Genomic DNA, 55,390 nt, shown 5'->3' on the forward strand with positions numbered 1-55,390 from the left:
TTCATCAGCGGCACAATCTCCGATGAGGGCAATTTCGTCCAGCGCCGCGCGGTGAAGATCGGCATGAACCAGCCATCGATGAAGAAGAACCAGGCCAGGAAGGTGAAGGGATCGGCGGTGGCCCGGATCCCGTAGGCGTCGTAGGTGGTGTAGAGCGCGACGAAAGCCCCGGTCATCACCGCGAGGATCAGCGCCGGCACCATCGTGTCGCGATCCACCGTGATCGTACGCAGATTGTAGATCGCCAGCCCGTAGATCCCCGCGAGCAGCACCAGAACGCCCATCCACTGGCCGAGCGTGAAATGCTCGCCGAAGACGAACCCCGCACCGATCACCGCGAAAAGCGGCCCGGTCCCGCGCACCACCGGGTACACGACCGTATAGGCGCCGCGGGAATAGCTCGCGGCCTGCAACAGCTTGTAGCCGACATGAATGAAGAACACCCCCGCGAAGATCGGCCACATGAAGGGTTCGGGCCAGGGCACGACGAACAGCGCGAAGGGCGCGGCGACGATCCCGTAGCTCGCATCGATCGCGGCCCGGCTCAGCCAGGGATCGTGCCGCCCCTTCTGCAAGGCCCCGAACAGCGCATGCAGGATCGCCGCCAGAAGCGCCAGCGCGAGGGCGAGGTATTTCCCGGTCTCGGTTCCCGATGCGGAGATGATCCAGTCGCTCAAGGCGCGGTCCTTCTTTCTGGTGGAAGACAGGGGGCGCCGCCCCCTCTGGCCTGCGGCCATTCACCCCCGGGATATTTGGAGCATTTGGAAGGAGAAGACGCGCCGGAGGATTCCAAATGCGTCAAATATCCCGGGGGGAGCGGCGCAGCCGCGGGGGGCAGCGCCCCCTGCCCCGCTCAGGTCTCGAGCCCGACCAGGGCCTGGGCGAATTCCTCGGGATCGAAGGGGGCGAGATCGTCGATCTGTTCGCCCACCCCGATCGCATGGATCGGCAGCCCGAACTTGTCGGCGAGCGCGACCAGAACGCCGCCCTTCGCGGTGCCGTCGAGCTTGGTCATCACCAGCCCCGACACATCCGAGATCTTGCGGAACACCTCGACCTGGCTCAGCGCGTTCTGCCCCGTCGTCGCGTCGAGCACGAGCAGGGTGTTATGCGGCGCGCTCGCGTCGATCTTGCGGATGACGCGCACGATCTTGGCGAGCTCCTCCATCAGGTCGGCGCGGTTCTGCAGCCGCCCCGCCGTGTCGATCATCAGCAGATCGGCCCCCTCGGCCTCGGCCTTCTTGAGCGCATCGAAGGCGAGCGAGGCGGGATCGGAGCCCTCGGGCGCGGTCAGCACCGGCACGCCTGCGCGCTCGCCCCAGACCTGGAGCTGCTCGACGGCGGCGGCACGGAAGGTGTCCCCGGCCGCGATCACCACCTTCTTGCCCGCGGCGCGGAATTGCGAGGCCAGTTTGCCGATCGTCGTCGTCTTGCCCGAGCCGTTCACGCCCACGACGAGCACGACCTGCGGCTTTTTCGGGAAAAGCGGCAGCGGCCTGGCGACCGGCTCCATGATCCGCGCAATCTCGGCGGCCAGAAGCGTCTTGATCTCGCTCACCGAGAGCTTGCGCCCCATCCGCCCCTCGGCGAGGTTGGCCGAGACCCGCAAAGCCGTATCCACCCCCATATCGGAGGCGATGAGCAGTTCCTCGAGGCTCTCGAGCATCTCGTCATCGAGCACGCGGCGCGGTTCGGCCGCTTTCGTCTCGGCCCCGAAGATCCGCCCGAGCAGACCGGGTTTCCTCGGCCCCGGATCGGGTTGTTCGGGCGCGGGCTCCACATCGAGCGGCGCCTTGGCGATCTGGGCGTTCTCCTCCTCGACCGGCTCGGTGACCGGCGCGGGCACATAGCCCGGCGCGGGCGGGGTCGGATCGGGGAGGTTCACCACCTCGTGCCGGCGCTCCTCGGTCTCGGGCGCCTCCATGGGGGCTTCCGCCTCCTCGCGCGCGGCATTCTCGGCCACGATCTCCTCGAGCCCCTGTTCGAGCTTCGAGGAGGACCGCGTCAGGCGGGATTTGAGCTTCTTGAAAAACGACATTGGGCAAGCCTTTCCTTGAGCTTCACCTAGTTCATCATGCGCCCGGATGGAAGGCTCAACCCGTGCCCGCACCCCAGGCGATCAATGCCTGGCCGCCCCAATAGAGCACCCAGAGCGCGAGTGCCGCGGCAAGCTTCGCCCTCGGGTCGCGCAGGACGAAGAGTTCGAGCGCGAGGATCAGGTCGGAGGCCAGGAAGGCGAGCGCGCCGAGCCTGGCCGCGCCGAAGCCCGCCGGCAGCCCGAGGGCGACCGCCGCCATCGCGACGATGATCCAGATATAGCCGCGCACCGGCCAGCACAGCCCGCCCGTGCGCGGAAGGAGCCAGAACTCCGCCGACAGTCCCAACCCGATCAGCACGATCGTCCAGCCGCTCGGCATCGCGCCGAGATCGAGAAAGCCCGCCAGATAGGCCAGATGCCCTGCCGCGAAGGCCGCCATGCCGATCAGGAAGGCCCGCTGGCCGGGGCGCGACAAGGCGAAATCGCCCGCAGCCCCGAGCGCGAGCCCGGCGAGGATCGCCCCCGGCGCGCCGGAGAGCGCGGCCACCGGCAGAAGCGCTGCCACGGCGGCGGTTTTCGTCGCGCTCTTGGCCCGGCTCTCCGGCCGCCCGGCATGGGCGACGAGGTAGAGAGCGGCGAAAAGCGCGGCGAGGAGGAGGCAAAGCGCAAGCGAAAGCGTCATTCGCCCAAGGGCGCATGTTTTGCGCGCGCGCGCAAGTCTTGCCGAATGGCCGGCCCGCGCCTAGTCTGCCGGTCGCGCAGCCACGAGACGGAAATGACGGTCGAGCTCGAACCCCAGGCGAAAGAACGGCCCGCCGCCCTTCGGCCAGCCCGGCCGCGCGGGCGGAAATTCCGGCTATCGTGGCCGGAGAACAGGCCGCCCGCGGTCGCGGCCTTCGCCGGTGTCACCTTCCTGCCGGTGCCCGTTCTGGTGCTGGCCGCCATCTTCGGCGGGCTCGCGGGCTGGGTCGCGCTCATCTGGATCGCACTGTGCCTGATCCTGCTCGACGAGGCGATCGCGCGCGCCGCGCCCGATGCGCCCGAGGGCATGGAGTTTCCCGCCGCGGACGGGCTCTCGATCGCGCTCGCCCTCGCCCATTTCGGCCTTCTTGTTCTCGCGGTGGCGGCGCTTTCGGGCCATACCCTGCTGGAAGGTCCGAGCGGCATCGCGGTCTGGATCGCTTTCGGGATGTTCTTCGGGCAGGTCTCGAACGCCAATGCGCATGAGTTGATCCATCGCACCGACAAACGGCTCTTCCAGCTTGGCAAATGGGTCTATGTCTCGCTGCTCTACGGGCATCACACCTCCGCCCATCGCCTCGTGCATCACCGTTTCGTCGCGACCCCCGACGACCCGAATTCGGCGCATCTGGGCGAGAGCTTCTGGGCCTTCGCGCCCCGGGCATGGAAGGGCGCCTTCGTCGCCGGTTACGAGATGGAGCGCCAGCGCGCCGCGCGCCTGCGCCCGCCCGGTCCCGGCGCCCCGCTCCGGCAGCGCCTGCGGGCGCGGCTGACGCGGCTCGGCCCCTATCCGAGCTATCTTCTCGGCGGGCTGTGGTTCGTGCTGGCCTTCGCGCTCCTCTTCGGCTGGGAGGGCGCGCTCGCCTATCTCTCGCTCTGCCTCTACGCGCAGATCCAGATCCTGCTGGCCGATTACGTGCAGCATTACGGGCTCGAACGCAAACGCCGCGGCGATGGCGGTTACGAGCCGGTCGGGCCGCGCCACAGCTGGGACGCGCCGCATCCGCTGACCTCGCTCTGGATGCTCAACGCGCCTCGCCATTCCGACCACCATGCCCATCCCGCACGGGTCTACCCGGCCCTGCGCCTCGGCGATACGGACCAGGATCCGCGGCCGATCCTGCCCCGCTCGCTGCCCGCGATGGCCGCGCTCGCGCTCGTGCCGCCGCTCTGGCGCCGGGTGATGGACCGCCGGGTCAAGGCGCTCGGCCGGGCCCCGAGGGTCACCCCTAGGAAAGTCGGGCGCAATCTGGCAGGCTGAGCGCGATCTTTGTTAGGAGCCTCGCCGCCCATGCGCCAGATCCTCTCCCCCCTGATCCTCTGCCTCGCCCTGCCCGGCGCCGCGCTGGCGCAGACCGATCTGGGCCCGCCGCTCACCGCCGAGCAGTTCGATGCCCGCACGCAGGGCCGCACGATCACCTATTCCGCCTTCGGCCAGCCCTACGGGACCGAGCAATACAAGCCCGGGCGCAAGGTCGTCTGGGCCTTCACGGAAAGCGAATGCAAGGAGGGCGACTGGTATCAGAGCGGCCCCTATATCTGCTTCGATTACGGCGCCCCGGTCCCGCTGCAATGCTGGACCTTCTACGACACGGCGGAGGGGCTCGTGGCGAAATTCAAGGACGACCCGGGGAGCGAGCCGCTGGTCTCGCTGGCCGAGAGCCCCGAGCCGTTGAGGTGTCAGGGCCCGGATGTCGGCGTCTGAGCGGCCGGAGAACGTCGCAAGGGAGCGCCGCCCCCTCTTTCCTGTCGGAAATTCACCCCCGGGGTATTTTCCCCAGGTGAAGCGCCCTCCATTCACCTAGATCGCAATACCCCGGGGGAGCGGCGAAGCCGCGGGGGCAGCGCCCCCCCCTGTGATCGTCAATTCCCGCACCCGGCGACGGAGGAAGCCGCGCGCCGTTCCCGCTCGGACACTGTTCGGTCAGAACAGGCTCCCCTGATCGGGGCCGGGATCGGTTTTCTTCTTCTGCGGTTTCGGCTTGGCCGGGGCCGTGGACGCACCACCGCCGCCCGGAATGACCGAAAGCCGCCCATCGGCGAATTCGATCTCGAGCCCGGGCTGCCTGGCCGCGACCGCCTCGCTGGTGACCACGCCCTCGGGACCGCGCACCACCGCGTAGCCGCGTCTGAGCGTTTCGGTATAGCCCAGGGTCTGGCGCATCCGGTCGAGCCGGGAGAGCCGCTCTTCCAGCGCCTCGAGGCGCAGCCGGGGCGCCCGATCGAGCCGCTCGGCAAGGCCCGCCAGCCGCTCCGCGCCTTCGCGATTGCGCCGCTGCGCATCCGTCAACATCCGCGCCCGCGACGCCTCGAGCCGCCGCGTGAGCTGCGTCAGATCCTGCCCCGCCCGGCGCAGCCTGGCGCCCGGCGCGGGCCGCAGCCGGGCGGCGAAACCGTCCACCTCGCGCGAGCGGTCGCGGATGAAGCGCCGCAACAGGTTGGGCGAGATCTGGGCGGCGAGCGGTGCGAAGCGCGTGCCCTTGCGCAGCACCAGGGTGCGCAGCGCCGGGCTCAGCCGCTCGCCCCACATGTCGAAGCGTTGCCGCGCGGGCTGCACCAGCGTCTCGGGCCGGCCGAGACCCCGCGCCAGATCGCGCAGCCTCTGGTCGCGCTGCTCGAGCCGTCCGCGCGCCGCCCGTGCCATGCGCGCCTGCGCCTCCGAGAGCCAGGCGGCGAGTTCGGCGCGCACCGGCACCGCCATCTCGGCCGCTGCCGTGGGCGTAGGCGCGCGCCGATCCGAGGCATAGTCGATCAAGGTGGTGTCGGTCTCGTGTCCCACCGCCGAGATCAGCGGGATCGCACTCTCCGCCGCCGCGCGCACGACCTCTTCCTCGTTGAACCCCCACAGGTCCTCGATCGATCCGCCGCCGCGCGCGACGATGATCAGGTCGGGCCGAGGGATCGGACCGCCGGGCGGCAGCGCGTTGAAGCCGCGGATCGCGCGGGCGACCTCGGGGGCGCAGGCCTGTCCCTGGACCGCGACGGGCCAGATCAGGACGTGGCGCGGGAAGCGGTCGCGCAACCGGTGCAGGATGTCGCGGATCACCGCGCCCGAGGGCGAGGTCACCACCCCGATCACCTGAGGCAGCCACGGGATCGGTTTCTTGCGGCCGGCATCGAACAGCCCCTCGGCCGCGAGCGCCTTGCGCCGCGCCTCGAGCATCGCCATCAGTGCGCCGGCCCCCGCAGGCTCCACATCGTCCACGATGAGCTGGTATTTCGACTGGCCCGCGAAGGTCGTCATCCGCCCCGTGGCGATCACCTCCATCCCCTCTTCGGGGCGCACCCGCATCCGGGCGACCTGCCCTTTCCAGCTGACGGCGGCGATCACCGAGCGATCGTCCTTGAGGTCGAAATACATGTGACCCGAGCGCGGCAGCGAGACGCGGCCGACCTCGCCGCGCACCCGGACCCGGCCGAATTCGCCCTCGATCACCCGTTTCACCGCCCCCGAGAGTTCGGACACGGTATAGTCATGGGCGTTCGTTCCGCCGTCGTCTTCGAGAAGGTCCATCAGCCCGCCTTGCCTCAATCTTCCGTGCAGCTTAGAAGGCCGCAACGGCAAGGCCAAGGGGGCAGCAGATGAACATTCTGGTTCTGGGCGGCGGCGGGCGCGAACATGCGCTGGCCTGGGCGATCAAGCAAAACCCGAAATGCGACCGGCTGATCGTGGCGCCGGGCAATGCGGGTATCGCCGAGATCGCCGAATGCGCCGCGATCGACCCTTGCGATGCGGGTGCGGTGCTCGAACTGTGCGAAGCGAATGCGGTCGATTTCGTGGTGATCGGCCCCGAGGCGCCCCTTGCGGCGGGCGTGGCCGATGCGCTGCGCGCGCAGGACATCCTGACCTTCGGCCCCTCCGCGGAGGCCGCGAAGCTCGAGGCCTCGAAGGCCTTCACCAAGGAGATCTGCGACGCCTGCAACGCGCCGACCGCGGCCTATGCCCGCTTTGCGGAAGCCGAGGCAGCCAGGGACTATGTGCGCACCCAAGGGGCCCCGATCGTCGTCAAGGCCGACGGGCTCGCCGCGGGCAAGGGCGTGATCGTCGCGATGACGCTCGACGAGGCGCTGAGCGGCATCGACGAGATTTTCGGCGGTGCCTTCGGCGCGGCCGGGGCCGAAGTGGTGATCGAGGAATTCATGGAGGGCGAGGAAGCCTCGCTCTTCGTGCTCTGTGACGGAACCGACATCCTCGCCGTGGGCGGCGCGCAGGACCACAAGCGCGTCGGCGAAGGCGATACCGGCCCCAATACCGGCGGCATGGGCGCCTATTCCCCCGCCCCCGTTCTGAGCGCCGAGATCGAAGCCGAAGCGCTCGAGGACATCGTGCGCCCGACCGTCGCCGAGATGGCGCGCCGCGGCACGCCGTTCCAGGGCGTGCTCTATGCCGGGCTGATGATCAAGGACGGCCAGCCGCGGCTCGTCGAATACAATGTCCGCTTCGGCGATCCGGAATGCCAGGTGCTGATGCTGCGGCTGGGCGCACAGGTGCTCGACCTGCTGGTCGCCTGCGCCGAGGGCCGCCTGGGCGAGGTACGCGCGCAATGGGCGCCCGATCACGCGATGACGGTGGTGATGGCGGCAAAGGGCTATCCGGGTGCCTACGAGAAAGGCTCGGCAATCCGCGGGCTCGACAGCTTGCCCGATGACAGCCATCACATGGTCTTCCACGCCGGCACCTCGGAAAAGGACGGCCAGCTCGTCGCCACCGGGGGGCGGGTGCTCAACGTGACCGCGCGCGGCGCGAGCCTGCGCGAAGCGCGCGATCGCGCCTATGCGATGGTCGACGCGATCGACTGGCCCGACGGGTTCTGCCGCCGCGATATCGGCTGGCGCGCGCTCTGATCCGATCCTGCGGAGGGGGCGCTGCCCCCGCTCGCGTCCCGCGAGCCCCCCGGGATATTTGAAGCATTTGGAAGCGAAAACGCCCGGCTCGTTCCTCGGCGGCAAGCGCAAGCCGGGCCATCCCAAGGCTCGGTCTTCGGCGTCCCCGCCTGCGTCGCGAGACGCTCGGAAAAGACCTTCGTGCTTCCAAATGCCCCAAAATATCCCGGGGGTGAGGCGCGATGGCGCCGAGGGGGCAGCGCCCCCTTCCGCTCAGAACAGCTCGGAGCCGGGCCGCGCGGAGACCTCGAGCAGCCCCATCACATAGCCCGCGACCGAGCGGAAGGAGATCAGCGTGATCTCTTCGGGGCCCGAACGCCAGAAGGAGCCGGCCACCTGTGCGATGCGGGTGCGGCGGATCTCGCCCATCGGAAGGCTCGCGATATCGGCGGGCGAGAGCTTCATCACCACCTGATCGGCCTTCCCGCCGCGGATCGTGAACAGCGCGCGGGCATCCGAGACATTCGCGACAAGCGCATGCTCGCCCGCCAGCGCCTGCGCGAGTGTCGCGGTCAGATCCGGTGCCGCGTCATGGGCGCAGATCAGCAGAAGCTCGTCCGGGTTCATCCACGCGATGGAGCGGCCCGCCACCTGCTCGATCCTGCGAGCTTCCGGCACGGGCAGGCCCTGCGCCTTGAGCGCCCTGGCCAAGGGCTTGCCCGCGAGATCGCCGCGGATCGTGATCATGCCGGTCGGCCCGGCCTCGGCGACAGTGACGAAACCCTGATGCGACTTGCCCTGAAGGGCGCTGACGGGTTCAGACATCCTGCTTCTCCCCCTCCTTGTCGTAGAAGCACGTCTCGACGATCCGCGCCTTGATCTGGGTCTCGCCCTCGCCGGTGAACTCGATCACCTCGCCCATTCGGTCGGGGCCGTTCAGCACCAGCCCCAATGCGATCCCCTTGCCGATCGTGGGCGAGTAATAGGTCGAGGTCACGCGGCCCTGGGTGTTGCGCTGGCCGTTTGCATTGTAGCCCTCGGCGGGCGCATGGGAGCCATCGGGGATCACCGAGCCATCAAGCGTTTCGAGCCCCACCAGCTTCCAGCGGTTCGGGTCGGTCATGTGGGACCGCTCCTGCGCGCGTTTGCCCAGGAAGTCGGCCTTCTTCTTCGAGATCGCCCAGCTCAGGCCCAGATCCTGCGGGATCACCGTGCCGTCGGTCTCGTCGCCGATCATGATGAACCCCTTCTCGGCGCGCATCACATGGAGCGCCTCGGTGCCGTAGGGCATCACGCCAAGCGCCTCGCCTTCGGCCATCAACGTCTCCCAGAGCGCGAGGCCCTGCGACGCCGGCACGGCGATCTCGTAGCTCAGCTCGCCAGAGAAGGAGATCCGGAAGATGCGGGCGTCGAAATCGCCAAGCTTGCCTTCGGCCCAGTGCATGAAGGGCAGCGCCTCTTTCGACACGTCCATGCCGCCCAAGCGTTCGAGCAACGCGCGCGCTTTCGGGCCGACCACGGCGATCTGGGCAAATTGCTCGGTGAGGTTGGCCACATAGACCTTCCAGTCCCACCATTCGCATTGCAGCCAGTCTTCCATCCAGCCGTGGATGCGATCCGCCCCTCCGCTGGTGGTGTGGCACAGCCACATATCCTCGGAAAGACGCGCCACGACCCCGTCATCCATCAGGAAGCCGTTCTCGTTGCACATCAGCCCGTAGCGGCATTTGCCCACCGGCAGGGTCGACATCATGTTGGTATAGAGCATGTCGAGGAAGCGCCCGGCATCGGGCCCCTTCACGACGATCTTTCCCAGCGTCGAGGCATCGAGCATCCCGACATTCTTGCGCGTATTGGTGATCTCGCGACCCACCGCATCGCTGTGGCTTTCGCCCTTGCGCGGGTAGCAATAGGGCCTGCGCCAATGGCCGACCGGCTCCCAATGCGCGCCCTGCGCCTCGTGCCAGGACTGGATCGGGGTGCGGCGCAGCGGCTGGAACAGATCGCCCCTGGCCTCGCCGGTGATCGCACCGAGGCTGATCGGGGTATAGGGCGGGCGGAAGGTCGTGGTGCCGGTCGCCGGGATCGGCTGACCCAACGCGTCCGAGAGCACCGCGAGACCGTTGATATTGCTCAGTTTCCCCTGATCCGTCGCCATCCCGAGCGTGGTGTAGCGCTTGGTATGTTCGACCGATGTGTAGCCCTCGCGCGCGGCAAGCTGCACATCCGAGACCTTCACGTCATTCTGAAAATCGAGGAAGGCCTTATAGCGCAGCGCGTCCGTTGCCCCTGCGGGCATCATCCAGACCGGGGCGAGCGCGGCCTCGTCATGCGAGCAGGCGCCGATACCGAAGCCGGCCATCGTCTCGGCCAGGGTCAGATCGCCATTCGCGGCGCCCGCCACAGTCGCCATCGCCGCCCCGTCCGCGCCGGTCGGCGGGCGGGAGGGATCGGGCCGGAACATCGCGCGCGGCTCGTCCCAGATCAGCTTACCGCCGCAATGGGACCACAGATGCACGACCGGCGACCAGCCGCCCGACATCGCGACGCAATCGCACGCGATCGTCTCGACCGCGCCGCCCTCGCCCGCCTGCGCGCAGATCTCGACGCCGGTGACGCGGGAGCGGCCGAGCACTCGCGCGATGCCGCGCCCTTCGAGCACGCGCACGCCGCGCGCCTTGACCTCTTGCGGCAGCGCTCCGTGGGTTTCTTCGCGCGCATCGACGATCGTGGGCACGGTCAGCCCCGCGTCGAGAAGCGCCAGCGCGGTGCGATAGGCGTCGTCGTTATTGGTCACGATCACCGTCCGGTCGCCGGGCGAGACCGCCCAGTTCACGATGTAATCGCGCACCGCCGAGGCCAGCATCACGCCGGGCACATCATTGCCCGCGAAGGCCAGCGGGCGCTCGATCGCGCCGGTCGCGGTGATCGTGAGGCCCGCGCGGATGCGCCACAGCCGGTGACGCGGACGGCCATCTCCGGGGGTGGCATCGGCGACGCTTTCATAGCCGATGACATAGCCGTGGTCGTAAAGACCGGCCGCCATGAACCGGGTCCGCATCGTCACATTCGCGAGGCTTTCGAGCTCCTCGAGCGCCGCGGCGATCCAGTCCTCGGCCTCCACCCCGTCGATCTGGCCGTCATCGACCGGGGTGCGCCCGCCCCAATGCGCGCTCTGCTCGACCAGCCAGACCCGCTTGCCCGCGCGCCCTTCGCGCAAGGCCGCCGCCAGTCCCGCGACGCCGCCACCTGCAACGAGAACGTCGCAATGGGCATAGGCCTGTTCGTAGCGGTCGGGATCGGCCTCTTTCGGTACCCCGCCGAGGCCTGCGGATTTGCGGATGATCGGTTCGAAGAGATGCTTCCACGCCGCGCGCGGGGCCATGAAGGTCTTGTAGTAAAACCCCGCGGGGAAGAACTTGTAGAGCCTGTCATTGATCTCGCCGATGTCGAAATCGAGGCTCGGCCAGTGGTTCTGGCTGCGCGTCTCGGCGCCTTCGAACAGCTCGGTCGTGGTGGTGCGCTGATCGGGCTCGAAGCGGGCATTGCGGCCCAGGCCGACGAGGGCGTTGGGTTCCTCGGCCCCGCTCGCCACGATCCCGCGCGGGCGGTGATATTTGAAGCTGCGCCCCACCATCACCTGTCCCGCGCCCAAGAGCGCCGAGGCCAGCGTATCGCCCGCAAAGCCGCGCATCGGCTTGCCGTTGAAGGTGAAGTTGAGCGGTTTCGCGCGGTCGATCAGGCGACCGCCCTTGGCCAGACGGGTGCTCATGCCCAGCCCTCCCATTCCGGACGCTTCGCCTTGATCTTCGCGATCAGCTCGGCGGGCGGTTGTGTGGTCTGGGCGGGATAGGTGCCGAACACCTCCAGCGTCGCGGTGCAGCGCGCGGCGAGAAACCACTTGCCGCAGCCATAGGCATGGCGCCAACGCTCGAAATGCACGCCTTTCGGGTTCTTGCGGGCGAAGAGGTAGCCCTCGAACGCCTCATCGCTCGATCCCGGGCCGAAGCGCTTGAGATGCGCCTCGCCGCCGGGGGCAAATTCGGTTTCCTCCGCGGTGATACCGCAGCAGGGACAGGTGAGGCTCAACATGGCGCGCCCTCCTTGCGGCGCGCCATGCGGGCGCCGCGATCAGTTGCCGTCGGGAAGATCGATCTTGATTTCGGCGTCGTTCTGTCCGGGCATCTCGCCGCCCGAATAGATGTACCAGACAATCCCCGCCACCACGACGACGAGCGCGCCGACGATGAAACCCATGGCGCCACGACCGTTCGACTGTGCCATTTTCTACTGTCCTTCATTTGTTGCGTCGGACAGGAAACGGGGCGGGCGCAAAGGCGGTTCCCGAAACGCAAAACTGCCTGGGACTGTGTCATCAATGCGCCACTCCCGCCGCCACGCTTTCGATGGAAGAGAGCGAATTCGGCTGCGGCAGGCGCACTATCGCGAGGGGGATAGACGAGCGTTAGCATTAGATACCACCCTTCGTCAAAAAGGTAACAAGCCAGCTTCCGAAAGCGGAGACGAGTGTCCCTACGACAGTCCAAAGGGTGATTGTGAGGGCCATTTCAGAGCGCGCATATACATGCCCAGCCGCCGTAAAAAAGTTGGACGGAACGCCCGTCCGAAACTCCATCTTCTCAAGAACGAAATAGAAAACCAGAACAACGCCAATGACGAAGCTTCCCGATTTCTCAAAAGCGCTCTGCACTGCACTCAGATAGCTCAAGAGAAAACCGACAATAAGAACTGCCGTGCATGTAAGCGATAGTGCTATCTTCGGCAGCCGAAGAAGCACTCTTTGTTCGGCTTCTGAAGGCATGTTCTTAACATTCTTTCCGTCCATCAATGCGCCACTCCCGCCGCCACGCTTTCGTCGATGAAGCGGCCTTCGCGGAACCTCTCGAGGCCGAATTCCGCGGCCAGCGGCGAATGGCCGCGCGCCATCAGTTCGGCCATCGCATAGCCCGAGCCGGGGATCGACTTGAACCCGCCCGTGCCCCAGCCGCAATTGACGAAGATGCCCTCGACGGGGGTTTTCGACAGGATCGGCGAGCGGTCTCCGGTCATGTCCACGATCCCGCCCCATTGGCGCAGCATCTTGAGCCGCGAGATGATCGGGAAGGTCTCGACCAGTGCGCGGGTGGTTTCCTCCACATGGTGCCACGAGCCCCGCTGGGTGTAGTTGTTGAACCCGTCCGTGCCGCCGCCGATCACCATCTCGCCCTTGTCGGATTGCGACATGTAGCCATGCACGGTGTTCGCCATCACGACCACGTCCATGCAGGGCTTGATGGGCTCGGAGACCCAGGCCTGCAGCGCCACGCTCTCGATCGGCAGCCGGAAGCCCGCCATCTCGGCCATCACGGAACTATGACCGGCGACGACCACGGCGAGCTGTTCGCAGTCGATCTCGCCCTGCGTGGTCGAGACCCCCTGAACCTTGCCGCCCTCGGTGCGGATGCCGGTGACCTCGCATTTCTGGATGATGTCCATCCCCATCGCGGAACAGGCCCGCGCATAGCCCCAGGCCACCGCGTCATGCCGCGCCGTGCCGCCGCGCGCCTGGTAGAGCGCACCGAGGACGGGATAGCGCGGCCCGGCGATATTGATGATCGGCACGAGTTCCTTGACCCGCTCGGGCCCGATCCATTCGGTGGCGATTCCCTGCAGCCGGTTGGCGTGGACCGTGCGTTTGTAGCCGCGCACCTCGTGCTCGGTCTGGCCGAGCATCAACAGGCCCCGCGGGCTGAACATCACGTTGTAATTCAGGTCCTGGCTGAGACCCTCGTAGAGCGCGCGGGCCTTCTCGTAGATCGCGGCCGATGGGTCCTGCAGGTAGTTCGAGCGGATGATCGTGGTGTTGCGGCCGGTATTGCCGCCGCCCAGCCAGCCCTTCTCGATCACCGCCACGTCGCGGATCCCATGGACCTTGCCGAGGTAATAGGCGGTGGCGAGGCCATGCCCGCCCGCCCCCACGACGATGACCTTGTAGCGCTTCTTCGGCGTGGGCGAGCGCCATGCGCGCTCCCAGCCCGCATGGTAGCGCATAGCCTCGCGCGCGACGGCAAAGATAGAATAGCGTTTCATGTCCGCGCCTCCGGGCTGCCTCGTCCGACTCCCTGGTCTTTGTGATGGACCGCGCGCCCGGACGAAAGCCCCCTCGATGCGGCATCGCAGGGAAAAAAGCGACATGGCGCTCGGTGATCGCGCGGCATCGCGCCGCAAGACCCTTTCGGCATGCGCGCAACTCGCCTAAATGGGAGGCGAAGGAAGAGGAGACGCCATGCTGTTCTGGATCATCGCCGCCGCACTCGTCGCGGTCATTGCGCTGCTTTTCGCGCTCGCACTGCTGCGCGGCCATGCGCAGGACGACATGGCGCCGGCCGCGGCCTATGACGTGCAGGTCTATCGCGACCAGCTCAAGGATCTGGAGCGCGATATCGAGCGCGGCGTGGTCTCGGCCGAGGAAGGCGCGCGGGCGAAGCTCGAGATTTCGCGGCGGATGCTCGAGGCCGATCGCAAGGCGCAGGCCGGATCGGATCTCGCGCGGGCCCCGAAGGGCGCCACGATGGCACTGATCGCGGCCGGGATCGTGCTGTTCGGCGGCGCGGTTGGGCTCTATCTGCGGATGGGCGCGGAGGGCTATCAGGATAAGCCGATCGCGCAGCGCATGGCCGAAGCAAACAAGCTCTACGACACCCGCCCCTCGCAGGCCGAGGCCGAGAAGACCGCCAAGGAGCGCCAGCTCGAGACGCCCAAGGTCGATCCGCAATATGCAGCGCTGCTCGAGCGGCTGCGCGCGGCTGTCGCAAAGAACCCCGACGATCCGAAAGGGCTCGAACTGCTCGCGCGCAACGAGGCGGTGATCGGCAATTTCGACGCGGCCTGGAAGGCGCAGCAGCGCCTCATCGCGGTGAAGGGCGACGCGGCCACCGCCGCCGATTACGCGCAACAGGGCGAGCTGATGATCGTGGCGGCGGGCGGGCTGATCTCGCCCGAGGCCGAGAAGGTGCTCGCGACCGCACTCAAGAAGGACCCGAAGAACGGGCTCTCGCTCTACTATGTCGGGCTGATGATGGCGCAGAACGGGCGCGGCGACCGGGCGTTCCGGATCTGGGACGGCCTGCTGCGCAATTCCGAGCAGAGCGACCCCTGGGTGCCGCTCATCGAGCAGAATATCAACGAACTGGCCTGGCTGGCCGGGGAGAACGACTACACGCCGCCGATGCCGCGGGGGGCTGGCCCGAGCCAGGCCGATATCGCGGCCGCGTCCGACATGTCGCCCGAGGCGCGCCAGCAGATGATCCGCGGCATGGTCGACAAGCTCAATGACCGGCTCGCGCAGCAGGGCGGCACGGCGGAGGAATGGGCGCGCCTGATCTCTTCGCTGCGGATGATCGGCGAGCTCGACCGGGCCGATGCGGTCTATGCCGAGGCGAAGGGCAAGTTCGCCGCGCGCCCGGCCGATCTGGCCAGGATCGAAGCCGCCCATGCGGCCCCTGCGGGCAAGGCACTCGAAGATGCGGGGGCGGCGCCGGGTGCCGGGGCCGGTCCGGAGGCGGGGCTGCCCGGCCCGAGCGCGCAGCAGATGCAGGATGCCGCCTCGATGACGCCCGAGCAGCGCCAGCAGATGATCCAGGGCATGGTCGACGGCCTCTTCGACCGGCTGACCACCGAAGGCGGCACGCCCGCGGAATGGGCCCGCCTGATCACCTCGCTTGCGACGCTGGGCGAGACCGAGCGGGCGAAGGAAGCCTGGGGCGAGGCGCAGCAGGCGCTTGCCGACAATCCCGATGCGCTCGCCCAGGTTCAACTGGCCGCGCAACAGGCGGGTGTGGCGCAATGATTTGCGACACGATCGAGGTCTTCGCCGAGACCCTGCCGCGCATGGGGGCGATCGCGGGGCTCGACCTGGGGACGAAGACGATCGGGGTGGCGGTGTCCGACGGCCTGCGCTCGGTCGCGACCCCGCTGCGGACGATCAAGCGGACGAAATTCGGCGCCGATGCCGAAGCGCTCCTGGCCATCGCGGCGGAGCGCGAGCTGAAAGGGCTGATCCTCGGCCTGCCGAAGAACATGGACGGCACCGAGGGCCCGCGCTGCCAGTCGACCCGGGCCTTTGCGCGCAATCTCGAGAAGCTGACCGATCTGCCGATCACTTTCTGGGACGAACGCCTCTCGACCGTGGCCGCCGAGCGCGCGATGCTCGAGGCGGACATGTCGCGCAAGAAGCGCGCCGAGGCGATCGACCATGTCGCCGCGGGCATCATCCTGCAAGGCGCGCTCGACCGGCTGCGCTATCTGGGGGCGGCATGAGCGACGACATCTGGTCCCGCGACGAGATCGAGAGCCCCTGCATCAAGATCTGCCAGATCCACCCCGAGGAGCGGATCTGCGTGGGCTGCCTGCGCACGCTCGAGGAGATCGGCACCTGGTCGCGGCTGAGCCCCGAGGAGCGCCGCGCGGTGATGGCAGACCTGCCAGACCGCGCGCCGCGATTGCGCAAGCGTCGCGGCGGGCGCTCCGCGCGTCGCCAGGACTGACGGCCAACTTGGCGGAGATCGGCGCGACCGTCGCACTTCGGCTTTGACCCCGGGCGGTGAAACAGCGATCCCCCGATCCTTTCCGGCGCGCCGCCGCGCTCAGGCCACGAGCTCTTCCAGCGTCGCGCGCCGGATCTGCGCCGCCTCCTGCGCCGCGCATGTCCTGTTGCGTCCGAAGCGCTTGGCGGCAAACAGAGCCGCATCCGCGCGGCCGATGGCGCGGTGGATATCGCCCTCGCCCTCGTCGTCATCCTCGACCGCGGCGTAGCCGATCGACACAGTCACCCGAAATCGGAGCGCGTCGATCGCAAGCGGCGGATGCGCCGCGACCGCGCGATGGATCAGCGTCGCGAGCCGCGAGAGCGATTTCTCGCGCCCGTCGGGCGTCAGGATCAGGAACTCCTCCCCGCCCCAGCGTGCGAGCAACTCGCCCCGCGACAGGATCGATTGCAGGTTCTCGCCGAGACGGGCGAGGATCTCATCCCCTTTCGCATAGCCGAAGCGATCGTTGATGACCCTGAAATGATCGACATCGACGAGGACCGCCCCGCCGATCTTGCCCGCCTCCGGCAGCCGGGAGTAGAGACCGGGCCGGCTCAGCGCCCCGGTAAGCGGGTCGCGCGTTGCGGCACATTCGAGCTCGCGCGCATCGGCATTGATCTGCCGCCCCATGAGAAGAATGACCCCGACGAGAAGCGCACTGAAGAAGGAAAGCAGGAGTTGCAGCTCGAAAAGGCTCTCGGCTGGCGCGGGCTGGGCCTTGACGAAGAGAACCCCGCCGCCGAAGGGCACGAGAACCGCAGCAAGGGTCAGCGCACGGAACCCCGCGCCATGCGCCCTGCGCGAGAACAGGGCGCGCAGATACTTGTTCTTGTGAAAGAACCGACCGACCCCCGCGATCGCGAAGTAGAGCGCGCCGAGCGACGCGATCGAGAAATTCGAATCCAGCACGAACACGCCGAAACCGAATTGATATAGCGCGAAGAGCGCGACGCAGATCGCCCCGTAGAAAAAGAGCATCGCGAGATTGAAATGGTTGGGCGCAGTGAAAAGCGCCACATGCAGGAAGAGAAGGCTCGCCGCGGTCTTAACCGATAGCTGGCCGTTGAATTGGTAGCGTTCGTTGAGCGACAGGACGAGATCCGAGGTGACCACGCGCGGCCAGGTGGAAATTCCCGCCTCGAGCAAGCGCTGCGCCATGATAGTGATCACGACCAGTTGCATGACCCGCAACGAGTATTGCGGAGCCAGCGGCCTGAGAGGCTGGACGAGCAGGCTGATCGCGACGCTCAGATACCCGATCGCCGAGAGCGGGTGCAACGCGGGCGCCCCCGTCTGGCTGGAAATGAAAAAGTTATGCGCCGTCCCGAGTACGATGATGGCGACCATCACGAAGACGATCAGCCGGTAGCTGTCACTGCGATCGGGCACCCCGAAATTCGAAAGCACTGTTTGCATCCCCCACCGTTCGCCCCTCTCCTTGCGGGGCATCGAAGGGAGGCTAGCGCATGGCGGGTTGAGAAAGGCTTAAGCCCGTCCCGTCGCGGGAAAGACGAAACAGCGATCGCGGCGGATCATCAGCCACATCGGCGTGCCCGGTTTGGGCAGGAAGACATTCGGCACGCTCGCGCGCAGGACCGAGCCGTCGACCTCCATCCGGAACTCGACAAGGCTCTCGCGGCCCAGAAACCGCGCCCGTTCCACGATGCCGCGCGCCGGCGTGCCGTCCTGCGCCGTCGGGTTCGGCCCCCGCCCGGCCCGGTCGAAATCGATCTTGAGATGCTGGGGCCGGATCACGATGTCGATCTCGGTCCCGTCGGGATGGCCGGGGGTCAGGAAATCGCCGAAGGGCGTGGGGGTGAGCGCCCCCCTCACCCGGCCCTTCAACACGTTGATATCCGAGAAGAAAGCCGCCGCCGCACGATCGACCGGGGCGTTGTAGAGGTTGTAGGGCGCGCCGCGCTGCACGATCCGGCCCGCGCGCATCAGCAGGATCTCGTCGGCCATCCGCATCGCCTCATGCGGCTCGTGCGTGACCAGAAGAACCGCCGTGCCCTCGTCCTTCAGAAGTCCCAGCGTCTCGTCGCGGATGCCGTCGCGCAGCCGCTCGTCGAGGCCGGAAAACGGCTCGTCCATGAGCAGGATCCGCGGCCGCGGCGCAAGCGCCCGTGCCAGAGCCACGCGCTGCTGCTCGCCGCCCGAGAGCGCATGCGGATAGCTTTGCGCATGGCGCGAAAGATGAACCTTCTCGAGCAATTCCCCGACCCGCGCGCGGGTATTCGCGCCGCCGCCCTTGAGGCCGAAGGCCACGTTCTCGGCCACGCTCAGATGCGGAAAAAGCGCGAAATCCTGAAACATCAGCCCGATCGCGCGTCGTTCGGGCGGCACGTAGCTGGTCTCGTCGCAGATCGGCATGCCATCGACGCAGATCCGTCCCGCATCCGGCCGATCCACACCCGCGATCAGCCGCAGCGTGGTGGACTTGCCGCAGCCCGAGGGCCCCAGAAGGCAGGTCACCTGCCCGGCGGGAATGGAAAAGGAGACATCCTCGACCACCGCCTGCCCGTCGAAGACGCGCCGCAGGTTCTGCACTTCGAGGCGCGGGGAAAGGGGTGTCGAACTCATGCGGAGAAATCTCGATCAAAATGGTCGGGCATGGTGGGCGGGGATAGCAGCCCGCCGCCCACCATGCAAGCCGCGCTCAGACCGAGATGTTGCACGCGCCCCCGTCGAGCAGGATGTTCTGCCCCACGATGAAGCCCGCATGGGTGGAGCACAGGAAGGCGCACATCGCCCCGAACTCCTCCGAGCTGCCGTAGCGCCGCGCCGGGATCGTCGCCGACCGGCGCGCGCGTGCTTCCTCGACCGAGATCCCCTCGGATTGCGCCATGCGCGCATCGAGCGACTCCGCCCGGTCGGTGGCATGGATCCCGGGCAGCAGGTTGTTGATGTTCACCCCGTTCGGCGCGACCTGCCGCGCCGTGCCCGCGACGAAGCCGGTGAGCCCCATCCGCGCCGAGTTCGACAGGCCCAGCGTGGCGATCGGCGCGCGCACCGATTGCGAGGTGATGTTGACGACCCGGCCCCAGCCACGGTCGATCATGCCCGGCAGCACCGCCTGCATCATCGCGATCGGGGCGAGCATGTTGGCATCGAGCGCGGCGATGAAATCCTCGCGCGACCAGTCCGACCACATGCCGGGCGGCGGTCCGCCCGCATTGTTGACGAGGATGTCGACCTCGCCCGCCGCATCGAGCACCGCCGCGCGCCCCTCGGCGGTGGTGATATCGGCCGCCACCGGCGTAACCGAGACCCCGGTCGCCGCCGCGATATCATTGGCCGCCGCCGCCAGCGCATCGGCGCCGCGCGCATTCAGGATCAGATCGACCCCGGCCTCGGCCAGCGCCATGGCACATCCGCGCCCCAGCCCCTTCGACCCCGCGCAGACGATCGCACGCTTGCCCCTGATCCCCAGATCCATCGCTCTCTCCTCTCAAGCTTTTCCGGTCCCGTCCCGGCTTGCCGCACAATAACCCGCCGGGCGCGCGCGGCAAGCGCGCTGATGCACATGCACAGCACGCTTGACCCCGGCGACCGGGCGGCGGTAAGCGGGAACGAAGCCTTTCAGGCATGACGCCCGCACGGGCACAGGGAGAGCGCGTGTCCGGTCCGAGCCAATCCGTCCATGTCTTCGCGGCCGCGGATTTCCGGGTCACCTCCGGCGCCAATCAGGGCGACGGGCTCGGCCCGGGCGAGTTCTGCGAACCGGGCGATGTCTACAGGCTCCCGCGCGAGGCGGTCCCGAGACGGCTCGCGCTCGCGCAGGACGGCGGCCCGCCGCACGTCGCGCAAGGCTCTGAGATCGGCTCTCCCGGCGACCCGCTCCGCCTCGCCGCGCGCCACCTGATGATGACGCCCGATGGCGACGCGGTCGATCTGCTCCTGATCCGGCACGATCCGAGCGCCGCCTTCTTCGTGCTCCCCCTCTCGCCGCTGGTGCCACGCCTGGAATATACGCTGCTCGAGGTGAGCGACGATCCCGGCGAGGTCCGGCTGGCGGATCTGCTCTGCGTCGCCTTCACCACCGGCACGCGGATCACCCTCGCAAGCGGCGCGCAGGTGCCGATCGAGCAGCTCCGCCCCGGAGACCGGGTCCTGACCCGCGACAGCGGCCCGCAACCGGTGAGCCTCGTGGCGAAGGCGACGATGCGCGCGGCGGGCAGCTTCGCCCCGGTCGTGATCTCGGCCGGCGTTCTGGGCAATGACAGCGATCTGGTGATCTCGCCCCATCACCGGGTCTTTCTCTACCGGCGCGGCGCGGAGCGGCTGGGCGAGACCTCGGAGATCCTCGTGCAGGCCAAGCATCTCGTCGATGACGACCATGTCTGGCGCCGCGAGGGCGGTTTCGTCGAATATTGCGCGCTCGTCTTCGACCACCATGAGATCATCTACGCCGAGGGCATTCCGGTCGAGAGCCTGATGGTCTGCGAGGCCACGCTTTCGCGTCTGCCCGAAGACCTCCGGCGCGAGATCTCGGATCGCCTGCCCGATCTGTCGCACCGCCCGCATTTCGGCACCGAGGCCCCGCGCGAGCTGCTCGACCGGATCGGGCGCGAGAAGATCTTCCGCAAGCGCAAGGACTGACGGGCCCGAACCGCCGGCCCCCTTCACCTAGACAGAAATACCCCGGGGGTGAATTCGCGCATGCGAAGAGGGGGCAGAGCCCCCTCTCTGGCAGGTAACTGTCGCCGTCCGGCGACGGAGGGGCAGAGCCCCCTCAGCCCGCCAGATGAGCGAGCGCCGCTTCGTGGATCTCGCGATTGGCCGCCGCGATGACCTGCCCGCCGCGATGGGCCGGACGCCCCTGCCAGTCGGTGACGATGCCGCCCGCCGCCTCGATCACCGCGATCGGGGCGGCCACGTCATAGGCCTGCAGCCCCGCCTCGACCACCAGATCGATCTGCCCCGCCGCCACGAGTGCATAGGCGTAGCAATCCATCCCGTAGCGGGTCAGGCGCACCTCGCGCGCCAGACGCGCGAAGGCCGCGCCCTCTTCGGGCGTGCCGACTTCGGGAAAGGTGGTGAAGAGAACGGCGTCGGAGAGGGCGCGCGGATCGCGCGTCCGCAAGATGCTCCGCCCCTGCGGCCCCTCCACCTCGGCGCGCCCGAAGCCGCCCGAGAAACGCTCGCCGATATAGGGCTGGTCGATGACCCCCAGTAGCGGCGCGCCGGGCCCGTCGGGGGTTTCCTCGCACAGGGCCACCAGCACGCCCCAGGTCGGCGTGCCCGACATGAAACCGCGGGTGCCGTCGATCGGGTCGAGCACCCAGGTCAGGCCGCTGGTGCCGCGGGTGACGCCGAACTCCTCGCCGTGGATGCCGTCCTGCGGGCGCAGTTTCCCGAGCCTCTCGCGGATCGCCGCCTCGGCAGCGCGGTCCGCCTCCGTCACCGGGTCGAACCCGGAGGCGAGCTTGTTGTCCGCCCCGATCCCGCCTTCGGGCCGGAACCGCGCGAGCGTCTCGGTCCGCGCCAGATCCGCCAGCTCGAAGGCGAGCGTCATCAGGTCGGTTTCGTCGCGGGAGGTGAGGACGGACATCGCGGGCTCCACTGGTTGACCGGGACCCGCGGCCCCAAAAGACAAGGGGAGCGGTAACCGCCCCCCTCTATCAGGTCAAGCCAACGATCCGCCCCCACCACGGAGCGAAGGCTGGGCCCGACTGTCTCAAGCTGCGTCGGAGAGTACCTTGGCGAGCTCGAACAGACGTCTGCGCTGTGCCTCGGGGATCGCGTAATACGACCGCACCAGGGCCAGAGCCTCCTTGTCGGACAGAATATCGCCGGCCACCTCGGTCTCGGCGACGCTTTCTTCGGAGAGCCCCTCGAAGAAGAAGGAGATCCCCACGTCGAGCGCGTCCGCGATATCCCAGAGGCGCGACGCGGAAACCCGGTTCATGCCCGTTTCGTATTTCTGAATTTGCTGAAATTTAATTCCGACCTGATCGGCCAGTTGTTGTTGCGTCATGCCGATCATCCAGCGCCGATGCCGAATTCTCTTTCCCACATGCACATCCACAGGATGTTTCATCTTCAACCCCTCGAAGCGAATTTCAACTCGAAAACTACCATGCGCTGAGTGTGACGCTCCGGGCGAAAATTCAAACCTGTCTAAAAAGACAGGCATTTCCGCGCTTATCGTTAAGAAACTGTCCAAAAGGGCAATCTCCGGGAAACTCGCGCTCTGCGTGTTTCGCAATTTGCGAGGCCGATTGCGGATTACCTTACCCTGACATTTTCATGACGCGAAGGCGAACCACCGGAGGGTGATTCGTCGAAAATCGCCAGAACCGGAGGCTGTATCGGCCCGGTCTGGTGCCGGCACGTTCCACTGGCCGCGGAAAAGCCACCCCTGTATCACGGCTATGGAGAGAGATTAGCGGTGCATCTCCCGTGCCGCAGCACATGCCAGAACGGAGCCTTCATGCGCGCCTTCAGACAAGCGACCCGCGAGACCACCCCCGAAATCACCGACATCCCCCTGCCCGCCCCCGGCCCGGGCGAGGTTCAGGTCGCGATCCGGGCCTGCGGGCTCAACTTCGCCGATCTGCTGATGATCGAGGGGAAGTATCAGGACACGCCTCAGACGCCCTTCACCCTCGGCATGGAACTGGCCGGCGTGGTGAGCGCCACGGGCCCGGGCACACGTTTTGCAGTGGGAACGCGGGTCGCGGTCTTCTCGGGCCAGGGCGGGCTGGCCGAGGCCGGAAACTTCCCCGAGAGCCGGTGCACCGCGATGCCCGAGGCGATGAGCTTCGCACAGGCCGCCGCCTTCCAGATCGCCTACGGGACCGGCCATGTCGCGCTCGAGGCGCGCGCCGGGCTGAAACCGGGCGAGACTCTGGTGGTGCTCGGCGCCGCGGGCGGGGTCGGTCTCGCCGCGGTCGAGATCGGCAAGCGGATGGGCGCGCGGGTGATCGCCTGCGCGCGCGGCGCGGCCAAGCTCGAGACCGCGCAAGCGGCGGGCGCAGATGACGTGCTCGACAGCGAAACCCCGGATCTCAAAGCCGCGCTGAAGGCGCTCGGCGGGGCCGACGTCATCTATGACGCGATCGGAGGCGCTGCAGGCGAAGCCGCCTTCCGCGCCCTCAAGCCCGGCGGGCGCTATCTGGCGATCGGCTTCGCCAGCGGCGCCATTCCCGACCTGCCCCTCAACCACGCCCTGGTGAAGAACATCGCAATCCACGGCCTCTATTGGGGCGGCTATCTGAAACTCGACCCCGAGGTTCTCACCGGCTCGATGCGCCAGCTTTTCGACTGGTTCGCGCAAGGCGGGCTGCGGCCGCATATCGGGGGAACCTACCCGCTCGAAAAGGTCGCGGATGCGCTCGAGGATCTGCGCGCGCGGCGCTCCACCGGCAAGCTGGTGATCGAGATCGGGGACGAGGCCGAACCTCTCCCCGGCGCGATTTTCTGATCGCGCCGCGTGAAACCTGTGTGAAACAGTGCGTTTTCCGTGCCGACGAAATCTTGAATTCCGGTCTCGCTCTGCCAATATCGGTTCCGAAACCGGCGCGAGGGACCGCCGGGACGAAATTTGGAGGTGCTGATGGCTGATTTCGAAACGATGCGGACGCCCCATGCGGGCACGCGTCAGGCTGCGATTGACGAGGGTCTTCGCGCGCATATGAACAAGGTCTACGGGCTGATGTCGCTGGCGATGCTGGTGACGGGCGCCGTGGCTTTCGGCGTGGGGACGAACCCGGCTCTGGTGGCTGCGATCTTCGGCTCGGGGCTGAAATGGGTCGTGATGCTTGCGCCTCTGGCGATCGTCTTCGCCTTCGGCGCGATGATCAACAAGATGTCGACCTCGACCGCGCAGATCGTGTTCTTCGTCTATGCCGCGCTCATGGGGCTGTCGATCAGCTTCATCTTCGCCGCCTATACAGGCGTGTCGATCGCGCAGACCTTCCTCGTGACCGCGATCTCCTTCGCGGGGCTGTCGCTTTACGGCTACACGACGAAGCGCAACCTGAGCGCCATGGGCTCGTTCCTGATGATGGGCCTGATCGGCCTGATCGTCGCCTCGATCGTGAACATCTTCCTCGCCTCTTCGGCGATGGCCTTCGCGATCTCGGTGATCGGCGTGCTGATCTTCGCGGGCCTGACCGCCTATGACACGCAGAACATCAAGAACACCTACCTGCAGATGGCTGCGGGCGGGGACCGGGACTTCATCGGCAAGGCCGCCATCATCGGCGCGCTGCAGCTCTACCTGGACTTCCTGAACCTGTTCATGTTCCTGCTGCAGTTCATGGGCGACCGCCGCTAAGGCAGGCCCCGAACCCGAAATGACGAAGCCCCGCCTTGTGCGGGGCTTTTTCATGGGAGCGACGAAGCGTCGAGCGCCTCAACCCATCCGCAGCGCCATATCCAGCATCCGGTTGGAAAAGCCCCATTCATTGTCATACCAGCCGAAGACCCGGATCAGCCCATGCGCGGTCGCCCGCGTCTCGGGCAGCGCCATCACAACGCTTTCGGGCCGCGCGCGCAGATCGGTCGACACGAGCGGCTTCTCGGTGATGCCGATCACGCCGCCTGCCTCGCGCAATACCGCGTTCACCGCTTCGACCGAGGCGGGCCGGGCGACCGTCACCGCCAGATCGACCGCCGAGACAGAGGCCGTGGGCACCCGCACCGCCTGCGCGACGAGCCGCCCTGCGAGCCCCGGCAAAACGGCCTCCATCAACGTCCCCGCCGAGGTGGTCGTCGGCACCATCGAGAGCGCGGCGGCGCGCGAGCGCTCCATCGGCCCGCGCGGCTTGTCCACGGTGGGCTGGCTGCCGGTATAGCAATGGACCGTCGTCATCGAACCGGTGACAATGCCGAATTCGCGGTCGAGCAGCCGCGCGAGCGGGGCGAGCGCATTGGTGGTGCAGCTCGCATTCGAGACGACCCGCTGTGCGCCGAGGCTGTCTTCGTTCGCCCCCAGCACGATCGTCGCCTCGGCCGCCCCGGAGGGCCCCGAAATCAGCACCCGGCGCGCGCCCGCCGCGAGCCCCTGCCCGGCGATCTCGGGCGTCTCTGCCCGGCCGGTGCATTCCATCACCAGATCGACACCCGACAGATCGAGGCCCGAGATGTCCTCCGCCCGGTGGAGTGCGACGCGCCGCCCGTCGATCACGAGCGCGCCGTCCTCGAAGGCGACCGAGCCCTTCCAGGGACCGAAGACGCTGTCATATTCGAAGAGATAGGCGAGCATCTCCGGCGCCTCGATATCGTTGATGCCGACGATCGCGAGCCCGGGCCACGCATCAGGCGCCTGCGCCCATGCCCGCAGTACCGACCGTCCGATCCGCCCGAACCCGTTGATGAATACCCGCATGTCGCACCTCCGACCTCCCGATTACTGCGCCGGTCGAGCCGAGGGAAGCGCGCGATTGTGCCCCGAACACAGACAGCAAGGAACATGTCGCCGCGAGGCCGCGTTCGCCCCCTGTAACGGCCGGGAGAGCCGGGGTGGCCATTCATGCTCAAAATTGTTACCTCTCCCGCGCTTCCGAAAAATCATCGATTTAGAGGAGGATTCCCGATGAATATCACGACACCGAATGCCGAATTCGCTGACGTGGACGACTATCCGACAAGACTGAAGGACGCCGAGCGCGTTCTCGAACGCAAGGATCCCGTTCTGTGGAAGGACTGGGACGAGTCGGCGCCGATCTCGCGTGAGGACGCGCGCCATTACGAAGAGAAGGGGTACCTGATCCGGCGCGACCTCTTCAGCCCGGACGAGGTACGCAAGCTGATCGAGACCTCCGCCGAGCTGCGCGCGAACGGCCAGCGCATCCGGGCCGAGGATCTCGTGACCGAACCCAAATCCGACGCGGTGCGCACGATCTTCCGCCTCGACGAGCACAGCGACCTCTTCGTGCGCCTCGCCGCGGATACGCGCCTCGTGGATGTCGCGCGCTTCCTGCTGGGCGACGAGGTCTACCTCCACCAGAGCCGCCTGAACTACAAACCGGGCTTCACCGGCAAGGAGTTCTACTGGCATTCGGATTTCGAGACCTGGCACGCCGAGGACGGGATGCCGCGGATGCGCGCGGTCTCGGCCTCCGTCCTGCTCACGGACAACAGCGCGCTCAACGGGCCGCTGATGCTGATCCCCGGCACCCACAAGCAGTTCGTCGCCTGTCAGGGCGAGACGCCTGACGCCAATCACGAGACCAGCCTCAAGATGCAGGAGATCGGCGTGCCCTCGAAGGCGCAGCTCGAGAAGCTCGCCGCCGAGGCCGGGCTGGACACGGCGACCGGCCCTGCCGGGACCGTGATCTTCTTCGAGTGCAACACGCTGCATGCCTCGAACGGCAATGTGACGCCCTTCCCGCGGTCGAACGCGTTCTTCGTCTATAACGCGATCTCGAACCAGCCGGTGGCGCCCTTCGCCGCCTCGAAACCGCGCCCGGCCTTCCTCGCCAGTCGCGGCGCGGCGAAGCCGATCACGCCTGTCGAAGGCGACCTGACCCGGGCCTGATCCCGCTTGCGGCGTCCGCCTCGCGGGCGCCGCCTCCTATCGCGCGACCTCATCACCCGCGGCTAACGTCTTTTCACAACACCGTTATTTCGACCGCCGCGCCCCAGATGCGCCCACCGCGCCTTGATTCAGGTCAGAGAACGGCCGCGAAAAGCGTCCCTCAATCTGCGCATTCCAAGCTTTCTCGGGAGAGGCAAATGCGCGACACGAATATCAAGGCCGAACGCACGGTCATCGTTCTCCTGCGCCTGTCGATGGCGTGGGTCTTCCTCTATGCCGCCTCGCACCAGATCACCGTACCGGGCTGGAGCGCGACGGGGTTCCTCGAACATACGAAAACCTTTCACTGGCTCTTCGCCGAGTTTACCGGGCCGGTGACGGGGCCGATCGTCTCCTTCCTTGTCGAATGGGGGCATTTCGCGATCGGTCTGTCGCTGCTGCTCGGGTTCTTCACCCGCATCGGCGCGAGCGCGGGCATCGGGCTGATGATCCTTTACTGGATGGCCCATATGGACTTCCCCTATATCAGCAATACCAACAACTTCCTGCTCGACGAGCACATCGTCTATGCGCTGGTGCTGCTGCTGGTGATCGTCGCCAGGGCCGGGCGGGTCTTCGGGCTCGACGGCCTTTTGTCGGAAACCTCGCTCGTGCGGCGGAACCATCTGTTGAGCTGGGCGGCTGGCTGAGCGCCGTCGCTTCCGCATACCATCGCGGCGGGCCGAGGACAGCCGCGATGGCTCGCACATCCGCGGGCAGGCGCGTCCATGGCTCCGCCCTGCCCCCTGCCCCGGCAATCCATCCGGCCGGACGCCGACCTCCAGCCCACGTCCGCCATCTGCCGCGACACGAGACGGAGAGCGGAGGGCGAAACGGAGCCCCTTCCGAGCCTCCGGAACGGGCAGAAACCGGGCTTTCCTCCTCAGACGATCACAAGGATGTTTACCCCTCTGCCCCTTCACCCTCGGCGAGCGAGGGGTCAAAGAGTTGATGAGACCCACCAAACGCCGGACATCCGACCGAGGGAGGAAGCATGAGCCGCCAGAAGAACGAGACCAGCCTGACGCAGGGCGAATTCCGCGCCACCGCGTCGATCGCCGCGATCTACATGACCCGACTTCTGGGCCTGTTCATGATCTATCCGGTCTTCGCGCATTACGCTGACGGGCTGACCGGGGCCACCGCGACCACGATCGGCCTTGCGCTTGGCGCCTATGGCCTGACGCAGGGGCTGCTGCAGATCCCGTTCGGGCTTCTCTCGGACCGGCTCGGCCGGCGCACTCTTGTCATCGCGGGGCTGGCGCTCTTCTGCCTCGGCAGCGTGACCGCCGCGATGTCGCATACGATCACCGGCGTGATCGTCGGACGGGCGCTGCAGGGGGCCGGCGCGATCGGATCGGTGCTGCTGGCCTCGGTCGCCGATGTCACCCGCTCCGAGACGCGCACCCGGGCGATGGCGATCGTCGGCGTCTCGATCGGCTTTTCCTTCATGGTTGCGGTGATCCTCGGGCCGCTCGTCGCGGTCTTCGCCGGGCTCTCGGGCATCTTCTGGCTGACGGCGGGCCTCGCGCTGGTGGGCATCGTGATCGCCTCCTTCGTGATCCCGACCCGCGAGACGCACGAGGCCGGGATCGGCATCGCCCGCGCGAGCCTGCGCGAGCTGATCACCGATCCGCGCCTCCTGGAACTCGATTTCGCGATCTTCACCCTGCACGCAACGATGACCGCGCTGTTCCTAGCCGTGCCGATGATCGTCTCCCGGACGCTGGGCCTCGGCGGCGGGAGCGCATGGGTGCTCTACCTCCCGGTTCTGGTGGCGGCGGCAGGTTTGATGGTGCCCTTCGTCATCATCGCCGAGAAACATGGCCGTATGAACCAGATCCGCCTGATCTCGGTGGCGCTGATCGGCCTGAGCGAGCTGATCCTGCTGGTGCTGGGGAATAACGCGATCGGGGTCGTGGCGGCGCTCGTGATCTTCTTCACCGCCTTCACCGTGCTCGAGGCGCTCCTGCCCTCCGCGCTCACCAAGGCCGCACCCGCCTCGGCCAAGGGCACCGCCTCCGGCCTCTATTCCAGCTCGCAATTCATCGGCATCTTCGTCGGCGGCACGATCGGCGGGCTCGCGATGGACCATGGCGGCGCCGCGACGGTGATCGGCTTCGTCCTTGCATTGACGCTGATCTGGGGCGCATCGCTCGCGCTGGTAAGCCGTCGCGCCGCGAGCCCGCAGCGCAGTTGAGGGGGGTGGCCGCCTCTCTGCTCCGACTGGCCGGTTTCGGTCCGGTTGAACGCGCCCTCGTGATTTGCACGCTTCCAGGGCGCCGCGACGGCGATCAGGATAAATGTGGTCGCTCCGGTCTCTTGCTGCTGATTTTACATGGGATGCGGCACGAAGGACTATGTTCGCGGCCGCAGCGACATTCTCGTACCGGTTGACGAAATCCCACCGTTTTTCTGAAGCTCAAGTCCGTGCACCGGCGTCACCGACCAGGATGTCGATCAGGCCCCGTCTCATGCATGAGTGATGCATCCGCGTTCGCCGCTTGTCCTTGCGACTGATGGCCAGATGCGGCGAGCGAGGACTTTGCGGTCATGCTGCTCGACGCTGATTTCGGCATGGACTTGTTCACTACGCTCGCTGACATCACGAACGACCACCATGCGGAAAATTCAGTGCGGAGTTCGCACCGGAATGAATGACCGCAAGGGGCCGTCTCCACGCACGGACGCCTACGACTAGCGCCCATCAGTTTCACGCACCTTACCCATCATAGTCGCTTGTTCGAGCGATCACGCTCCCCTTCATTTCTTCAGCTTCGCCTGTTCGAGCGACCAATATTCCATATCGAAAAGCTCGTTCTCCGAAATCGGCGAGAACCGCCCGAACTCTTCCGCTGCATTCACGATGCGCGCCGTTTGCTCAAGCAGGTCGCCAGCGATACGCGCCGCTTTTTCACTCACGCCCACGCCAAAAAGCCCCACCCCGGGCACGAGCACCGCGCGGGGCGCGGGATCGAGCATGGTTTTCGGTTCGGAGGCGTGGGGGGCGTTGCGCACGAAATAGGCCTGATAGCGGTCGGCATACTCCGCCAACTTCCGCTCGATCTCAGCGGCATCGTCGCGAGCCTCGAGGAGCAGCGGGAACGGTTTGATCCGGATCACATGGTCCGGGGTTGCGGTGCCTCGCATCGCCAATTCGTAGAGGTTCTCGCATTCGAGATAGCGCCGGATCGCAGGCGTAGAGCGGAAATCGACCGCGGGCGCCTTCCCAAGCGCGCCCTGCCCAGCGAGCGCGCTGGTCAGAGAGGCAGCCAAGTCGTGCGGCGCCTCGGTGTCGTTGGCCTGTGGCGCCTCCACCGCGATACCTTTGGCCGCCAGAAATTCTTCCGCCGTTGTGACGAACTCAAGCGTCAACTCGTAGCTTCCACGGGCGCTCTCGGCGAAGGTGACCAGCCCGTGTTTCTCGAGCCACAGCCCCTCCACCGTCGGATCGCGGGCAAGCGCCTCCTTGCAGGCATGGCTCAACGCGTAACCGGGCATGACATAGGGCACGAACCCGACCCGACCGCGATAGAGGTCGCCTACCACTCCGTCCATGTCCTCCTGATCGGCAAGCGCGAGGATTGCCGTGGCATGGCTGTGATCGACGAAAGCCTGCGGCATATAGGCGTGCAGCAGGGCCTCCACCGAGGGGGTCGGCGCGCGCGAATCCAAAAGATGACCGCGCAGGAAAGCGACCATATCCTCGTCGGACATATGCGGGATCGCGCGGGTCTCCAGCAACGGCTCCAACCGCATCGCCGGAAGGCCGGGCGCTTCGATATCGCCGAGATCCCAGCCCGAGCCCTTCACATGGATGACCGCCCCACCCGGCGCGTCGGAGATCTTGACCGAGGTATTGCCACCGCCGTGCAGCACCAGATCCGGATCCTGTCCGATCAGGCGCGAGCTGTAGACGCGCAGCCCCAGCGCGGCGGGCTGGCCCGCCGCTTCGGCGGCCTCGGCGAATTTGCGGGCTTCGGCGTCATTCCAGCGCGATTGCATCGGCGGCTCCTTTTCAACGAATTCGCGAGGGCACGTCGCCGCGCCCTCGCCAGATGGCATCACAGGTGATCAGAAATCGAAGTTGTCGATATTATCTTTGGTGAAAACCGTGCGCTCGGGCAGCAAGATGATGCCGTTATCCTTGGCCTCATACTTGTAGCCCTGAACCGAGTTCGGCGAGACTGTCACATCGCCGATGCCCGGCACCTTCATCGTGTCACCCACCTTCAGCGGCCCGTCCTTGAGCACATGATCGGCCACAGCGACCGAGATCGCACCCTGCTGGGTCACGTCCCACAGACCGAAGCGCGCAACCGTCCCGCGCTTCACATAGGGGCGCATCACGTTGGGCGTCGAGAAGCCCACGATCGTCACCTTGCCCGCCTTGTCGAGATTCTCGGCGGCCTGGGCCGCGGCCGGAAGCGCGTTCGCATCGGGCGCGATGATCGCGTCGAGATCGGGATAGGCGCTGAGGATACCCTCGGCGGTCTGAAGCGATTTCTGCGCGTCGTTATAGCCGTATTGCGTGGTCACGATCTCCCAGCCGGGATGCTCCTTGGCGATCTTAGCCTTAGCGGCCGCGACCCAGGCATTCTGGTCGGTCACGGTGGGCGAGGAATAGAAGAAGGCGACCTTCGCCTTGTCCTTGCCCTTCAGGCCGTCCGACGCCATGTCCACGAGCATGCCACCAAGCTGATCTGGTGTACCCTGGTTCACGTAATAGGAGCGGCATTCGGGGTTCACATCCGAATCCCAGGTCATCACCAGCACGCCGCGCGCCATCGCCTGCTTTAGCGCCGGGCAGAGCCCGTCGGGCGAGACCGAGGCGAGGATCACGGCCTTGTAGCCCTGATTGACGAAGTTGTTCACGAACTGAACCTGCCCCGAGACGCTGGGCTCGGTCGGCCCGTCATAGGTGACGTTGTCGCCGAGCTTCTTGCCCATGTCGACAGCGCCCTTGCCGCCCGACGTGAAGTAGCCCACCCCGACAAGTTTCGGAATGAAGGCGATGTCCTCGGCCGCGGCCGAATTGGCCATCAGCATCCCCGCCGCGAGGGTGCCCATCACCCAATTGGTCGTTTTACGCATTTCAGTTCTCCTCCTCTGAACGCTTTGGCCTGCGTCATTCTGACGGACGCGGCCGAACCGGAATGAACTCGCGCAGCAAGGACGCCCCGTGGCGCATTGCGACGACGACAACCAGCAGCGCTCCGGACAACGCACTGGAAACCTGACTGGGAACTCCGCTCATCTGCAGGCCCTGCTGCAGATAGCCGATGATGAAAGTGGCGATAATGGTGCCGATCACCGAGCCCTGACCGCCGTAGATCGAGGCCCCTCCGAGAACGGCGGCGGTGATCGCGGGCAGGAGCGTCGCCTTGCCCAGATCCACCCGCGCCGAGCCGAAATAGGCCGACAGCAGCAGCCCCGCAAGCGCGGCGGCAAGCCCGGTGATGACATAGGTCAAGAGCTGCACCCGCGCGACGGGCATGCCCGCGTGGCGGGCGGCGGATTCGTTCTGGCCGATCTGGAACACCAGCCGCCCGAAGCGCGTGACATGCAGCAGCACCAGCATCACCAGCGAGAAGGCGAGGAACACGAAAAGCGGCATCGGAAGCCCGAGGATCATCTGGTAGCCAAGCCCGGTGAAGACAGCCGGGAAGCCGCCGATCCCGTCATAGCCATTCGCCCCCACGACCCCTGAGAGCACCGTGGCCGCCCCCGAAAACATGTAAAGCGCGCCAAGCGTCACCACGAGCGGTTGAAGTCGCGTCAGCCGGATGATCGTCGCGTTCAGCAGCCCCGCCAGCGCGCCCGTCGCGAAACCGACCGCAAGCGAGACCGCGAGCGGCATCCCGAAGAAATTGGCGATGCCGAAGGTGATCGCGCAAAGTCCCACGGTCGAGGCGAAGCTCACATCGATCCCGCCGGCAATGATCACCAGCGTCAACGGCACGGCCACGATCCCGACATGGACGAAATCGGAAGTGCCATAGAGCAACGAACTCAGATTGAGGAAGCGCGGGTTGATCGCCCCGAAGATTGCAAGCTCAAGGACCAGTAGTCCGAGCAAGAGGACTTCCCACCGCATCACGAGACGCTTCATGCCGCTTCCTCCAGATCACCCGTCCTGGACGGGGACGTTTCGCCACGGCGGTAGCGCGCCGCGCGGTCGCGGGCTTCGAGCGCGATCCGCAGCCGGCCGTCAATCAGCAGCACCGCAAGCAGCATCGCGCCGCCGATGAGGTCGTTCCAGTAGGCCGGGATCTTGAGAAAGACGAGCGCGGTGTCGATCGAGGTGAAGAAGATCACGCCGATCGCCACGCCCGCAACCGATCCGACGCCGCCGAGCAGGCTGATGCCGCCCAGCACCAGCGCGGCTATCGCCCGCAGCTCCATGCCCGAGCCGGCCTGATTGGGCACGAACCCGATCTGGGCCGCGAAGGCGATACCAGCGATCGCATACATCGCGCCCGCCCAGACGAAGGCGAGGAACTCGATCCGGCGCAGCGGCAGGCCCAGATGGCGCGCGGCCTCACGGTTGTCGCCCACCGCGAAGATCCAGTGCCCGCGCCGGGTGCGCAGCACCAGCCAGACCGCCGCGATCAGCGCGATCGCCACAATCCCCACCGCCGACAGCCCTACGAATCCCTTGCCCGAAAGGTCCTTGACCCCCTGCGGCAGTTCCTCGATCCACTCGCCGCCGGTGGCGATCAGCATCACGCCACGGAACAGGCCGAGCGTGCCGAGCGTGGTCACGATCGAGGGCACGCCAAGGAGCGCCACGAGCCCGCCATTGAGCGCGCCCGCCGCCACGCCCGCGCCAAGAGCCGCCGCGATCGCGACCGGCAGCGAGGCCCCGGCATTCACCGTCAGTCCCAGCGTCACCGCCGAGAGCCCGAGCACCGAGCCGCCCGAAACGTCGATATTGCGTGTCAGGATGACCGGGAAGATCCCCAGCGCTACAAGCATCAGCACCAGACCGTTCGACCAGATGATCGAGGCCGTGCGCGTTGACAGGAACCCGGGCGCCGCCGCGCCGACCAGCAGGAGCACGATCAGGGTGACGAGGAACAAGGTCGCGACACGTTCGCGGGCGATCCGTTCAAGCATGGGCGGCCTCCCTGGATTCGAAGGCCAGCTCGGCGATCTCGTCGGTGCTGCTTCCGCCCGGAAGCTCGCCGGCGAGATGCCCGCCCGCCATCACCGCGATCCGGTCCGACAGGCGAACGACCTCATCGAAATCGGACGAGATCAGCAGCACCGCCGTGCCTGCATCGGCCAGCTGTTCGATCAGTTCGTAGATATCGTTGCGCGCGCCCACATCGACGCCGCGCGTCGGCTCGTCGAGAATCAGGACCCGCGGCTGAGCAGCGAGGCATTTCGACAGCAACACCTTTTGCTGGTTGCCGCCCGAAAGGCTGCGCACCGGCTGCTCCGCCGTCTCGCATTTGATCCCGAGCGTCTTGCGATAGCCTTCGAAGCGCGCGCGCTCTTTGCCGGGCCGCAGCAGGAAGGGCAGCAGGTAATGCACGAGCGACGAGGTATTCCAGTAGAGTGGCGCATCGAGAAAGAGCCCGTATTGCTGCCGATCCTCCGACAGGAGCACGACATTCTCGCGCACGGCGTCGCGCGGTGTCCGGGCAAGGAAGGCCCGCCCTTCCAGCACGACCTCTCCGCCGGCGCGCGGACGCAACCCAACGAGCGTTTCGGCCAGTTCGGTGCGCCCTGCCCCGACCACCCCGGTCAGACCGAGAACCTCTCCGTGATGCAGATCGAAGGAGATATCGACGAAGCCCTCGCCGCGCAGCCCCGCGACCTCGAGCGTCTTGCGCTCGGCCCGGGCCCTGTCGGCGCGCCGGTCGCGCAGGGCCGCGACACCCGGGCTCATAGCGGCAAGGATTTCCACATCATTACTCTCGGACATCGTCGCGCTGTGCACGACATAGCCGTCGCGCAGCACCGTGATCCGGTCGCTGACCGCGCGCAACTCGTGCAGCTTGTGGGAAATGAAGACGAGACCGTGACCCGTCGCGCGCAGCGCCCGCATCCGGTCGAACAGCGTGTCCACCTCATGCGGAGTGAGCGCCGAAGTCGGCTCGTCAAGGATCAGCACCTTCGCATCGCGCACGAGGCCGCGAAGGATCTCCACGATCTGACGGTCGGCAATCTCGAGGGTCGCGGCCTTGGCATCGGGGGAAAGCGCCACGCCCAGATCCGCGATCAGCTCGCCGATGCGGGCGCGATATGCCTCCGCCCGGCGCGGCAGACCGATGCAGATATTCTCCAGGACACTTTGATTGGGGAAAATATGCGCCTCTTGGGGCACGAGGTAGAGCCCCATCGCCTGAGCCTGCGCAGGCGTCGGGGGATGGAGCGACGCCCCCGCGATGGAGACGCGCCCGGCACTGGGGGCGACCAGACCGGCAAGGATCTTCATCAAGGTGGACTTGCCCGCGCCATTGCCGCCCAGAAGCGCATGGATCTCCCCGGCACGCACCGCGAAATCCACGCCCTTGAGCACAGGCACGCCGCCGTAGCTTTTCGAAACCCGGCCAAGCTCGGCGAGCATAGGTGCCATAACTCCTCCCTCGATCAACATCTCGCAGTCACGACTGTTCATCTGCTTTAACTTAAAACATCTGTTCATTCACCGCATGCGCTGTCAACAATTTTTTGCTTATTTTTTACGCTGCAATGCGGCGTTTTTGAGCTGTTGACTTGTTCATATGTTTTGGTAACGAGTTATTTGAACATTACCCGACCACCTCGGAGGACCGATCGTCATGGAAGAGCTCGCGCCGAACGAAACGGACGAAGCCCTGCTCGCGCGAGTCGCATGGCTCTATTACAACGACGGCCTCACGCAGAGCGAAGTGGGCCACCAGCTCAACCTCTCGCGCATCAAGGTATCGCGGCTCCTCGATGCGGGGCGCGCCTCCGGGCTGATCGAGGTGCGGATCAATTCGCGCCAGCAGGGCTGCCTCGAGATCGAGACGCGCCTGCAGGAGAGGTTCCACCTCAAGGATTGCCGCGTGATTCCCGATGGCACCGGGGCGGATATCGACGCGCGGATCGGACAGGCCGCAGCGAATTTCCTGATGCAGAAGCTGGCCCCAGGCGACAGCCTCGCGGTCGGCTGGGGCTCCACCGTGTCCAACGCGATCCGGGTGCTCGGCCATGTCGTGCAGGAGCGCCGGATCGAGCTGTTTTCCCTGACCGGCGGCGTGCAGACCTATGTACAGGGGATGCGCGAGGCGCATTGGGATCGTATGCCGAACATCATCCCGGCGCCGCTGGTGGTCTCGACGCCGGAACTGGCTGCGGCCCTGCTGCGTGAGCCCGCGATCTCGTCGCTGCTCAACCAGGCGATCGCGGCGGATTACAAGCTGGTCGGGATCGGCGGCATTTCGGAACAGGCGACCGTGGTCTCGCAAGGTTACATCACCGCTGGCGAGATCGAGCCGCTGCGCCGCAGTGGCGCGCGTGGCGATGTGCTGTGCCGTTTCTACGACCGAACCGGGCAGGACATGGAGCTGCCGCTGCATGAGCGCGTGATCGGCGTCGATCTGGTCCAGCTTCGCGACTGCGAGCAGGTGATCGGCGCCGCCGGCGGGCCGAACAAGGTGACCCCGATCCTCGCCGCGCTGCGCGGCCAAATTCTCGACATTCTGGTGACCGATGAGGCGACCGCGCTGTCGCTTCTAGACGCCGCGGAGGACTGACATGCGCTATTTTCTCGCCTTCGACGCCGGCACCGGCAGCGGCCGGGCCGTCCTGTTCGACGAGACTGGCGCCGAGGTCGCGACCGCCGGGCAGGAATGGTGGCACGCCAGTGACCCGCGCTATCCTGGCTCGATGGACTTCGACACGGAAGGCAACTGGGCGGCGCTGGCCCGCTGCTGCCGCGAAGTGATCGCGAAGGCCGGCGTCGATCCGAAGGACATCGTCTCGGTCAGCGCCACGGCGATGCGCGAGGCGTTCGTGCTACATGACGAGAGCGGCGCGGAAATCTGGGCCTGCGCGAATGTCGATGCGCGCGCCGATGCCGAGGTCCGCGAACTCAAGAGGGACCATCCTGGGCTGGAGGAAGACATCTATGCGCGCTCGGGCCAGACCTACGCGCTTGGCGCCCTGCCCCGGCTGATCTGGTTGCGCCGCCACATGCCCGAGGTGCTCGAACGGGCGCAGGCGCTGACGATGCTGTCTGACTGGGTGCTCTACCGGCTTTCGGGAGAGCTCACTTCTGAACCCTCGAATGCCGGAACGACCGGGCTGATCGGCCTCGCCGATCGCAAGGTGCTGGGCGATGCGATGGAGAAACTGGGGCTGCGCAGCGATATCTTCCCGCGCAGCGTCGTGACCGGCGAATGCGTGGGCACCGTCTCGGGTGCTGCGGCAAAGGAAACCGGGCTCGCGCCCGGCACGCTCGTAATCGCCGGCGGTGGCGACTGCCAGACCGGCGGGCTGGGGCTGGGCATCGTCGAGAACGGCGACTGCGCGGTGCTCGGCGGGACGTTCTGGCAACAGGTGGTCAATGTCCCGCTGACCCTGACCGATCCTAGCATGAAACTCCGGATCAATCCGCATGTGGTCTCGCATCTCAATCAGGCCGAAGCGATCAGCTTCTTCACCGGGGCCGCGATGCGCTGGTTCCGCGACGCCTTCGGGCAAGGCAAGGGGTATTTTGAACTCGAGGCCGCCTCGAAGGAGGTGCCGCCGGGCGCACACGGGATCATCCCGATCCTGTCCGACGTCATGCGTTACAACGAGTGGATCCACGCCGCCCCGTCACTGCTCAACCTTTCGCTCGATCCCGAGAAATCCGGCCCCGCCGCGATCTTTCGTGCGCTGCAGGAAAATGCCGCGATCGTTGCGCATCGCAATCTCGAGGCAGTTTTCGCGCTGACCGGCGAGCGCCCCGCGCGCATCGTCTTTGCCGGGGGCGCGTCGAAATCCCCGCATTGGGCGCAGATCCTCGCCGATGTCACCGGCCTGCCGGTCGCGACCTCGAAGGTAAAGGAGGCCACCGCGCTTGGATGTGCAGCCGCCGGAGCGACCGGGGCAGGCCAGTTCGGCTCGCTGATGGAAGCGGGCGCGGCATGGTCCTGCATCGAAGATGAATATCAACCGAACCGCGCGCTGCGCGACCTCTATGACGAGGCAAGCGACCGCTGGCAGCGTGCCTATGCCGCACAACGCGCACTGGTTGCCGAGGGCGTGACCCAATCCATGTGGCGTGCACCGGGCACGTAAGAACGACACGAAAGGACTTCTGAATGCTGATCCAACTGGTGAATATCAAGGTGCAGCCGGGCACGCGCGAGACTTTCCTCGAAGCCTTCAAGATCAATTGCGACGGCACACGCGAAGAGCCGGGCAACCTGCGCTTCGACCTGCTTCACGACCCCGAAGACGAGAACAATTTCTTCGTCTACGAAATCTTCAAGAGCGATGACGCGCTCGAAGATCACCGCAAGACCGCCCATTACCGGAAATGCGTCGCGATGATCGACCCGATCACGATCGGCGGGCGCTCGAAGACCTATTTCGAGCCGGTCCTTGTTCAGGGCGTTGTGGAGGCGTCGATTTAGCACCCAGGCCCAAGACCCCAAACTGACCCTTGCAGACGAAGTGTAAGGCAATCCTCCCTCGGGGAGTTGGACCACGCGCGTAGATCGTGAGGGGCCTCCTGCGTTCGAACAACGCTCTGCAAAACCCCCACAGAGCAGCGAACTTCGAGGGCACGTCTCGAAAGGGCGGGGAGCGGTTGTTCGCTGCGCATGATACGCATTGCCGGAGCGGGCGTCGCTGGACCACGAACCACGGCGTCAGCTGCGCGCCTTCGGAAAAGCCTCTATCCTCGGGCCGGACAGCACGCACAGCTCCATATAAGCCACACCAGCCGCGCGAGCTCTGGTCGAACGGCATGAGCCGAGATCGCAGCAGAATGGCCGAGGCTTGCACTCCAGAGGCGTTTCGCGGGATATGGCGACCCGAAGACTTCCCTCGGGAAGTCCATTGATAATCGAAAGCCAAAATGCCCCAGACCGACCGTCTCAAGACCGACTGTTCGAAATGCGCGGCGCTTTGCTGCGTCGTGCTGGCCTTCGACAAGGGCAAGGATTTCGCCTTCGACAAGAACCCCGGCGAGCCTTGCCGGAACCTCTCGGGGCACAGTTGCACGATCCACGACAAGCTGACGCAGGAAGGGCTTCCCGGCTGTGTCGCCTATGATTGTCTGGGCGCCGGCAACCGCGTGGTTCAGGAGGTCTTCGCAGGCCAGTCCTGGCAGAAGGAGCCGCTCCTGATGCCGGTGATGATGGAAGCCTTCTCGGCCATGCGTGAGGTTCACAAGCGGATCGATCTGCTGCGCGCAGCCGAGTTCCTGCCGTTGGAGCCGCGCGACGACCAGAAACGCCGGGACCTTCTCGAGCATCTCGAGGAGCATCGCTGGAGCGGGCCCGAGCTCAATGAGTTCGAGTTCGGCCTGGCGCTGGAGATCGACCTCTTCTTCCATGAGATCAGCAAGTAATTTCGCGTCCCCTGCCGCCGGGCGGTGAACCTGCGACGTGATGGCGGGCCGCGCTATCGAGTCCGCCGGCGACCTGAATACGGTTTGGGTGCCTAGCTTCCTACGCCAGTATCAGTTCAAAGGCCCTCTCGAACGAGCCTTCAACCTATACCTCCGCCTCGGTCGCCGCTGGTCGCCGGGAGACAAGGTGGCTCTCGAACTTGCGCTCTCGCCGCGACGGATCTTCGCCCATCCGAAGGTTATCCCGGACCAGGGACGGACCGCCCTGATGCGTGGGCCGCTCGTCTACTGCCTCGAAGAAGTTGACAATGGGCCCGATCTCAACAGCCTAGTGTTGACCGACGACGTGGCAATAGAGGTGCATGCAAGCAAAGACCTGCCCACAAACACGCTCGTCGCCTCTGCCATCCGGGAACACTGGCCGGACGAAGCTCTCTACCGCGCCATTCCTCCTTTGCGGAAAGAAACGCTGATCCGTGCGGTTCCCTATTACGCATGGGACAATCGCGCACGAGGAGCGATGCTGACATGGATCCGGCGCGAGACAGGAAAATGAGCCGCATGGAACAGATCGAAACGACCCGGACGGCCGGCCTGAGGCTGAACCGCCTTTACAAGTCCTTCGGTGGCCTCGCGGTTCTCAAGGACATAAACCTCGATATCGAAAGCGGAGAGTTCGTCGTCTTCGTCGGGCCATCCGGCTGCGGCAAGTCGACTCTCTTGCGCCTGATCGCGGGCCTTGAGGAGGTGACCGCCAGGGATGTTTTCATCGGGAGCAAGGACGTGACCGAGCGCGATCCCTCCGAGCGCGGTATCGCAATGGTATTCCAGACCTACGCGCTCTACCCTCATATGAGCGTCGCGGAAAATATGGGTTTCGGCCTCAAGGCGGCAAAACGCTCCAAGCAAGAGGTGGAGCGCAAGGTGCGCGCCGCCGCCGAGGTGCTCCAACTATCGCAATACCTCGATCGCCGCCCCAGCCAACTGTCGGGCGGCCAGCGTCAGCGTGTCGCTATCGGACGCGCCATCGTGCGCGATCCCGAGGTCTTTTTGTTCGATGAACCGCTCTCGAACCTCGATGCCGAATTGCGGGTCGAGATGCGTATCGAAATTGCGCGCCTTCATCGCGAACTCGGCAACACGATGATCTACGTCACCCACGACCAGACGGAAGCCATGACACTCGCCGACAAGATCGTCGTGCTGCGCAACGGCGAGATCGAGCAGGTCGGCCCACCTGCGCTACTCTACGACGACCCTGACAACACCTTCGTCGCGGGCTTCATAGGCTCGCCCAAGATGAATTTCGTCTCGGCCGAGAGAGCGAACGACGGTCACATTCGGATTGGATCACGAAACATGCCGGGACCGGATCTGGAGACTTCTCACAAGGGCGCGCTCACGCTGGGCATCCGTCCTGAGCACCTGCGCATCGCACGTGAAAACGAGCCATGTTTTCCGATGCGCGTGCATTTCTCGGAGTTCCTCGGAGGGGTCACTTATCTTTACGGCGACCTTGAAAGCGGCACGCGATGCACCGTCGAAATAGGTCGAGGTATTTCCGCTGAACCTGGCGACCTCCTTCACCTGACCACCGACTCGGCAGATATGCGCCTGTTCGATGGTGAAGGACGCCGCTTGCGGTGAACTCTATGGAACGACAAGGCCACAGGCGATTGCGCGGCCTTGCCTTTCCTCACGCTGCTCGTGTGCGCACATTTTTTCTAGGACGAGCGGCCCGACTTCCAGCCTCTAACCGGCAGCCTCTCCTTTTTGAACGGGGGACCTTGGGGGTAGGAGGTTGAAGAAAGGAGAGCCGTGCAGCAAAAATAATCTTTTGACAGAGCGCGCGCACGAAACGCCGATTTTTCACAAGCTCATGCCCCATTGGCAAGTGGCAAAAATCAGAAAATGGCGATCCCGGAAGGACTCGAACCCTCAGCCTGCTGATTAGAAGTCAGCTGCTCTATCCAGTTGAGCTACGGGACCGCGCGCCCCTTAAATGCGCGATCACGCGCGCGCGTGCAAGCTCAGATCTCGCGGGTCAGGAAGACCGAGTTCGGGTCCGGACGATAGCTGCCGAAGGGCGGGCATGCGGTGAAACCTGCGCGCTGATACAGCTCCCGCGCGGGGCGGAAGGAGGGCTGCGAGCCGGTCTCGAGGCTGAGCCGCGAGATCCCGGCCGCGCGCGCCTCTGCGATCAGGTGCTCGAGAAGCACCCGCGCCAGCCCCTGCCCGCGCATCTCGGAAAGCACATGCATCGACTTCAGTTCGGCATGGGACCCGGAGAGGTGTTTGAACGCGCCCATCCCGACCGGGGCACCCTCGCGGCGCATCACGTAGAAGGCGATCCCGGGCGCGGCCAGGGCATCGGCAGGCAGCATGTGGATCGAGCCCGGCGGGGTGTCGGCATGCATCGCCTCGGTATGGCGGGCGTGAAGATGCGCCAGATCGGGATGCAGGGGATTTTCCAGCGTGATCGCGATCATCGGTCTCGTCCTGAGAGGAAAAACATCAGTCAGAAAAAAAGGCGCCCCGAAAGGCGCCTCCACGTCAAGCCACACGCCGTGAGGGGGCGCTCAGTGCGTCCAGTTCGCGCGGCGGTCGGAGGCGAAATTCTCGCCATAGCCGCGCGGGCGGATATTGGTGGCGCGCTGATGCGGCTCGGTCACGACATAATCGATGGCATGTTCCTTCGCATAGGCTTCCGCCGCCTCGCGGCTGTCGAAGCGCAGACGGACCTGCGCCTGCGTGTCGTCGGAACTGGTCCAGCCCATCAGCGGATCGATTTCCCGTGCATCGGCGGGAACGTAATCGAGATACCAGAACTTGGTTTTCGCAGTTCCCGACTGCATGGCATTGCGGGCGGGTTGATAGATGCGCGCGCGCATGGGCACTCTCCTCAGCGATGCTTCAGCACCGTCTTAGTGCATTGACGGCAAATCGCAAGCCCGCAAGCACGGCCAAACCGGGCCTGCCCCGCCCGTCGGGGTTTCTGCCGGCCGGCCGAGGAGCGAGGGATGGGGTGATGCGCCGGCCGGCAGAACGATGCTGCTTGCCCGAACATATTGCGAACGAGAGCCTCCGGGCGCAATCGAAACCGCACCTCAAGGGGCTGAAAAGAATGCGGAATTTGAACCAATCCGGCAAGCTTGCGTTAACATCTTCCGCAACCCCTTGAACGCGAACGAAAAGAGGACAAATCTTAGGCCAAGCGAAAGGTCTCCGCGATGCCCCATAACAATACCAACCTGCCCTCCGAGCGTCCCGATGTGCTCACCCGCCCCAAGCTCGAGGGCGGCAAGCGGTTCGTGATGAAATCGGACTTCGCGCCTGCGGGCGACCAGCCCACCGCGATCACCGAGCTTTCGGGCGGGATCGAGGCCCTCGAGCGCGATCAGGTGCTGCTGGGGGCGACGGGCACGGGCAAGACCTTCACCATGGCCAAGGTGATCGAGGAGACCCAGCGCCCCGCCATCATCCTCGCGCCGAACAAGACGCTCGCGGCCCAGCTCTATGGCGAGTTCAAGGGCTTCTTCCCCGACAACTCGGTCGAGTATTTCGTCTCCTATTACGACTACTACCAGCCCGAAGCCTATGTGCCGCGCTCGGATACCTATATCGAGAAGGAATCCCAGATCAACGAGCAGATCGACCGGATGCGCCACTCGGCCACCCGTGCGCTTCTGGAGCGCGACGACGTGATCATCGTCGCCTCGGTCTCGTGCATCTACGGCATCGGTAGCGTCGAGACCTATTCGGCGATGACACAGGATCTCAAGGTCGGCGACCTGATCGAACAGCGCAAGTTCCTCACCGAACTGGTGGCCCAGCAGTACAAGCGCCTCGACGCCGCCTTCCAGCGCGGCGCGTTCCGGGTGAAGGGCGACACGGTCGATCTGTGGCCCGCCCACCTCGAGGACCGCGCCTGGCGCTTTTCCTTCTTCGGCGAGGAGCTGGAGGCGATCACCGAATTCGACCCGCTGACCGGCGCCAAGACCGACACGTTCGAGCAGATCCGGATCTACGCGAACTCGCATTACGTGACCCCGCGCCCCACGCTGCAACAGGCGACCAAGGGGATCCGCAAGGAACTCGCCCAGCGGCTGCAGCAGCTGCAGGACGAGGGCAAGCTGCTGGAGGCGCAACGGCTCGAACAGCGGACGAATTTCGATCTCGAGATGCTGGAAGCCACGGGTGTGTGCAACGGGATCGAGAACTACTCCCGCTATCTGACGGGGCGCGCGCCGGGCGAACCGCCCCCTACCCTGTTCGAGTTCATCCCCGACAACGCGATCGTCTTCGCCGATGAGAGCCACGTCACCGTGCCGCAGATCGGCGGCATGTATCGCGGCGACTACCGGCGCAAGTTCACCTTGGCCGAGCATGGCTTCCGTCTGCCGTCCTGCATGGACAACCGCCCGCTGAAATTCGAGGAATGGGACGCGATGCGCCCGCAATCGGTCTTCGTCTCGGCCACGCCGGGCCGCTGGGAGATGGAGCAGACCGGCGGCGTCTTCACCGAACAGGTGATCCGTCCGACCGGCCTTCTGGACCCGGTGGTCGAGATCCGCCCCGTGGAGACGCAGGTGGATGACCTGCTCGACGAGATCCGCAAGGTCACGGCCAAGGGGCTGCGCGTGCTGTGCACGACGCTCACCAAGCGCATGGCCGAGGATCTGACCGAATACCTGCACGAACAGGGCATCAAGGTCCGCTACATGCATTCCGATATCGACACGATCGAGCGGATCGAGATCCTGCGCGACCTGCGGCTGGGTGCCTTCGACGTCCTGATCGGGATCAACCTGCTGCGCGAAGGCTTGGACATTCCCGAATGCGGGCTCGTCGCGATTCTCGATGCCGACAAGGAAGGCTTCCTGCGCTCGGAAACCTCGCTGATCCAGACCATCGGCCGGGCCGCGCGCAACGCCGAGGGGCGCGTGATCATGTATGCCGACAAGATCACCGGTTCGATGCAGCGCGCGATGGACGAGACCGACCGCCGCCGCGCCAAGCAGATCGCCTATAACGAGGAACACGGGATCACCCCCGAGACGGTGCGCAAGAACGTCGATGACGTGCTCGCCGGTCTCTATCAGGGCGACACCGACATGTCGCGGGTCACCGCCAAGGTGGACGCACCGAAGGTCGGCGCGAACCTCGCCGCGCATCTCGATGATCTGCGCGCGAAGATGCGCAAGGCCGCCGAGGACCTGGAGTTCGAGGAGGCCGCGCGGCTGCGCGACGAGGTCAAGCGGCTGGAGGCGGTGGATCTCGCCGTGCATGACGACCCGCTGGCGCGGCAATCCGCGGTCGAGGCGGCGAGCGAGGCGGCGGTGAAGGCGAAGGGACGCTCCACCGCGGGGCGCCCGGGCCAACGCGGCGGTGTGAAGCGGAGGAAGGGCCGGTGAGAGCGGCGCGACGCGGCCTCCTTGCGCTCGGCTTCGTCTGTCTCGCCCATCCGACATTCGCGCAGGAGATGACCTGCGCCGCCCCGCCCTTCGACAGCTCGCCCGAAATCGCTGCCCTTGTGGACAGGCTGGACCCGGTTCTCACGCGTTGGCCCGCCCTGGGGACGACGCTCTTTCGCGACACCAGGGAGCTCTGCCTTGCCGATACGCTGCATGACGCGCGCGGCTATCTGGAGCCCGAAGCCTGCCGCATCATCATCGCGGCCGATCTGGACCCTGAGCTGCAAGCGGTGGTGCTGATCCACGAATTGCGCCACCTGCAGCAGAAATTCTGCGGCACCTGCCCCGAACCGACCCTCTCGATGCATGAAAACGCGCGCGCGATCTTCGCGATCGAGGCGGATGCCGCAGCCTATAGCCTCGCCATCGCCTGGCAGTTGCGCGCGGATGGCCAGCCGGGGATGTGGGACGCGCTCGCCGGCTGGCCGATGCAGGCCGATATCGCGGCGGCGTTCGAAGCGGAGATGAAGACCTCGAACGATCTCTCCGCCGCCGCGAGCGCCGCATTCGCGCAATGGTATCGCGAGGAGAAACGTCAGGAGCTCTATTACACCGCCGCCTGCAGCGACTATCTCGAGCGGATTGACCGGGAACATAACCTGCTCACCTATGACGCCCTCGCCCCCGATTTCTTCGCGCGGCTGTGCCATCTGCCCGATGGCGCGGCCTATCAGTGCGGAGAGCCGGACTAGAGGTCAGAGCGACACATGCCTCAGGCCGCCGCAGCCTGGGCGCGATCGACCCCTCCTTCGAGGATGACGCGACCGGTATTCCAGCGCCCCCGGATCAGCAGGGTTCGATCCGCGAGGATCGGATAGGTTTCCTGCCAATTCCTGTAGCGGTCATTGGTGACGATCCGCGCCCGCAATTTCCCCGCCGCCTCCAGAAGAAGCGGATCGGCCGGCGTTCCCTTGGGCGCGACATGAACCTGCCCCTACGGCAAACCGAGCGACCGCGCAAAGGCGCGCGCTCCGCGATAGCGGCCGGCAAGCAGATATCCCGCATTCGCATCGAACCAGACGATCGGAATGGCCCCCGCCTTTCGCAACTGATCGACGACGTTCCGTACCGACATCAGGTCGGGCGTATCGTTGGGCCAGTAGAGAACGTTCGAGCCATCGACGAGCACATAGGAGGTGGCCCGGGTTGCGGAGATCCACCTCGGCCTCCGGACCAGAAGAAAGATGACGGAAAGGAAGATCGACACGGCCAGAACGACCGGCAAATTCGCCGGTAAATCGTACACAGATCACCTCGTCGAACACCTATGGGACGAGGTTAGCCGTAGATTGCGGCAGGAATTCGGAATGCGGGAGCGACGCTCACTCCGTCACCGTGAGCCCCAGCATCCGCCAGCTCTGCATGCCGCCGCGGTAGTAGTAGATCTTCTCCGCCGGGAACCCCGCCTCGATCATCCGCCGCGCGGCGGCCGGGGATTGGCCGCACCACGGGCCGTTGCAATAGAGCGCGACCGACTTCACCCCGTGACCGTCGCAGACGAAGCCCTCGAAATCGGGTTCGCAGCCGAGTTCGCCCAGACGGTCGGCGGCCTCGGTATAAGGCACGTTGACCGCGCCGGGGATCGCGCCGGTCTTGAAATCGCGGGTGATGCGCCCGTCGATCACCACCACGTTCGGATCCTGAAGGAATTGCAGGATCTCCAGCTCTCCGATCGGGGTCACGCCGGGGGCGGGCACGATCGGCTGGATGCAGAAATCCGGACAGGGCCGCGAGGTCTGTGCCCACTCGCCGGTGATCTGGTTGTCGTTGTCCTGGATGCGCTTGATCTCGACCGGGCCGGAAGCAGTCTCGACCGTGACCGACATCATGTCGGGGCGGATATTGACCGGATCGGCCAGCGCAGGGGCGCCAGCGAGCATCAGGGACGCGACGAACAGGTTGCGCATGGAAACCTCCCTTTTTCCGTGAGCCCTCACAGTCTCGTGATGCTAGCACGGATCCGCCGGCTTGTCGCCCTCGCCGCCGCTGGCTAGCTGAAAGGAGATGAGCACGATCCTGATCCTCGGCGCAGCCGTCTGGCCGGACGGCCGCCCCTCTCCCGCGCTGGAGCGACGCACCGCACATGCCCTGTCGCTCTGGCGGGCCGGGGCCGGGTCGCGGATCGTCTGTTGCGGAGGTCTGGGGCGGCACGCGCCCAGCGAGGCCGAGGTGATGGCGCGGCTGCTGCAAGAGGCAGGCGTGCCGGCAGAGGCGATCTTGCGCGAGGAGCGCTCGACGAGCACCTATGAGAATATCGCTTTCGCCCGCGCCTGCCTTGCGGAACCGCGGGTGGTCATCGTCACCGATCCTTACCACGCGCCGCGCGCGGTGGTGATCGCGCGCAGGCTCGGCCTCGAGCCTCGCGCCGATTGCCCCGACCACCGTGCCAGCCCGAAAGCCCGCGCCCGCGAGGGGTTCGCCTGGATCAAGCTCGGCTGGTGGCTGCTGCGGGGCGCGCCCGCGCCCTGACGCTCAGTCGAGGATCAGCTTGCCGATGATCAGCACGACGACCGCACCCACCAGCGCCATCGCGAGGATTGCAAGCAGGCCGCCCGCCGCGATCATCGCCCCGCCGACCAGCGCCGCGATGAAAGGCGTGGCCAGCGCCGCGACCACCCCGATCGCGAGATAGGCACCCTTGTGCCGCCCGCCCGAAAGCAGGCTCGCGATCCAGCCCGCGAGAAGCCCCGCGATCACCAGCAGGACAACCCCGACCGTGCCGATCGCCTGAAATACATGTTCCATCTCGCTCTCCGCTTGCTTCTGGTGAATTGACAATGCGCGGGCTTGGGCGCGGGTTCCTCGCCGCGGCACCGCCCGGCCCGGTTCAGAAATCCGCCGCGACCTCGTACATCACCGGCTCGAAGCTGCGGCACAGCGTGTTGATGACCTTGTTGCGCTCGATCATCTCGGGACTGCGCAGCATCGCCTGGTAATCGCCGCGGTCGCGCCATTTCGAATAGGTCGCGATCCGGGTCCGCGCATCGTTCATGTGCAACCCCGCCCCGATGAAGCCCGGCGCCTTCGAGATCACCTCGGCATAGGCGGATTGCAGAAGCTCCATCAGCTCATGCGCGGTCGCCGGCGTCATCTCGAAGGTGCAGATGACGGTCTGTCCTTTGAAATCACTGGAAATCTCGGTCATGGGCGATCCTCCTCGCCCGCATGCTGGCACAGATCGGATGAAAAATCACCGCCGCTTTTTCGCCCGCGGCCCTCACTTGCGCCGGAAGAAGCGCGCCCGGTCGTAGAGCGCCTCGAGCCGCTTCATCCGCGCCGCCGTCTCTTCCCAGGTGAGCGACTGCACCGCGGCCATCAGGGTCTCGACGAGAACCTGGATCGCGACGGTCGAATCCCAGGCCGAAGGCACCTCGACCTGCGCCGAGAACCGGGCGCGGGCATGCGCGGCGGCCGGGCTGACCCAGGGGTCGGTGAAGAGGATCACCTCCACCCCCTGATCCGCGGCCATCTCGACGAGCTGCAGCACCGTGTTCTCGTAGCGGCGGATATCGAAGACGATCAGCACATCGCCCTCGCGCATCTCGAGAAGCGCGGGCGGCCAGGCATTCGAAACCGGCTCGAGCAGCTCCACCCCGGGACGGATCACCTTCATATGGGTGACGAAATATTCCGCGATCGGCAGGGTGATGCGCCCGCCGGTGGCGAAGATGCGCCGCGCCGGATCGGCCAGCAGCGCCGCGGCGAGGTCGAACTGCGCGTGATCGACCTGTTTCAGCGTTGCCTGCAGATTTCCCAGCACCGCATCGGCGAACCGGTTGAGCACATGGGTGTCGGGCACGTCCCCGGTCCAGCGATCATGCTTGACGAGCGGCGAGACGAGCTGCGCCTCGAGCTCGTCGCGCACCGCCTGCTGCAGCCCCGGATAGCCGCCGAACCCCATCTTCTTGGCGAGCCGCACGACGGTGGGTGACGAGACCTCCGCCCCCTTGGCAAGCTGGGTCACCGAGCCCAGCAGCGCCATCGGGTAATGGCGCAGGATGTAGGAGGCGAGCTGCTTCTCCGCGCGGGTCATGCCCTCGATCGCGGCCCGAAGCTGATCCTCGATGCTTTTCGTGACTGCCGTCAAATTGGGCACCCCCGCTCAGGTCGATGAAGAACAGATCGTAACAGATTTTAAAATTCTGAAAATATCTTGACACAAATGGGAGGGCGAGGCGAGCCTGTTCCTGACGCAGGACGGGAATCGCGACCAGGGGGACAGGGTGAGCACGAAGACCGCGGCAATCCGGATCGAGGGCGCCGAGCGCAGCGGGCGTTTCGTCATCATATGCGAGCACGCCTCGAACGCGATGCCGGCGCCCTGGGGCGATCTCGGGCTCGACGCGGCGCAGCGCGCGGCCCATATCGCCTGGGACCCGGGCGCGCTCGGGCTCGCATGGGGGCTTGCCGAGGTGCTCCATGCACCGCTCGCCCATGCCTGCCAGTCGCGCCTGATCTACGATCTCAACCGCCCGCCCCATCATCCCGGCGCGATGCCGGAACGCTCGGAGATCCACGCGATCCCGGGCAATGCCGGGCTCGACGCGCAAGCTCGGCTCGCCCGCACGGAGGAACTCTACCTCCCCTTCCATGCCGAGCTGCGCGCCCTGATCGCGCGCCGGCTGGCGCGGGGCGAGGTGCCGATCCTCGTGACGGTCCATTCCTTCACCCCGGTCTATTTCGGGCAGAGGCGCAGCGTCGAACTCGGGGTGATCCATGACCGCGACCCCGGCCTCGCCCGGGCCGTGCTCGAGGAGGCGCAGGCGCGCACCGGGCTCGATGCCCGTCTCAACGAGCCCTATTCGGCCGCGGACGGGGTGACGCATACGCTCGCCCTCCAGGCAACGCCGATGGGGCTGCCCAATGTGATGCTGGAGGTCCGCAACGACCTGATCGCCGACGCGGCAGCGCAACAGGCGATGGCCGCGCAGCTCGCGCCCGTGCTGAGCGCCGCCCGCGCCCGCATCGAAACCACGACCGGGGAGGCCGCCTGATGCCGGGATGGATCCGCGCCTATGTCCGCTTCGTCGAGGGGTTCAACCGCCGCCTCGGCAAGGTCGCGATGTATCTGCTCTACGTGATCATGGGGATCATGCTGTTCTCGTCGCTCACGAAGATCCTGCACATTCCCGCGCTCTGGACGCTCGAGATGGCCCAGTTCACGCTGGTCGCCTATTACATGCTGGGGGCGCCGTGGTCGCTTCAGGGCGATACCAATGTGCGCATGGACCTTCTCTATTCGCGCTTCTCCAAGAAGGGGCAGGCCTGGTGGGATGCCTTCACCGTCTTCGCGTTGATGTTCTATCTCGGGATCATGGTCTATTCGGCCTTCGACTCGACCGTCTATTCCTTCGAATACAATGAACGGAACCCCACCGCCTGGCGGCCCTATCTCTGGCCGATCAAGGTGGTGATCACCACCGGCTTCGCGCTGCTGTTCCTGCAGGCGACCGTGCTTCTGATCCGCGACATCGCGACGATCCGCGGGGAGGAAATCTGATGGATCACAACACCATCGCCATCCTGATGTTCTCGACCATGCTGCTGATGATGATCACCGGGCAGCGGGTGTTCGGGGCGATCGGCTTCGTCGCGGTCGTGGCGGCCTTCTGGCTCTGGGGTCCGGGCGGGACGCAGATGGGCTTCGGCTCGGTCATGAAGCTGATGAAATGGACGCCGCTCCTGACGCTGCCGATGTTCGTCTATATGGGCTACGTGATGTCGGAAAGCCGGCTGGCCGAGGACCTTTACCGCATGTTCCATGTGTGGTTCGGCCCGCTGCCCGGGGGGCTCGCCATCGGGACGATCCTGTTGATGGTGATGATCTCGGTGATGAACGGGCTTTCGGTCGCGGGGATGGCGATCGGGGCGACGATCGCGCTGCCGGAACTGCTGCGGCGCAACTACGACAAGCTGATGATCTCGGGCGTCATCCAGGCAGGATCGAGCTTGGGCATCCTGATCCCGCCCTCGGTGGTGCTGGTGCTGTTCTCGCTGATCGCACGTCAGCCGGTCTCCGAGCTGTGGCTCGCGGGCGCGGTGCCCGGCCTCGTGATGGCGACGCTCTTCGTCGCCTATATCGTGATCCGCTGCAAGTTGAACCCCGATCTCGCGCCGCCGATGGATGCCGGGGAGCGCGCCGTGATCACCATGCGCGAGAAGCTGCGCCTGCTGCGCGCGGGCCTGATGCCGGCCTTCATCTTCGTCGCGATGATGGTGCCCTTCCTCAAGGGCTGGGCAAGCCTGACCGAGGCCTCGGTGATCGGCGCGCTCTCGGCGGTGTTCGCAGCCGCCGTCAAGCGGCGTTTCACCTGGCGTGTATTCAAGGTCGCGACCGAGAGCACGCTCCAGATCACCGTGATGTTCATGCTAATCATCACCGCGGCGCTGTCTTTCGGCGCGGTCTTCGACGGGCTCGGAGCAGGCCGCGCGATCGAGGATTTCTTCACCGAGAGCCTCGGGCTTGGCCCCTGGCAGGTGCTGATCCTGATGCAGCTGAGCTTCCTGGTGATGGGGATGTTCCTCGACGACACCGCGATGCTGGTGATCGTGGCCCCGGTCTATGTCAGCCTCGCGCGGCATCTGGGCTTCGACATGATCTGGTATGGTGTCCTTTATACCATCACCTGTCAGGTCGCCTATCTCACGCCGCCTTTCGGCTATAACCTGTTCCTGATGAAGGCGATGGCGCCGCCCGAATTCACCCTGCCGGTGATCTACCGCTCGGTGATCCCCTTTGTGGGGGTGATGGTGCTGACGCTGATCCTCGTGATGCTCTTCCCGCAGCTGGCGCTCTGGCTGCCGCATGCGGTGCTCGGAAGATAACCAGAGCCCGGAAGAACCGGGCCTTCCACCAACAAGGAGTGAGAGTGATGACGACAACCAGACGTAAGTTTCTAGCCACCGGGGCGGTGGGCGCGGCAGCGGCCGGCCTGTCCTCCCCGGCCATCGCGCAGACCACGCCGATCAAGTGGCGGATGCAGACCTATGCGGGCCCCGCGCTCGCCGAACAGGTCGTGGACAATTGCATCAAGACCTTCAACGAGATCGCCGATGGCGAGATGGAGATCGAACTCTATTACGCCGACCAGTTGGTCCCGACCTCGGAGCTGTTCCGTGCCATGCAGTCGGGCACCATCGACGCGGTGCAATCGGATGACGATTCGATGGCCTCGCCTACCGAGGTCACCGTCTTCGGCGGGTATTTCCCCTTCGGCCTGCGCTATTCGCTCGACGTGCCGACGCTGTTCAACGAATGGGGTCTCAACGAGATCTGGGACGAACAGTATTCGGCCGTGGGCATCAAGCACATCTCGGCAGGCTCGTGGGATCCGTGCAACTTCGCGATGAAGGAACCGGTGAAGTCGCTGGCCGATCTCAAGGGCAAGCGGGTCTTCACCTTCCCGACCGCCGGGCGCTTCCTCGCGCAATTCGGCGTCGTGCCGGTGACGATCCCGTGGGAAGACGTGGAAGTCGCGCTGCAGACCGGCGAGCTGGACGGCGTCGCATGGTCGGGCATCACCGAGGATTACACCTCGGGCTGGGGCAAAAACGCGCCCTATTTCCTGACCAACAACATCTCGGGCGCGTGGATCGGGCATTTCTTCGCCAATATGGATCGCTGGAACGAGGTGCCGGACCGGCTCAAGACGCTGATGAAGACCTGCTTCGACCAGTCCCATTACCATCGCCAATACTGGTACTGGTCGGGCGAGGCGAAGCTGCGCGTCGAGGGCACCGAGATGCAGCTCACCACGATCCCCGACGCCGAATGGCAGCAGGTCGAGGACGCCGCGCACAAGTTCTGGGACGAGATCGCGGCCGAAAGCGAGCTGAAGGCGAAGGTGGTCGACATCTTCCGCAAGTACAACGACACGATGAAGAAAGCGGGCCCGCCCTACCGCTTTTCCTGATCAGACCCGGATGGCGCGCGGAGCCAATTTCGTCATTGCGCGCCATCCCCGTCGTCCGGCTCTTGCCGGGCGCCTCGCCTCGCGGCATCGTCGCGGGGCGCATTCAGACCCCGGAGGAGTCAATGACCGCCAAATTCTCGTTCGACGCGCTCAAGAAGGCCGTGAAGGCCGGAGAGATCGACACCGTGATCGCCGCGCTGGTGGACATGCAGGGCCGCCTTCAGGGCAAGCGTTTCCACGCCCAGCATTTCGTCGACAGCGCCTGGCAGGAGACACATTGCTGCAACTACCTTCTGGCGACCGACATGGAAATGATGACCGTGCCGGGCTACGAGGCCTCGAGCTGGGAGCGCGGCTATGGCGATTACGTCATGAAGCCCGACATGGAGACGCTGCGCGTGATCCCGTGGGTCCCGGGCACCGCGCTGGTGATCTGCGACCTGCTCGACCATCACAGCCACACCCCCGTGCCCCATGCGCCGCGCACCATCCTCAAGCGCCAGCTCGGGCGAGCGAAGGAGATGGGCTACGACGTGATGATGGCGACCGAGCTGGAGTTCTTCCTGTTCGAGGAAAGCTATCCGGAGCTCTTCGACGCCGGCTATCCCGACCCGACCCCGGTCGCGCGCTACAATGTGGATTACTCGATCTTCGGCAATTCCCGCTGCGAGCCCGCGATGCGCGACATGCGCAACGCGCTCTACCGTGCGGGCATCCCGGTCGAGTGTTCGAAGGGCGAGGCCGAGCGCGGGCAGGAAGAGCTGAATGTCAGATATTCGGGCGGGCTCGAGACGGCGGACATGCATCTGCTGGTGAAGCAATGCGCCAAGGAGGTTGCCCAGAACCACGGTCTCTCGGCGACCTTCATGGCGAAATACCACACCGACAAGGCGGGCTCGTCGAGCCATGTCCACCAGTCGTTGTGGAAAGGGGGCAAACCCGCTTTCCACGACCCCGACGCCCCGAACGGGATGTCGAAGCTGATGCAGCACTTCCTCGGCGGTCAGCTTGCCCATGCCCGCGAGATCACATATTTCCTCGCCCCCTATACCAACAGCTACAAGCGCTTCTGCGAGGGGCTCTTTGCACCGACGAAAGCGGTCTGGTCGCTCGACAACCGGACCGCGGGCTTCCGGATCTGCGGCGAGGACACGAAATCGATCCGCGTCGAGTGCCGGATCGGCGGCGCGGACCTGAACCCCTATCTCGCCTGCGCGGCATTGCTCGCGGCGGGGCTTGCGGGGATCGAGGGAGAGATGGACCCGGGCCCGGAAGCCTCGGGCGACATCTACAAGGCGGGTTCGGTCACCGAAGTGCCGAAATCGCTTCCCGAGGCGCTCGCCGCGCTCGAGGGCAGCACGATGCTCAAGACGGCCTTCGGCGAGGAGGTGGTGACCCATTACGCCCGCGCCGCCCGCTGGGAGATCGAGGAGCAGAACCGCGTGGTCACCGATTGGGAACGGATGCGCGGCTTCGAACGCGCCTGAATTTTGAACGTGAGACCGCAGGCGACTGGCCTGCAAGGAGACATGATGTCGAAACTGATCCAATGCATCTCGCCCGTTGACGGCAAGGTCTATGCCGAGCGCAAGACCCTCAGCCATCCCGAGGCGCAGGCCATGGCCGCGCGCGCACGCGCCGCCCAGCCCGGTTGGGCCGCGCGCCCCCTGGCCGAGCGCATCGCTCTCGTCGAGGCGGGTATCGCCAAGCTCAACGAGAAGAAGGAGCAGGTCGTCGAGGAACTGGCCTGGCAGATGGGCCGCCCCACCCGCTATGGCGGCGAGTTCGGCGGCATGAACGAGCGCGCGGGCTACATGGCCTCGATCGCCGAGGAGGCGCTCGCTCCGATGGTGGTCGAGGAAAGCCCCGCCTTCCTGCGCCAGATCGCGCGCGAGCCGGTGGGCGTCGTCCTCATCATCGCGCCTTGGAACTATCCCTACATGACGGTCATCAACTCGCTGGTGCCGGCACTGATCGCGGGCAATACGGTCGTGCTCAAGCACGCGACGCAGACCCTGATGGTCGGCGAGCGCATCGCCGAGGCCTTCCACGAGGCGGGCATTCCCGAGGACGTGCTCCAGAACGTCTTCCTCAGCCATGACGTGACGGAGCAGCTCCTGGGCGAGCGCAGCTTCGATTTCATCAACTTCACCGGCTCGGTGGGGGGCGGCCGCGCCATCGAGAAGGCCGCGGCGGGCACCTTCGCGGGGCTCGGGCTCGAGCTTGGCGGCAAGGATCCGGGCTATGTGGCCGAGGATGCCGATCTCGATGCCGCCGTGGACGGGCTGATGGATGGCGCGCTGTTCAACGCCGGCCAGTGCTGCTGCGGGATCGAGCGGATCTACGTCCATGAAAGCCTCTACGATGCCTTCGTCGAGAAGGCCGTGGAATGGGCCTCGAAACTGCGCCTCGGCAACCCATTCGAGCCGGAAACCACGATCGGCCCGATGGCGAACAAGCGCTTTGCCGAAGTGGTGCGCGGCCAGATCGAGGATGCGATCACCGACGGGGCGAAGCCGCTCCTCGACCCCGCCCTGTTCCCCGCCGACGATGGCGGTGCCTATCTCGCGCCGCAGATCCTCGTGAACGTAAATCACGAGATGCGCGTGATGCGCGAAGAGAGCTTCGGCCCGGTCGTCGGCATCATGGCGGTCAGGGATGACGAGGAAGCCATCGCCGCGATGAACGATTGCGATTACGGCCTGACCTGCTCGATCTGGACCGCAGATCCCGAGCGCGCGCA

At 66.0% G+C, this 55,390-nt stretch carries 56 protein-coding genes and 1 tRNA gene (2 of these 57 only partly in view); 27 read left to right on the forward strand and 30 right to left on the reverse strand.

The annotated features are described in order from the left end of the window. The 3 genes from DW2_RS16080 to DW2_RS16090 all read right to left on the reverse strand — a co-directional run. A protein-coding gene (locus DW2_RS16080; RefSeq protein WP_038148138.1) for an EamA family transporter crosses the window boundary here: on the reverse strand, nt 1-677 show its 5' portion. Its footprint begins 226 nt before the window's first position; the window shows 677 of its 903 coding nt (coding positions 1-677); it begins with the start codon at nt 675-677; its stop codon lies beyond the left edge, outside the window. A gap of 176 nt (nt 678-853) precedes the next feature. Continuing rightward, nucleotides 854-2,038 (reverse strand): signal recognition particle-docking protein FtsY, encoded by a 1,185-nt coding sequence (ftsY, locus tag DW2_RS16085; RefSeq protein WP_038148139.1) that lies wholly within the window; start codon nt 2,036-2,038, stop codon nt 854-856. 55 nt (nt 2,039-2,093) lie between these two features. After that, the gene (locus DW2_RS16090; protein WP_038148140.1) at nt 2,094-2,720 is read right to left on the reverse strand and encodes a lysoplasmalogenase; all 627 of its coding nucleotides are present in this window, start codon (nt 2,718-2,720) and stop codon (nt 2,094-2,096) included. Nucleotides 2,721-2,813: 93 nt separating this feature from the next. Between DW2_RS16090 and DW2_RS16095 the strand changes: the two genes are divergently transcribed. Beyond that, entirely contained in the window at nt 2,814-4,040 is a 1,227-nt protein-coding gene (locus tag DW2_RS16095) for an alkane 1-monooxygenase (RefSeq protein ID WP_081875033.1), read from the forward strand. Between the two features lie 30 nt (nt 4,041-4,070). Continuing rightward, entirely contained in the window at nt 4,071-4,484 is a 414-nt protein-coding gene (locus DW2_RS16100; protein ID WP_038148142.1) for a hypothetical protein, read from the forward strand. 219 nt (nt 4,485-4,703) lie between these two features. Here the strand turns inward: DW2_RS16100 and xseA are convergent, their stop codons facing one another. Continuing rightward, on the reverse strand, nt 4,704-6,296 hold the full coding sequence (gene xseA, locus DW2_RS16105; RefSeq protein ID WP_038148249.1) for an exodeoxyribonuclease VII large subunit: 1,593 nt from the start codon (nt 6,294-6,296) through the stop codon (nt 4,704-4,706). A gap of 65 nt (nt 6,297-6,361) precedes the next feature. Here xseA and purD point away from each other — a divergent pair, with 65 nt between their 5' ends. Beyond that, on the forward strand, nt 6,362-7,624 hold the full coding sequence (gene purD, locus DW2_RS16110) for a phosphoribosylamine--glycine ligase (protein ID WP_038148144.1): 1,263 nt from the start codon (nt 6,362-6,364) through the stop codon (nt 7,622-7,624). Nucleotides 7,625-7,876: 252 nt separating this feature from the next. On the opposite strand, the gene DW2_RS16115 is transcribed toward purD, so the two are convergent. From DW2_RS16115 to DW2_RS16135, 6 genes are all read right to left on the reverse strand, one after another. Then, entirely contained in the window at nt 7,877-8,428 is a 552-nt protein-coding gene (locus DW2_RS16115; protein ID WP_038148145.1) for a sarcosine oxidase subunit gamma, read from the reverse strand. Further along, entirely contained in the window at nt 8,421-11,375 is a 2,955-nt protein-coding gene (locus tag DW2_RS16120) for a sarcosine oxidase subunit alpha family protein (protein WP_038148146.1), read from the reverse strand. The genes DW2_RS16115 and DW2_RS16120 overlap by 8 nt, the downstream gene beginning before the upstream one ends. Further along, nucleotides 11,372-11,695, reverse strand: a complete 324-nt coding sequence (locus DW2_RS16125) for a sarcosine oxidase subunit delta (protein WP_038148148.1) — start codon at nt 11,693-11,695, stop codon at nt 11,372-11,374. Before DW2_RS16125 ends, DW2_RS16120 begins: the two co-directional genes overlap by 4 nt. 39 nt (nt 11,696-11,734) lie before the next feature. After that, the gene (locus DW2_RS19860; RefSeq protein ID WP_156102998.1) at nt 11,735-11,887 is read right to left on the reverse strand and encodes a hypothetical protein; all 153 of its coding nucleotides are present in this window, start codon (nt 11,885-11,887) and stop codon (nt 11,735-11,737) included. Between the two features lie 187 nt (nt 11,888-12,074). Then, the gene (locus tag DW2_RS16130; protein ID WP_038148149.1) at nt 12,075-12,449 is read right to left on the reverse strand and encodes a hypothetical protein; all 375 of its coding nucleotides are present in this window, start codon (nt 12,447-12,449) and stop codon (nt 12,075-12,077) included. Continuing rightward, nucleotides 12,449-13,693, reverse strand: a complete 1,245-nt coding sequence (locus tag DW2_RS16135) for a sarcosine oxidase subunit beta family protein (protein WP_038148151.1) — start codon at nt 13,691-13,693, stop codon at nt 12,449-12,451. Before DW2_RS16135 ends, DW2_RS16130 begins: the two co-directional genes overlap by 1 nt. 196 nt (nt 13,694-13,889) lie before the next feature. Here DW2_RS16135 and ccmI point away from each other — a divergent pair, with 196 nt between their 5' ends. The 3 genes from ccmI to DW2_RS16150 are packed head-to-tail and all read left to right on the forward strand — an operon-like array spanning nt 13,890 to nt 16,149. Further along, a complete protein-coding gene (gene ccmI / locus DW2_RS16140; RefSeq protein WP_202900127.1) occupies nt 13,890-15,452 on the forward strand; it encodes a c-type cytochrome biogenesis protein CcmI in 1,563 nt (520 codons plus the stop codon). Further along, nucleotides 15,449-15,922: a Holliday junction resolvase RuvX gene (gene ruvX, locus DW2_RS16145; RefSeq protein ID WP_038148153.1), complete on the forward strand. Its 474-nt coding sequence runs from the start codon at nt 15,449-15,451 to the stop codon at nt 15,920-15,922. Before ccmI ends, ruvX begins: the two co-directional genes overlap by 4 nt. Next, nucleotides 15,919-16,149, forward strand: a complete 231-nt coding sequence (locus DW2_RS16150; RefSeq protein WP_038148154.1) for a DUF1289 domain-containing protein — start codon at nt 15,919-15,921, stop codon at nt 16,147-16,149. Before ruvX ends, DW2_RS16150 begins: the two co-directional genes overlap by 4 nt. A gap of 99 nt (nt 16,150-16,248) precedes the next feature. Here DW2_RS16150 and DW2_RS19170 read toward each other — a convergent pair whose 3' ends face one another. The 3 genes from DW2_RS19170 to DW2_RS16165 all read right to left on the reverse strand — a co-directional run bounded on the left by DW2_RS19170 (nt 16,249) and on the right by DW2_RS16165 (nt 19,630). Continuing rightward, on the reverse strand, nt 16,249-17,607 hold the full coding sequence (locus tag DW2_RS19170; protein WP_051856264.1) for a GGDEF domain-containing protein: 1,359 nt from the start codon (nt 17,605-17,607) through the stop codon (nt 16,249-16,251). A 69-nt stretch (nt 17,608-17,676) separates the two neighbouring features. Continuing rightward, nucleotides 17,677-18,774: an ABC transporter ATP-binding protein gene (locus DW2_RS16160; protein ID WP_038148155.1), complete on the reverse strand. Its 1,098-nt coding sequence runs from the start codon at nt 18,772-18,774 to the stop codon at nt 17,677-17,679. Nucleotides 18,775-18,850: 76 nt separating this feature from the next. Beyond that, entirely contained in the window at nt 18,851-19,630 is a 780-nt protein-coding gene (locus DW2_RS16165; RefSeq protein ID WP_038148156.1) for an SDR family oxidoreductase, read from the reverse strand. Nucleotides 19,631-19,809: 179 nt separating this feature from the next. Here DW2_RS16165 and DW2_RS16170 point away from each other — a divergent pair, with 179 nt between their 5' ends. Further along, nucleotides 19,810-20,793: a Hint domain-containing protein gene (locus tag DW2_RS16170; RefSeq protein WP_038148157.1), complete on the forward strand. Its 984-nt coding sequence runs from the start codon at nt 19,810-19,812 to the stop codon at nt 20,791-20,793. A 133-nt stretch (nt 20,794-20,926) separates the two neighbouring features. Here the strand turns inward: DW2_RS16170 and DW2_RS16175 are convergent, their stop codons facing one another. Continuing rightward, nucleotides 20,927-21,745: an inositol monophosphatase family protein gene (locus DW2_RS16175; RefSeq protein ID WP_038148159.1), complete on the reverse strand. Its 819-nt coding sequence runs from the start codon at nt 21,743-21,745 to the stop codon at nt 20,927-20,929. Between the two features lie 126 nt (nt 21,746-21,871). Then, the gene (locus DW2_RS16180; RefSeq protein WP_038148160.1) at nt 21,872-22,234 is read right to left on the reverse strand and encodes a helix-turn-helix domain-containing protein; all 363 of its coding nucleotides are present in this window, start codon (nt 22,232-22,234) and stop codon (nt 21,872-21,874) included. Nucleotides 22,235-22,627: 393 nt separating this feature from the next. Between DW2_RS16180 and DW2_RS16185 the strand changes: the two genes are divergently transcribed. Both DW2_RS16185 and DW2_RS16190 read left to right on the forward strand, forming a co-directional pair. Beyond that, entirely contained in the window at nt 22,628-23,620 is a 993-nt protein-coding gene (locus DW2_RS16185) for an NADPH:quinone oxidoreductase family protein (RefSeq protein ID WP_051856267.1), read from the forward strand. Between the two features lie 132 nt (nt 23,621-23,752). Next, nucleotides 23,753-24,475 carry a Bax inhibitor-1/YccA family protein gene (locus DW2_RS16190; RefSeq protein ID WP_038148162.1) on the forward strand — a complete coding sequence of 241 codons (723 nt, stop codon included), beginning with the start codon at nt 23,753-23,755 and terminating at the stop codon, nt 24,473-24,475. A 78-nt stretch (nt 24,476-24,553) separates the two neighbouring features. On the opposite strand, the gene DW2_RS16195 is transcribed toward DW2_RS16190, so the two are convergent. Further along, the gene (locus tag DW2_RS16195) at nt 24,554-25,528 is read right to left on the reverse strand and encodes a type I glyceraldehyde-3-phosphate dehydrogenase (protein WP_038148164.1); all 975 of its coding nucleotides are present in this window, start codon (nt 25,526-25,528) and stop codon (nt 24,554-24,556) included. Nucleotides 25,529-25,735: 207 nt separating this feature from the next. Between DW2_RS16195 and thpD the strand changes: the two genes are divergently transcribed. The 3 genes from thpD (at nt 25,736) to DW2_RS16210 (ending at nt 28,919) form a co-directional block, all read left to right on the forward strand. Further along, nucleotides 25,736-26,680: an ectoine hydroxylase gene (gene thpD / locus DW2_RS16200; RefSeq protein WP_038148165.1), complete on the forward strand. Its 945-nt coding sequence runs from the start codon at nt 25,736-25,738 to the stop codon at nt 26,678-26,680. Nucleotides 26,681-26,877: 197 nt separating this feature from the next. Beyond that, nucleotides 26,878-27,369 (forward strand): DoxX family protein, encoded by a 492-nt coding sequence (locus tag DW2_RS16205; protein WP_038148167.1) that lies wholly within the window; start codon nt 26,878-26,880, stop codon nt 27,367-27,369. 344 nt (nt 27,370-27,713) lie between these two features. Further along, entirely contained in the window at nt 27,714-28,919 is a 1,206-nt protein-coding gene (locus tag DW2_RS16210; RefSeq protein WP_051856270.1) for an MFS transporter, read from the forward strand. A 563-nt stretch (nt 28,920-29,482) separates the two neighbouring features. Here the strand turns inward: DW2_RS16210 and DW2_RS16215 are convergent. From DW2_RS16215 to lsrA, 5 genes are all read right to left on the reverse strand, one after another. After that, on the reverse strand, nt 29,483-30,724 hold the full coding sequence (locus DW2_RS16215; protein WP_038148169.1) for a class II aldolase/adducin family protein: 1,242 nt from the start codon (nt 30,722-30,724) through the stop codon (nt 29,483-29,485). Nucleotides 30,725-30,793: 69 nt separating this feature from the next. After that, entirely contained in the window at nt 30,794-31,813 is a 1,020-nt protein-coding gene (gene lsrB, locus DW2_RS16220) for an autoinducer 2 ABC transporter substrate-binding protein LsrB (protein ID WP_038148171.1), read from the reverse strand. Nucleotides 31,814-31,847: 34 nt separating this feature from the next. After that, nucleotides 31,848-32,831, reverse strand: a complete 984-nt coding sequence (locus DW2_RS16225; RefSeq protein WP_038148173.1) for an ABC transporter permease subunit — start codon at nt 32,829-32,831, stop codon at nt 31,848-31,850. Then, on the reverse strand, nt 32,828-33,838 hold the full coding sequence (locus DW2_RS16230) for an ABC transporter permease subunit (protein ID WP_038148174.1): 1,011 nt from the start codon (nt 33,836-33,838) through the stop codon (nt 32,828-32,830). The genes DW2_RS16225 and DW2_RS16230 overlap by 4 nt, the downstream gene beginning before the upstream one ends. Further along, the gene (gene lsrA, locus DW2_RS16235; RefSeq protein WP_038148176.1) at nt 33,831-35,306 is read right to left on the reverse strand and encodes an autoinducer 2 ABC transporter ATP-binding protein LsrA; all 1,476 of its coding nucleotides are present in this window, start codon (nt 35,304-35,306) and stop codon (nt 33,831-33,833) included. The genes DW2_RS16230 and lsrA overlap by 8 nt, the downstream gene beginning before the upstream one ends. A gap of 205 nt (nt 35,307-35,511) precedes the next feature. Here lsrA and DW2_RS16240 point away from each other — a divergent pair, with 205 nt between their 5' ends. The 6 genes from DW2_RS16240 to DW2_RS16265 all read left to right on the forward strand — a co-directional run bounded on the left by DW2_RS16240 (nt 35,512) and on the right by DW2_RS16265 (nt 40,907). Next, entirely contained in the window at nt 35,512-36,450 is a 939-nt protein-coding gene (locus DW2_RS16240) for a sugar-binding transcriptional regulator (protein WP_038148178.1), read from the forward strand. A gap of 1 nt (nt 36,451) precedes the next feature. Next, complete coding sequence (lsrK, locus tag DW2_RS16245; protein ID WP_038148180.1) at nt 36,452-37,981, forward strand: autoinducer-2 kinase; 1,530 nt, start codon at nt 36,452-36,454, stop codon at nt 37,979-37,981. Nucleotides 37,982-38,004: 23 nt separating this feature from the next. Then, nucleotides 38,005-38,319, forward strand: coding sequence for an antibiotic biosynthesis monooxygenase (locus DW2_RS16250; RefSeq protein WP_038148181.1), 315 nt, complete (start codon nt 38,005-38,007; stop codon nt 38,317-38,319). Between the two features lie 446 nt (nt 38,320-38,765). Then, nucleotides 38,766-39,260 carry a hypothetical protein gene (locus DW2_RS16255; RefSeq protein ID WP_038148183.1) on the forward strand — a complete coding sequence of 165 codons (495 nt, stop codon included), beginning with the start codon at nt 38,766-38,768 and terminating at the stop codon, nt 39,258-39,260. 187 nt (nt 39,261-39,447) lie between these two features. Then, nucleotides 39,448-39,816 carry a hypothetical protein gene (locus DW2_RS16260; RefSeq protein WP_238321352.1) on the forward strand — a complete coding sequence of 123 codons (369 nt, stop codon included), beginning with the start codon at nt 39,448-39,450 and terminating at the stop codon, nt 39,814-39,816. 5 nt (nt 39,817-39,821) lie between these two features. Continuing rightward, complete coding sequence (locus DW2_RS16265) at nt 39,822-40,907, forward strand: ABC transporter ATP-binding protein (protein ID WP_051856282.1); 1,086 nt, start codon at nt 39,822-39,824, stop codon at nt 40,905-40,907. Between the two features lie 265 nt (nt 40,908-41,172). Here DW2_RS16265 and DW2_RS16270 read toward each other — a convergent pair. The 3 genes from DW2_RS16270 to DW2_RS16280 all read right to left on the reverse strand — a co-directional run bounded on the left by DW2_RS16270 (nt 41,173) and on the right by DW2_RS16280 (nt 42,151). After that, a tRNA-Arg gene (locus tag DW2_RS16270) sits at nt 41,173-41,249 on the reverse strand. Between the two features lie 41 nt (nt 41,250-41,290). Beyond that, complete coding sequence (locus tag DW2_RS16275) at nt 41,291-41,749, reverse strand: GNAT family N-acetyltransferase (protein WP_038148186.1); 459 nt, start codon at nt 41,747-41,749, stop codon at nt 41,291-41,293. A 90-nt stretch (nt 41,750-41,839) separates the two neighbouring features. After that, on the reverse strand, nt 41,840-42,151 hold the full coding sequence (locus DW2_RS16280; protein ID WP_038148188.1) for an ETC complex I subunit: 312 nt from the start codon (nt 42,149-42,151) through the stop codon (nt 41,840-41,842). Nucleotides 42,152-42,490: 339 nt separating this feature from the next. On the opposite strand from DW2_RS16280, the gene uvrB reads away from it, so the two are divergent. Both uvrB and DW2_RS16290 read left to right on the forward strand, forming a co-directional pair. Further along, nucleotides 42,491-44,674, forward strand: coding sequence for an excinuclease ABC subunit UvrB (gene uvrB / locus DW2_RS16285; RefSeq protein WP_038148189.1), 2,184 nt, complete (start codon nt 42,491-42,493; stop codon nt 44,672-44,674). Continuing rightward, a complete protein-coding gene (locus tag DW2_RS16290; RefSeq protein ID WP_038148191.1) occupies nt 44,671-45,426 on the forward strand; it encodes a DUF6782 family putative metallopeptidase in 756 nt (251 codons plus the stop codon). The genes uvrB and DW2_RS16290 overlap by 4 nt, the downstream gene beginning before the upstream one ends. A gap of 20 nt (nt 45,427-45,446) precedes the next feature. On the opposite strand, the gene DW2_RS19865 is transcribed toward DW2_RS16290, so the two are convergent. From DW2_RS19865 to DW2_RS16300, 3 genes are all read right to left on the reverse strand, one after another. Beyond that, the gene (locus tag DW2_RS19865) at nt 45,447-45,602 is read right to left on the reverse strand and encodes a hypothetical protein (protein ID WP_156102999.1); all 156 of its coding nucleotides are present in this window, start codon (nt 45,600-45,602) and stop codon (nt 45,447-45,449) included. Between the two features lie 66 nt (nt 45,603-45,668). Further along, the gene (locus DW2_RS19175) at nt 45,669-45,980 is read right to left on the reverse strand and encodes a hypothetical protein (RefSeq protein ID WP_051856285.1); all 312 of its coding nucleotides are present in this window, start codon (nt 45,978-45,980) and stop codon (nt 45,669-45,671) included. Nucleotides 45,981-46,056: 76 nt separating this feature from the next. Further along, entirely contained in the window at nt 46,057-46,641 is a 585-nt protein-coding gene (locus DW2_RS16300; protein ID WP_038148193.1) for a rhodanese-like domain-containing protein, read from the reverse strand. A 97-nt stretch (nt 46,642-46,738) separates the two neighbouring features. On the opposite strand from DW2_RS16300, the gene DW2_RS16305 reads away from it, so the two are divergent. Continuing rightward, a complete protein-coding gene (locus DW2_RS16305; RefSeq protein WP_038148195.1) occupies nt 46,739-47,203 on the forward strand; it encodes a YdcF family protein in 465 nt (154 codons plus the stop codon). Between the two features lie 3 nt (nt 47,204-47,206). Here DW2_RS16305 and DW2_RS16310 read toward each other — a convergent pair whose 3' ends face one another. The 3 genes from DW2_RS16310 to DW2_RS16320 form a co-directional block, all read right to left on the reverse strand. Continuing rightward, a complete protein-coding gene (locus DW2_RS16310; RefSeq protein WP_038148197.1) occupies nt 47,207-47,479 on the reverse strand; it encodes a hypothetical protein in 273 nt (90 codons plus the stop codon). Between the two features lie 82 nt (nt 47,480-47,561). Next, a complete protein-coding gene (locus DW2_RS16315) occupies nt 47,562-47,879 on the reverse strand; it encodes an antibiotic biosynthesis monooxygenase family protein (RefSeq protein ID WP_038148199.1) in 318 nt (105 codons plus the stop codon). 72 nt (nt 47,880-47,951) lie between these two features. Then, nucleotides 47,952-48,821 carry a MurR/RpiR family transcriptional regulator gene (locus DW2_RS16320; RefSeq protein WP_038148255.1) on the reverse strand — a complete coding sequence of 290 codons (870 nt, stop codon included), beginning with the start codon at nt 48,819-48,821 and terminating at the stop codon, nt 47,952-47,954. Between the two features lie 136 nt (nt 48,822-48,957). Here DW2_RS16320 and DW2_RS16325 point away from each other — a divergent pair, with 136 nt between their 5' ends. The 6 genes from DW2_RS16325 to DW2_RS16350 form a co-directional block, all read left to right on the forward strand. Beyond that, a complete protein-coding gene (locus DW2_RS16325) occupies nt 48,958-49,728 on the forward strand; it encodes an N-formylglutamate amidohydrolase (RefSeq protein WP_038148200.1) in 771 nt (256 codons plus the stop codon). Beyond that, nucleotides 49,728-50,234 (forward strand): TRAP transporter small permease subunit, encoded by a 507-nt coding sequence (locus tag DW2_RS16330; RefSeq protein WP_038148203.1) that lies wholly within the window; start codon nt 49,728-49,730, stop codon nt 50,232-50,234. The genes DW2_RS16325 and DW2_RS16330 overlap by 1 nt, the downstream gene beginning before the upstream one ends. Beyond that, the gene (locus DW2_RS16335; protein ID WP_038148205.1) at nt 50,234-51,559 is read left to right on the forward strand and encodes a TRAP transporter large permease; all 1,326 of its coding nucleotides are present in this window, start codon (nt 50,234-50,236) and stop codon (nt 51,557-51,559) included. Before DW2_RS16330 ends, DW2_RS16335 begins: the two co-directional genes overlap by 1 nt. Nucleotides 51,560-51,606: 47 nt before the next feature. Continuing rightward, nucleotides 51,607-52,647, forward strand: coding sequence for a TRAP transporter substrate-binding protein (locus DW2_RS16340; protein WP_038148208.1), 1,041 nt, complete (start codon nt 51,607-51,609; stop codon nt 52,645-52,647). A 122-nt stretch (nt 52,648-52,769) separates the two neighbouring features. Further along, nucleotides 52,770-54,134 (forward strand): glutamine synthetase family protein, encoded by a 1,365-nt coding sequence (locus tag DW2_RS16345; protein WP_038148210.1) that lies wholly within the window; start codon nt 52,770-52,772, stop codon nt 54,132-54,134. Nucleotides 54,135-54,179: 45 nt separating this feature from the next. Beyond that, nucleotides 54,180-55,390, forward strand: the 5' portion of a protein-coding gene (locus DW2_RS16350) for an aldehyde dehydrogenase family protein (RefSeq protein WP_038148212.1). Its footprint extends 178 nt past the window's final position; the window shows 1,211 of its 1,389 coding nt (coding positions 1-1,211); the start codon lies at nt 54,180-54,182; the stop codon falls past the right edge of the window.

The organism is Thioclava atlantica (assembly GCF_000737065.1).
In the GTDB taxonomy this organism is placed as follows: domain Bacteria; phylum Pseudomonadota; class Alphaproteobacteria; order Rhodobacterales; family Rhodobacteraceae; genus Thioclava; species Thioclava atlantica.

What these genes read in the sequence shown, in the direction of transcription:
- ftsY (WP_038148139.1), bottom strand. Translation starts at nt 2,038, where the DNA reads ATGTCGTTTTTCAAGAAGCTCAAATCCCGCCTGACGCGGTCCTCCTCG.
- DW2_RS16090 (WP_038148140.1), bottom strand. Translation starts at nt 2,720, where the DNA reads ATGACGCTTTCGCTTGCGCTTTGCCTCCTCCTCGCCGCGCTTTTCGCC.
- DW2_RS16095 (WP_081875033.1), top strand. Translation starts at nt 2,814, where the DNA reads ATGACGGTCGAGCTCGAACCCCAGGCGAAAGAACGGCCCGCCGCCCTT.
- DW2_RS16100 (WP_038148142.1), top strand. Translation starts at nt 4,071, where the DNA reads ATGCGCCAGATCCTCTCCCCCCTGATCCTCTGCCTCGCCCTGCCCGGC.
- purD (WP_038148144.1), top strand. Translation starts at nt 6,362, where the DNA reads ATGAACATTCTGGTTCTGGGCGGCGGCGGGCGCGAACATGCGCTGGCC.
- DW2_RS16115 (WP_038148145.1), bottom strand. Translation starts at nt 8,428, where the DNA reads ATGTCTGAACCCGTCAGCGCCCTTCAGGGCAAGTCGCATCAGGGTTTC.
- DW2_RS16120 (WP_038148146.1), bottom strand. Translation starts at nt 11,375, where the DNA reads ATGAGCACCCGTCTGGCCAAGGGCGGTCGCCTGATCGACCGCGCGAAA.
- DW2_RS16125 (WP_038148148.1), bottom strand. Translation starts at nt 11,695, where the DNA reads ATGTTGAGCCTCACCTGTCCCTGCTGCGGTATCACCGCGGAGGAAACC.
- DW2_RS19860 (WP_156102998.1), bottom strand. Translation starts at nt 11,887, where the DNA reads ATGGCACAGTCGAACGGTCGTGGCGCCATGGGTTTCATCGTCGGCGCG.
- DW2_RS16130 (WP_038148149.1), bottom strand. Translation starts at nt 12,449, where the DNA reads ATGGACGGAAAGAATGTTAAGAACATGCCTTCAGAAGCCGAACAAAGA.
- DW2_RS16135 (WP_038148151.1), bottom strand. Translation starts at nt 13,693, where the DNA reads ATGAAACGCTATTCTATCTTTGCCGTCGCGCGCGAGGCTATGCGCTAC.
- ccmI (WP_202900127.1), top strand. Translation starts at nt 13,890, where the DNA reads ATGCTGTTCTGGATCATCGCCGCCGCACTCGTCGCGGTCATTGCGCTG.
- ruvX (WP_038148153.1), top strand. Translation starts at nt 15,449, where the DNA reads ATGATTTGCGACACGATCGAGGTCTTCGCCGAGACCCTGCCGCGCATG.
- DW2_RS16150 (WP_038148154.1), top strand. Translation starts at nt 15,919, where the DNA reads ATGAGCGACGACATCTGGTCCCGCGACGAGATCGAGAGCCCCTGCATC.
- DW2_RS19170 (WP_051856264.1), bottom strand. Translation starts at nt 17,607, where the DNA reads ATGCAAACAGTGCTTTCGAATTTCGGGGTGCCCGATCGCAGTGACAGC.
- DW2_RS16160 (WP_038148155.1), bottom strand. Translation starts at nt 18,774, where the DNA reads ATGAGTTCGACACCCCTTTCCCCGCGCCTCGAAGTGCAGAACCTGCGG.
- DW2_RS16165 (WP_038148156.1), bottom strand. Translation starts at nt 19,630, where the DNA reads ATGGATCTGGGGATCAGGGGCAAGCGTGCGATCGTCTGCGCGGGGTCG.
- DW2_RS16175 (WP_038148159.1), bottom strand. Translation starts at nt 21,745, where the DNA reads ATGTCCGTCCTCACCTCCCGCGACGAAACCGACCTGATGACGCTCGCC.
- DW2_RS16180 (WP_038148160.1), bottom strand. Translation starts at nt 22,234, where the DNA reads ATGAAACATCCTGTGGATGTGCATGTGGGAAAGAGAATTCGGCATCGG.
- DW2_RS16185 (WP_051856267.1), top strand. Translation starts at nt 22,628, where the DNA reads ATGCGCGCCTTCAGACAAGCGACCCGCGAGACCACCCCCGAAATCACC.
- DW2_RS16190 (WP_038148162.1), top strand. Translation starts at nt 23,753, where the DNA reads ATGGCTGATTTCGAAACGATGCGGACGCCCCATGCGGGCACGCGTCAG.
- DW2_RS16195 (WP_038148164.1), bottom strand. Translation starts at nt 25,528, where the DNA reads ATGCGGGTATTCATCAACGGGTTCGGGCGGATCGGACGGTCGGTACTG.
- thpD (WP_038148165.1), top strand. Translation starts at nt 25,736, where the DNA reads ATGAATATCACGACACCGAATGCCGAATTCGCTGACGTGGACGACTAT.
- DW2_RS16205 (WP_038148167.1), top strand. Translation starts at nt 26,878, where the DNA reads ATGCGCGACACGAATATCAAGGCCGAACGCACGGTCATCGTTCTCCTG.
- DW2_RS16210 (WP_051856270.1), top strand. Translation starts at nt 27,714, where the DNA reads ATGAGCCGCCAGAAGAACGAGACCAGCCTGACGCAGGGCGAATTCCGC.
- DW2_RS16215 (WP_038148169.1), bottom strand. Translation starts at nt 30,724, where the DNA reads ATGCAATCGCGCTGGAATGACGCCGAAGCCCGCAAATTCGCCGAGGCC.
- lsrB (WP_038148171.1), bottom strand. Translation starts at nt 31,813, where the DNA reads ATGCGTAAAACGACCAATTGGGTGATGGGCACCCTCGCGGCGGGGATG.
- DW2_RS16225 (WP_038148173.1), bottom strand. Translation starts at nt 32,831, where the DNA reads ATGAAGCGTCTCGTGATGCGGTGGGAAGTCCTCTTGCTCGGACTACTG.
- DW2_RS16230 (WP_038148174.1), bottom strand. Translation starts at nt 33,838, where the DNA reads ATGCTTGAACGGATCGCCCGCGAACGTGTCGCGACCTTGTTCCTCGTC.
- lsrA (WP_038148176.1), bottom strand. Translation starts at nt 35,306, where the DNA reads ATGGCACCTATGCTCGCCGAGCTTGGCCGGGTTTCGAAAAGCTACGGC.
- DW2_RS16240 (WP_038148178.1), top strand. Translation starts at nt 35,512, where the DNA reads ATGGAAGAGCTCGCGCCGAACGAAACGGACGAAGCCCTGCTCGCGCGA.
- lsrK (WP_038148180.1), top strand. Translation starts at nt 36,452, where the DNA reads ATGCGCTATTTTCTCGCCTTCGACGCCGGCACCGGCAGCGGCCGGGCC.
- DW2_RS16250 (WP_038148181.1), top strand. Translation starts at nt 38,005, where the DNA reads ATGCTGATCCAACTGGTGAATATCAAGGTGCAGCCGGGCACGCGCGAG.
- DW2_RS16255 (WP_038148183.1), top strand. Translation starts at nt 38,766, where the DNA reads ATGCCCCAGACCGACCGTCTCAAGACCGACTGTTCGAAATGCGCGGCG.
- DW2_RS16265 (WP_051856282.1), top strand. Translation starts at nt 39,822, where the DNA reads ATGGAACAGATCGAAACGACCCGGACGGCCGGCCTGAGGCTGAACCGC.
- DW2_RS16275 (WP_038148186.1), bottom strand. Translation starts at nt 41,749, where the DNA reads ATGATCGCGATCACGCTGGAAAATCCCCTGCATCCCGATCTGGCGCAT.
- DW2_RS16280 (WP_038148188.1), bottom strand. Translation starts at nt 42,151, where the DNA reads ATGCGCGCGCGCATCTATCAACCCGCCCGCAATGCCATGCAGTCGGGA.
- uvrB (WP_038148189.1), top strand. Translation starts at nt 42,491, where the DNA reads ATGCCCCATAACAATACCAACCTGCCCTCCGAGCGTCCCGATGTGCTC.
- DW2_RS16300 (WP_038148193.1), bottom strand. Translation starts at nt 46,641, where the DNA reads ATGCGCAACCTGTTCGTCGCGTCCCTGATGCTCGCTGGCGCCCCTGCG.
- DW2_RS16305 (WP_038148195.1), top strand. Translation starts at nt 46,739, where the DNA reads ATGAGCACGATCCTGATCCTCGGCGCAGCCGTCTGGCCGGACGGCCGC.
- DW2_RS16310 (WP_038148197.1), bottom strand. Translation starts at nt 47,479, where the DNA reads ATGGAACATGTATTTCAGGCGATCGGCACGGTCGGGGTTGTCCTGCTG.
- DW2_RS16315 (WP_038148199.1), bottom strand. Translation starts at nt 47,879, where the DNA reads ATGACCGAGATTTCCAGTGATTTCAAAGGACAGACCGTCATCTGCACC.
- DW2_RS16330 (WP_038148203.1), top strand. Translation starts at nt 49,728, where the DNA reads ATGCCGGGATGGATCCGCGCCTATGTCCGCTTCGTCGAGGGGTTCAAC.
- DW2_RS16335 (WP_038148205.1), top strand. Translation starts at nt 50,234, where the DNA reads ATGGATCACAACACCATCGCCATCCTGATGTTCTCGACCATGCTGCTG.
- DW2_RS16340 (WP_038148208.1), top strand. Translation starts at nt 51,607, where the DNA reads ATGACGACAACCAGACGTAAGTTTCTAGCCACCGGGGCGGTGGGCGCG.
- DW2_RS16345 (WP_038148210.1), top strand. Translation starts at nt 52,770, where the DNA reads ATGACCGCCAAATTCTCGTTCGACGCGCTCAAGAAGGCCGTGAAGGCC.